The sequence below is a fragment of the Leisingera methylohalidivorans DSM 14336 genome (genome assembly GCF_000511355.1).
Classification (GTDB): Bacteria; Pseudomonadota; Alphaproteobacteria; order Rhodobacterales; family Rhodobacteraceae; genus Leisingera; species Leisingera methylohalidivorans.
In genome coordinates this window covers 2,364,715-2,421,653 of record NC_023135.1, presented here as the reverse complement: position 1 = coordinate 2,421,653, position 56,939 = coordinate 2,364,715, and the positions used below count along the sequence as shown (strand labels likewise).

At 64.2% G+C, this 56,939-nt stretch carries 49 protein-coding genes (2 of these 49 only partly in view); 31 read left to right on the top strand and 18 right to left on the bottom strand.

Annotated elements, in window-relative coordinates:
* From mraZ to murD, 8 genes are all read left to right on the top strand, one after another.
* A protein-coding gene (gene mraZ, locus METH_RS12000; RefSeq protein ID WP_084013787.1) for a division/cell wall cluster transcriptional repressor MraZ crosses the window boundary here: on the top strand, positions 1-442 show its 3' portion. The gene continues 62 nt to the left of window position 1, outside the view; only the last 442 of its 504 coding nucleotides appear in the window; the start codon falls outside the window, past its left edge; the stop codon is at positions 440-442.
* A gap of 3 nt (positions 443-445) precedes the next feature.
* Entirely contained in the window at positions 446-1,438 is a 993-nt protein-coding gene (rsmH, locus tag METH_RS11995; protein ID WP_024090746.1) for a 16S rRNA (cytosine(1402)-N(4))-methyltransferase RsmH, read from the top strand.
* Positions 1,435-1,785, top strand: coding sequence for a cell division protein FtsL (gene ftsL / locus METH_RS11990; protein WP_024090745.1), 351 nt, complete (start codon positions 1,435-1,437; stop codon positions 1,783-1,785). The genes rsmH and ftsL overlap by 4 nt, the downstream gene beginning before the upstream one ends.
* Entirely contained in the window at positions 1,782-3,566 is a 1,785-nt protein-coding gene (locus tag METH_RS11985) for a peptidoglycan D,D-transpeptidase FtsI family protein (protein WP_024090744.1), read from the top strand. Before ftsL ends, METH_RS11985 begins: the two co-directional genes overlap by 4 nt.
* 19 nt (positions 3,567-3,585) lie before the next feature.
* Positions 3,586-5,073 carry a UDP-N-acetylmuramoyl-L-alanyl-D-glutamate--2,6-diaminopimelate ligase gene (locus tag METH_RS11980; protein WP_024090743.1) on the top strand — a complete coding sequence of 496 codons (1,488 nt, stop codon included), beginning with the start codon at positions 3,586-3,588 and terminating at the stop codon, positions 5,071-5,073.
* Positions 5,070-6,458 carry a UDP-N-acetylmuramoyl-tripeptide--D-alanyl-D-alanine ligase gene (locus tag METH_RS11975; RefSeq protein ID WP_024090742.1) on the top strand — a complete coding sequence of 463 codons (1,389 nt, stop codon included), beginning with the start codon at positions 5,070-5,072 and terminating at the stop codon, positions 6,456-6,458. The genes METH_RS11980 and METH_RS11975 overlap by 4 nt, the downstream gene beginning before the upstream one ends.
* 34 nt (positions 6,459-6,492) lie before the next feature.
* Positions 6,493-7,575, top strand: a complete 1,083-nt coding sequence (gene mraY / locus METH_RS11970; protein ID WP_024090741.1) for a phospho-N-acetylmuramoyl-pentapeptide-transferase — start codon at positions 6,493-6,495, stop codon at positions 7,573-7,575.
* A gap of 406 nt (positions 7,576-7,981) precedes the next feature.
* Entirely contained in the window at positions 7,982-9,379 is a 1,398-nt protein-coding gene (gene murD / locus METH_RS11965; RefSeq protein ID WP_024090740.1) for a UDP-N-acetylmuramoyl-L-alanine--D-glutamate ligase, read from the top strand.
* Positions 9,380-9,428: 49 nt separating this feature from the next.
* Here the strand turns inward: murD and METH_RS11960 are convergent, their stop codons facing one another.
* The gene (locus tag METH_RS11960) at positions 9,429-10,610 is read right to left on the bottom strand and encodes a BaiN/RdsA family NAD(P)/FAD-dependent oxidoreductase (RefSeq protein ID WP_024090739.1); all 1,182 of its coding nucleotides are present in this window, start codon (positions 10,608-10,610) and stop codon (positions 9,429-9,431) included.
* Positions 10,611-10,845: 235 nt separating this feature from the next.
* Here METH_RS11960 and ftsW point away from each other — a divergent pair, with 235 nt between their 5' ends.
* The 15 genes from ftsW (at position 10,846) to METH_RS11890 (ending at position 27,785) form a co-directional block, all read left to right on the top strand.
* The gene (gene ftsW / locus METH_RS11955; RefSeq protein WP_024090738.1) at positions 10,846-12,012 is read left to right on the top strand and encodes a putative lipid II flippase FtsW; all 1,167 of its coding nucleotides are present in this window, start codon (positions 10,846-10,848) and stop codon (positions 12,010-12,012) included.
* Positions 12,013-12,038: 26 nt separating this feature from the next.
* Positions 12,039-13,130, top strand: a complete 1,092-nt coding sequence (locus tag METH_RS11950) for a UDP-N-acetylglucosamine--N-acetylmuramyl-(pentapeptide) pyrophosphoryl-undecaprenol N-acetylglucosamine transferase (protein ID WP_024090737.1) — start codon at positions 12,039-12,041, stop codon at positions 13,128-13,130.
* Positions 13,131-13,135: 5 nt separating this feature from the next.
* Entirely contained in the window at positions 13,136-14,533 is a 1,398-nt protein-coding gene (murC, locus tag METH_RS11945) for a UDP-N-acetylmuramate--L-alanine ligase (RefSeq protein ID WP_024090736.1), read from the top strand.
* A gap of 68 nt (positions 14,534-14,601) precedes the next feature.
* Entirely contained in the window at positions 14,602-14,850 is a 249-nt protein-coding gene (locus METH_RS11940; protein WP_024090735.1) for a DUF2484 family protein, read from the top strand.
* Between the two features lie 126 nt (positions 14,851-14,976).
* On the top strand, positions 14,977-15,309 hold the full coding sequence (locus METH_RS23940) for a hypothetical protein (RefSeq protein WP_156927482.1): 333 nt from the start codon (positions 14,977-14,979) through the stop codon (positions 15,307-15,309).
* A complete protein-coding gene (gene murB / locus METH_RS11935) occupies positions 15,234-16,175 on the top strand; it encodes a UDP-N-acetylmuramate dehydrogenase (protein ID WP_044008655.1) in 942 nt (313 codons plus the stop codon). Before METH_RS23940 ends, murB begins: the two co-directional genes overlap by 76 nt.
* A gap of 297 nt (positions 16,176-16,472) precedes the next feature.
* Entirely contained in the window at positions 16,473-17,393 is a 921-nt protein-coding gene (locus METH_RS11930) for a D-alanine--D-alanine ligase (protein ID WP_024090733.1), read from the top strand.
* Complete coding sequence (locus tag METH_RS11925) at positions 17,381-18,280, top strand: cell division protein FtsQ/DivIB (protein ID WP_024090732.1); 900 nt, start codon at positions 17,381-17,383, stop codon at positions 18,278-18,280. Before METH_RS11930 ends, METH_RS11925 begins: the two co-directional genes overlap by 13 nt.
* 1 nt (position 18,281) lies before the next feature.
* Positions 18,282-19,616 (top strand): cell division protein FtsA, encoded by a 1,335-nt coding sequence (gene ftsA, locus METH_RS11920; RefSeq protein WP_024090731.1) that lies wholly within the window; start codon positions 18,282-18,284, stop codon positions 19,614-19,616.
* Between the two features lie 375 nt (positions 19,617-19,991).
* Complete coding sequence (gene ftsZ, locus METH_RS11915; protein ID WP_024090730.1) at positions 19,992-21,686, top strand: cell division protein FtsZ; 1,695 nt, start codon at positions 19,992-19,994, stop codon at positions 21,684-21,686.
* A gap of 212 nt (positions 21,687-21,898) precedes the next feature.
* Positions 21,899-22,834 carry a UDP-3-O-acyl-N-acetylglucosamine deacetylase gene (gene lpxC, locus METH_RS11910; RefSeq protein ID WP_024090729.1) on the top strand — a complete coding sequence of 312 codons (936 nt, stop codon included), beginning with the start codon at positions 21,899-21,901 and terminating at the stop codon, positions 22,832-22,834.
* A 240-nt stretch (positions 22,835-23,074) separates the two neighbouring features.
* Entirely contained in the window at positions 23,075-23,923 is an 849-nt protein-coding gene (locus METH_RS11905; protein WP_024090728.1) for an outer membrane protein assembly factor BamD, read from the top strand.
* Positions 23,924-23,950: 27 nt separating this feature from the next.
* Positions 23,951-25,600 (top strand): DNA repair protein RecN, encoded by a 1,650-nt coding sequence (gene recN, locus METH_RS11900; protein ID WP_024090727.1) that lies wholly within the window; start codon positions 23,951-23,953, stop codon positions 25,598-25,600.
* Between the two features lie 102 nt (positions 25,601-25,702).
* Positions 25,703-27,385, top strand: a complete 1,683-nt coding sequence (locus METH_RS11895) for a chloride channel protein (RefSeq protein ID WP_024090726.1) — start codon at positions 25,703-25,705, stop codon at positions 27,383-27,385.
* A 208-nt stretch (positions 27,386-27,593) separates the two neighbouring features.
* Entirely contained in the window at positions 27,594-27,785 is a 192-nt protein-coding gene (locus tag METH_RS11890; protein WP_024090725.1) for a hypothetical protein, read from the top strand.
* A 213-nt stretch (positions 27,786-27,998) separates the two neighbouring features.
* On the opposite strand, the gene METH_RS11885 is transcribed toward METH_RS11890, so the two are convergent.
* The 6 genes from METH_RS11885 to METH_RS11860 all read right to left on the bottom strand — a co-directional run bounded on the left by METH_RS11885 (position 27,999) and on the right by METH_RS11860 (position 35,298).
* Positions 27,999-28,340: a DUF427 domain-containing protein gene (locus tag METH_RS11885; RefSeq protein WP_024090724.1), complete on the bottom strand. Its 342-nt coding sequence runs from the start codon at positions 28,338-28,340 to the stop codon at positions 27,999-28,001.
* A 77-nt stretch (positions 28,341-28,417) separates the two neighbouring features.
* Positions 28,418-30,208, bottom strand: a complete 1,791-nt coding sequence (locus tag METH_RS11880; RefSeq protein WP_024090723.1) for an aminopeptidase P family protein — start codon at positions 30,206-30,208, stop codon at positions 28,418-28,420.
* A gap of 347 nt (positions 30,209-30,555) precedes the next feature.
* Positions 30,556-32,433 (bottom strand): cobaltochelatase subunit CobT, encoded by a 1,878-nt coding sequence (gene cobT / locus METH_RS11875; protein WP_024090722.1) that lies wholly within the window; start codon positions 32,431-32,433, stop codon positions 30,556-30,558.
* Entirely contained in the window at positions 32,430-33,131 is a 702-nt protein-coding gene (locus METH_RS11870) for an aspartate/glutamate racemase family protein (RefSeq protein WP_024090721.1), read from the bottom strand. Before METH_RS11870 ends, cobT begins: the two co-directional genes overlap by 4 nt.
* 18 nt (positions 33,132-33,149) lie before the next feature.
* A complete protein-coding gene (gene cobS, locus METH_RS11865; RefSeq protein WP_024090720.1) occupies positions 33,150-34,136 on the bottom strand; it encodes a cobaltochelatase subunit CobS in 987 nt (328 codons plus the stop codon).
* Between the two features lie 538 nt (positions 34,137-34,674).
* A complete protein-coding gene (locus METH_RS11860) occupies positions 34,675-35,298 on the bottom strand; it encodes a DnaJ domain-containing protein (RefSeq protein ID WP_024090719.1) in 624 nt (207 codons plus the stop codon).
* Between the two features lie 106 nt (positions 35,299-35,404).
* On the opposite strand from METH_RS11860, the gene METH_RS11855 reads away from it, so the two are divergent.
* Positions 35,405-35,659, top strand: a complete 255-nt coding sequence (locus METH_RS11855; protein ID WP_024090718.1) for a BolA family protein — start codon at positions 35,405-35,407, stop codon at positions 35,657-35,659.
* Between the two features lie 16 nt (positions 35,660-35,675).
* Here the strand turns inward: METH_RS11855 and METH_RS11850 are convergent, their stop codons facing one another.
* Positions 35,676-36,173 (bottom strand): DUF4177 domain-containing protein, encoded by a 498-nt coding sequence (locus METH_RS11850; protein ID WP_024090717.1) that lies wholly within the window; start codon positions 36,171-36,173, stop codon positions 35,676-35,678.
* Between the two features lie 444 nt (positions 36,174-36,617).
* Positions 36,618-38,129 carry an Asp-tRNA(Asn)/Glu-tRNA(Gln) amidotransferase subunit GatB gene (gene gatB, locus METH_RS11845; protein WP_024090716.1) on the bottom strand — a complete coding sequence of 504 codons (1,512 nt, stop codon included), beginning with the start codon at positions 38,127-38,129 and terminating at the stop codon, positions 36,618-36,620.
* 291 nt (positions 38,130-38,420) lie between these two features.
* On the opposite strand from gatB, the gene METH_RS11840 reads away from it, so the two are divergent.
* Positions 38,421-40,766: a Tex family protein gene (locus METH_RS11840; RefSeq protein WP_024090715.1), complete on the top strand. Its 2,346-nt coding sequence runs from the start codon at positions 38,421-38,423 to the stop codon at positions 40,764-40,766.
* Between the two features lie 42 nt (positions 40,767-40,808).
* Here the strand turns inward: METH_RS11840 and METH_RS11835 are convergent, their stop codons facing one another.
* From METH_RS11835 to pepN, 3 genes are all read right to left on the bottom strand, one after another.
* Positions 40,809-42,101 carry a hypothetical protein gene (locus METH_RS11835; RefSeq protein ID WP_024090714.1) on the bottom strand — a complete coding sequence of 431 codons (1,293 nt, stop codon included), beginning with the start codon at positions 42,099-42,101 and terminating at the stop codon, positions 40,809-40,811.
* Positions 42,102-42,261: 160 nt separating this feature from the next.
* The gene (locus tag METH_RS11830) at positions 42,262-42,711 is read right to left on the bottom strand and encodes a hypothetical protein (RefSeq protein WP_024090713.1); all 450 of its coding nucleotides are present in this window, start codon (positions 42,709-42,711) and stop codon (positions 42,262-42,264) included.
* Positions 42,704-45,256, bottom strand: a complete 2,553-nt coding sequence (gene pepN, locus METH_RS11825; protein ID WP_024090712.1) for an aminopeptidase N — start codon at positions 45,254-45,256, stop codon at positions 42,704-42,706. The genes METH_RS11830 and pepN overlap by 8 nt, the downstream gene beginning before the upstream one ends.
* Before the next feature lie 223 nt (positions 45,257-45,479).
* On the opposite strand from pepN, the gene METH_RS11820 reads away from it, so the two are divergent.
* The 4 genes from METH_RS11820 to METH_RS11805 all read left to right on the top strand — a co-directional run bounded on the left by METH_RS11820 (position 45,480) and on the right by METH_RS11805 (position 49,596).
* Entirely contained in the window at positions 45,480-47,627 is a 2,148-nt protein-coding gene (locus METH_RS11820) for a malate synthase G (protein ID WP_024090711.1), read from the top strand.
* A gap of 113 nt (positions 47,628-47,740) precedes the next feature.
* Positions 47,741-48,169 (top strand): GlcG/HbpS family heme-binding protein, encoded by a 429-nt coding sequence (locus METH_RS11815; protein WP_044008408.1) that lies wholly within the window; start codon positions 47,741-47,743, stop codon positions 48,167-48,169.
* Between the two features lie 120 nt (positions 48,170-48,289).
* The gene (locus METH_RS11810) at positions 48,290-49,069 is read left to right on the top strand and encodes a gamma-glutamyl-gamma-aminobutyrate hydrolase family protein (protein WP_024090709.1); all 780 of its coding nucleotides are present in this window, start codon (positions 48,290-48,292) and stop codon (positions 49,067-49,069) included.
* On the top strand, positions 48,958-49,596 hold the full coding sequence (locus METH_RS11805) for a GNAT family N-acetyltransferase (protein WP_342667043.1): 639 nt from the start codon (positions 48,958-48,960) through the stop codon (positions 49,594-49,596). Before METH_RS11810 ends, METH_RS11805 begins: the two co-directional genes overlap by 112 nt.
* Before the next feature lie 45 nt (positions 49,597-49,641).
* Here the strand turns inward: METH_RS11805 and METH_RS11800 are convergent, their stop codons facing one another.
* Both METH_RS11800 and METH_RS11795 read right to left on the bottom strand, forming a co-directional pair.
* Positions 49,642-51,882 (bottom strand): xanthine dehydrogenase family protein molybdopterin-binding subunit, encoded by a 2,241-nt coding sequence (locus METH_RS11800; RefSeq protein ID WP_024090707.1) that lies wholly within the window; start codon positions 51,880-51,882, stop codon positions 49,642-49,644.
* A 4-nt stretch (positions 51,883-51,886) separates the two neighbouring features.
* A complete protein-coding gene (locus METH_RS11795) occupies positions 51,887-52,351 on the bottom strand; it encodes a (2Fe-2S)-binding protein (RefSeq protein WP_024090706.1) in 465 nt (154 codons plus the stop codon).
* 94 nt (positions 52,352-52,445) lie between these two features.
* Here METH_RS11795 and METH_RS11790 point away from each other — a divergent pair, with 94 nt between their 5' ends.
* Positions 52,446-53,027 (top strand): TetR/AcrR family transcriptional regulator, encoded by a 582-nt coding sequence (locus tag METH_RS11790; protein WP_024090705.1) that lies wholly within the window; start codon positions 52,446-52,448, stop codon positions 53,025-53,027.
* Between the two features lie 34 nt (positions 53,028-53,061).
* Here METH_RS11790 and kynA read toward each other — a convergent pair whose 3' ends face one another.
* The 4 genes from kynA to METH_RS11770 all read right to left on the bottom strand — a co-directional run bounded on the left by kynA (position 53,062) and on the right by METH_RS11770 (position 55,995).
* Positions 53,062-53,895: a tryptophan 2,3-dioxygenase gene (gene kynA / locus METH_RS11785; protein WP_024090704.1), complete on the bottom strand. Its 834-nt coding sequence runs from the start codon at positions 53,893-53,895 to the stop codon at positions 53,062-53,064.
* A 148-nt stretch (positions 53,896-54,043) separates the two neighbouring features.
* On the bottom strand, positions 54,044-55,237 hold the full coding sequence (kynU, locus tag METH_RS11780; RefSeq protein ID WP_024090703.1) for a kynureninase: 1,194 nt from the start codon (positions 55,235-55,237) through the stop codon (positions 54,044-54,046).
* Positions 55,238-55,344: 107 nt separating this feature from the next.
* Positions 55,345-55,716, bottom strand: coding sequence for an MmcQ/YjbR family DNA-binding protein (locus METH_RS11775; RefSeq protein ID WP_024090702.1), 372 nt, complete (start codon positions 55,714-55,716; stop codon positions 55,345-55,347).
* Positions 55,717-55,806: 90 nt separating this feature from the next.
* Positions 55,807-55,995 carry an SDR family NAD(P)-dependent oxidoreductase gene (locus tag METH_RS11770; protein WP_024090701.1) on the bottom strand — a complete coding sequence of 63 codons (189 nt, stop codon included), beginning with the start codon at positions 55,993-55,995 and terminating at the stop codon, positions 55,807-55,809.
* 145 nt (positions 55,996-56,140) lie between these two features.
* On the opposite strand from METH_RS11770, the gene METH_RS11765 reads away from it, so the two are divergent.
* Positions 56,141-56,939: the 5' portion of an MBL fold metallo-hydrolase gene (locus METH_RS11765; protein ID WP_024090700.1), read on the top strand. 155 nt of this gene lie beyond the right edge of the window; the window shows 799 of its 954 coding nt (coding positions 1-799); it begins with the start codon at positions 56,141-56,143; its stop codon lies beyond the right edge, outside the window.

Below are 56,939 nucleotides of genomic sequence, written 5' to 3'. Positions count from 1 at the left end.
CCCGGCCTCTTTTCGCCGTGTGCTGGAGGCCGCCGATCCCAACTGGAAATCCGGCGACAGCCCCGAACTGGTCATTGTCTACGGTGATCACCGCCGCCAGTTCCTTGAATGCTATACAATGGAAGCCATCGACGAGGTGGACGCCAAGATCGCGGCCCTGCCGCGCGGCTCCAAGCCGCGCAAGATCCTTGAACGCATGTTCAACGGCCAATCCTTGCCGACAAATGTGGATGAGACCGGCCGCCTTGTTTTGCCTGCCAAGCTGCGGCAGAAGATCGGCCTGGAGGGCGAGGCCTTCTTTATAGCGTCCGGCGACACCTTCCAGATCTGGAAGCCCGAGACCTATGAAGAGGTCGAAATGGCGGAAGCCGAGAAACTGATGGAAGACCTGCCCGAGGATTTCGATCCGCTGGAATTCCTAGATGGCGCCGGAGGCGTTTGACCCATGACCCAGGACCAAGATGCTGCCAATGGTCCCCACATTCCCGTCCTTCTGCGCCCGCTGCTGCAGGCCGTGGCCCCGGTTTCGGGCCGCTGGCTGGACGGCACCTTCGGCGCAGGCGGCTATACCCGCGGCCTGCTTGAGGCCGGCGCTGACGAAGTCACCGGCGTCGACCGCGACCCGCTGGCGTTTGAGATGGCCAAGCCCTGGGCAGGGGCGTACGGCAGCCGCCTGATCCTGCAGCAGGGTGTGTTCTCGCGCATGGATGAATATGCGCAGGATCTCGACGGTGTGGTGCTGGACCTTGGCGTCTCCTCGATGCAGCTGGACCTGGCCGAGCGCGGCTTCTCCTTCATGCGGGACGGCCCGCTGGATATGCGCATGTCCCAGTCGGGGCCCTCCGCCGCCGATCTGATCGCCGAGCTGGACGAGGCGCAGATTGCCGACATCCTGTTCCACTACGGCGAAGAACGCGCCAGCCGCCGCATCGCCAAGGCGATCGTGCGCGAGCGCGCGATTGAACCCATCACCACGACTCTGCGCCTTGCGAAAATCATTGAGTCCTGCCTGCCGCGCCCCAAACCGAACCAGTCGCACCCGGCGACCCGCAGCTTCCAGGGTCTGCGCATCGCGGTGAACGCCGAATATGACGAGCTGTTCGAGGGCCTTCTGGCGGCCGAGCGCGCGCTGAAACCCGGCGGGCTGCTGGCCGTGGTGACCTTCCATTCGGTCGAGGACCGGATGGTCAAACGCTTCTTCCAGCACCGCGCGGGCAAGACCGGCCGCGCCAACCGCTATGCGCCGGAGCAGGCGGAAACCCCCAGCCAGTTCGAATTGGTCACCCGCAAGGCCGTGGGCCCGGACGATCAGGAGCTGGCGGAAAACCCGCGTTCCCGCTCCGCCCGTCTGCGGGTCGGGCGCCGCACCGGGGCTGAACCGGGGCCGATCTCGGCCAAGGAACTTGGAATGCCGCAGCTGAAAGAGGCGCGCAAATGAAGACTTTGCTGTATGCCGCAACCTGCCTGGCCGTCTTTGGCCTCGCCTTCTGGGCCTACCGCGAAAACTATGCCACCCAGCAGGTGCTGAAGGAAACCCGCGCCCTGCAGCAGCAGATCGGTGCGGCGCAGGTGCGGCTCAGCGTGTTGCGCGCCGAATGGGCCTATCTCAACCGCCCGCAGCGGCTGCGCGACCTGGCGGATATCAATTTCGACAGCCTGGGCCTGCTGCCGCTGCGCCCCGACCAGTTCGGCCGGGTGGATGAGGTTTCATATCCTGAACCCGAAGAGCTGGTGATCACCGAAGGTGTCGAGGTTTCGGGCCTGAACCTGAGGAGCCAGCCATGATCCGCACCCCGCTCCGCCCGCTGGCGCGGGTTCTGCATGCCCGCGCAACCGGTGAAAACCCGGATGTGATCGAGGCGGAAAACATCAGCCTGCGCCATCAGGAGATGCAGGTGCAGTCCCGCCAGCGCGCCGAGGGGCGGCTGTTGGTGCTGGGGCTGTTCTTTGTCTGCGCCTTCGGCGCCATCACCGCGCGGATGGGGATGACGGCGGTCTCCGAACCGGCGGAGCCTGTGGCCAGCGCCGCGGGCAGCGTCATCGCCGCGCAGCGTGCCGATATCGTTGACCGCAACGGCAGCCTGCTGGCCACCAATTTCGAAACGCACTCCCTTTATGCCCAGCCGCCGCAGATGATCGACCCTGCGGGCGCCGCCGATAAACTGGTGCAGATCTTCCCCGACCTGGACCGCGACCGGCTGATCAAGGACTTCACCGGCAAGCGCAAGTTTCTGTGGCTGAAGAAGAAAATCAGCCCCGAGCAGCTGCAGGCGGTGCATGATATCGGTGATCCCGGCCTGAGGTTCGGCCCGCGCGAGATGCGGCTTTACCCCAATGGCAGCCTGGCCGCCCATGTGCTGGGCGGCGCCGGGTTCGGCAAGGAAGGCGTGAATGCCGCCGAGGTGATCGGCGTCGCAGGGGTGGAACGCCAGTTCGACACCTATCTGCGCGACCCGGCCAATGCTGGCAAACCGCTGCAGTTGTCGCTGGACCTCACCGTGCAGGCCGCGTCCGAGCAGGTGCTGTATGGCGGCATGAAGCTGATGAATGCCAAGGGCGCGACCTCGATTCTGATGGATGTCCATACCGGCGAGGTGATTTCGGTTGTGTCCTTCCCGGATTTCGACCCCAACGACCGGCCGCGCCCGCCCACCTCCGGCTTCGATCCCTCCGATAGCCCGCTGTTCAACCGCGCGGTGCAGGGGGTGTATGAGCTGGGCTCCACCTTCAAGATCTTCACAGCGGCGCAAGCGATGGAGCTGGGTCTGGTCGGCGCCGACACGGTGATCGACACCCGCGGCCCGTTGCGCTGGGGCCGCTTTGCGATCCGCGATTTCCGTAATTACGGCAACGAGTTGTCGGTGACCAAGATCATCGTCAAATCCTCCAACATCGGCACCGCGCGTCTGGCGCAGCAGATCGGGGCGGAGCGGCAGAAAAGCTTCCTCGACACGCTGGGCATGCTGGAGCCGACCCCGTTCGAGATTTCCGAGGCCAAGGGCGGCAAGCCGCTGCTGCCCGCCAACTGGTCCGAGCTGTCGGCGATGACCATCTCTTATGGCCACGGCATCTCCACCACGCCGATGCATCTGGCGGCGGGCTATGCGGCGATTGCCAATGGCGGCCGCTATGTGGCGCCGACGATTCTGAAACAGCCCGGGCCGCAGCTGGGTGAACGGGTGCTGAGCGAACGCACCGCCGCCGCCGCGCGCAAGATGTTGCGCAAGGTGGTCAGCGAAGGCACCGCATCCTTTGCCCGGGTCAAAGGCTATCAGGTCGGCGGCAAGACCGGCACCGCCGACAAGCCCAAGCCGCGCGGCGGCTATTATGATGACAAGGTGATTGCCACTTTTGCCTCTATTTTCCCGGCACATGACCCGAAATACGTGCTGATCGTGACGCTGGACGAACCGTCCATTATTGCCCATGGCGAGGAACGCCGCACGGCTGGCTGGACCGCCACCCCGGTGGCGGCCGAGATGATCGGCCGGGTCGCGCCGCTGTTGGGGCTGCGTCCGCAAGTTGAACCTGCAGAGGTGACTGGTATAACCCTCACCTCGAACTGAACTAGGGCAGAGGGCCGTCATGAGCAGCAGCAGACCAGACCAGCCCCTGAGCCAATTGGGGCTGACCGCCCGCGGCGGTGCCGACCCGCAGATCAGCGGATTGGCAGTGGACAGCCGCGAGGTGCGGCAGGGGTATCTTTTTGCGGCGTTGCCGGGCAGTCAGGTGCATGGGGCCAAATTCATCCCCGCGGCGCTGGAACTGGGCGCCTCCGCCATTCTGACCGATACCGCGGGCGCCGGGATCGCCGCCAGGATTCTGGACGAAAGCCACGCCGCGCTGGTGGTGGTGGAGGACCCGCGCCAGACGCTGGCCTACGCCGCGGCGCTGTGGTTCGGCGGCCAGCCGCAGACCGTGGTTGCGGTCACCGGCACCAACGGCAAGACATCGGTGGCAAGCTTTGTGCGCCAGATCTGGATGGAGCTCGGCCATCAGGCCGTCAATATGGGCACCACCGGTATCGAGGGCGCCTGGAGCTACCCGCTGGCGCATACCACGCCGGAGCCGATCACCCTGCACCGCGCGCTGGCTGAGGCCGCCGCAGCAGGGGTGACCCATGCGGCGATGGAGGCCTCCTCGCACGGGCTGGACCAGCGCCGTCTGGACGGGGTGCAGCTGGCGGCGGCAGGCTTTACCAACTTCACCCAGGACCATCTGGATTATCACGAGACCTTTGACGCCTATTTCGCCGCCAAGGCGGGCCTGTTCCGCCGGGTGCTGCCGGAGGAAGGCATTGCGGTGATCAACATGAATGACCCGCGCGGGTCCGAGATGCGCGCCGTGGCTGCCGCCCGCGGGCAGGAAGTGATCAGCGTGGGCCGGGGCCTTGGCGATCTCAGCCTGATGGGTCTGCGCTATGACGGCACCGGCCAGGATATGCGGTTTTCCTGGCACGACGAGCCCTATCAGCTGCGCCTGAACCTGATCGGCGGTTTTCAGGCGGAAAATGTGCTGCTGGCCTGCGGGCTGGTGATTGCCGGCGGCGAGGACCCGGAGCGGGTGTTTGAAACCCTGCCGCATCTGACCACGGTGCGCGGCCGGATGCAGCTGGCGGCAGAGCGGGACAACGGCTCGGCCGTGTTTGTCGATTACGCCCATACGCCGGATGCTGTTGCCAGTGCCATCAAGGCGCTGCGCCCGCATGTGCTGGGCCGGCTGATTGCCATCGTCGGCGCAGGCGGCGACCGCGACATCACCAAACGCCCGCTGATGGGGCAGGCGGCGCATGAAAATGCCGATGTGGTGATCGTGACGGACGACAACCCGCGCAGTGAGGACCCGGCGGTGATCCGCGCCGCGGTGAAGGGCGGCGCCCCCGGTTGCATCGAGGTCGGCGACCGCGCCGAGGCGATCCTGCGCGGGGCTGACTTGCTGGGGCCGGGCGATGCGCTGATCATCTGCGGCAAGGGGCATGAGACCGGCCAGACCGTGGGCGACACGGTGCTGCCGTTTGACGATGTGGAACAGGCCAGCATTGCTGCGGCCGCGCTGGACGGGAGGATCGCATGACGCTTTGGACCGCGGCAGAGGCCGCCGCTGCCACCGGCGGGCGCACACAGGGCGGCTGGGCTGTCACCGGCCTGTCGATCGACACCCGCACCCTTGAGGCGGGCGATATGTTCGTGGCCCTGAAGGCCGCGCGCGATGGCCATGATTTCGTGGCGCAGGCGCTGGAAAAGGGCGCGGGCGCCGCGCTGGTGTCCCGCATTCCCGAGGGCGTCCCCGCTGATGCGCCGCTGCTGATCGTGGACGACGTGCAGGCCGGGCTGGAGGCTCTGGGCCGGGCGTCGCGGGCGCGTTCGCAGGCCAAGGTCGTTGCGGTGACCGGCTCGGTCGGCAAGACCTCGACCAAGGAAATGCTGGCGCGGATGCTGTCGGATCAGGGCCGCACCCATGCCGCCGTTGCCAGCTACAACAACCACTGGGGGGTGCCGCTGACGCTGGCCCGGATGCCGCGCGAGACCGAGTTTGCGGTGATCGAGATCGGCATGAACCACCCCGGCGAGATTGCGCCCTTGGCACTGCAGGCCCGACCGCATGTGGCGATGGTGACGACAGTGGCGGCGGTGCATCTGGAAGCGTTTGAGGACGTCGAAGGCATCGCGCGCGAGAAAGCCGCGATCATGCAGGGGCTGGAGCCGGGCGGTGTTGCGGTGCTGAACGCCGATATTGCCGAGGCCCAGGTGCTGCGGGACGCGGCGTCGGATCTGGGGGCAGCCGCCCGGTGGTTCGGCGGGAGCGCCGGGGACTACACGCTGCACTCTGCCAGCATCAAGGGCGAGGAAACTGTTGCCCGCGCCACGGCGGGCGGCCGCGCGGTGGAGCTGCATATTCAATCGCTAGGCGCGCATTTTGCGATGAACGCCCTAGGCGCGCTGGCCTGCGCCGAGGCGCTGGGGGCGGATCCCGCGCGCGCTGTGGAAAGCCTGGCGCTGTGGTCGCCGGTCAAGGGCCGCGGGGTGCGCGAAACCATCCGGCTGGACAGCGGTGAGGTTACCCTGCTGGACGACAGTTACAACGCCAACCCCACCTCGATGGCGGCAGCGCTGGCGGTGCTGGCGGCCACCCCGGGCGCGGGCCGCCGGATTGCCTATGCCGGCGATATGAAGGAGCTTGGCCCGCAGGAGGCTGAACTGCACGCCGGGCTGGCCGATCTGGAGGCGGTGGAAGGCATTGACAAGATCCATTGCATCGGCCCGCTGATGCAGGCGCTGCATGACGCGCTGCCGGAGGGGAAACGCGGCGGATGGTACCACAGCAGCACTGAGGCCGTGCCCGGCCTGGCAGGCGAAATCAAGGGCGGCGACATCGTGCTGGCCAAGGGGTCGCTCAGCATGGGCCTGGCCAAGATCGTTGACGGCATCCGCGAAATGGGTCACTCCGGCCGCAAATAAGAAAACGTGCAAGAAGAACGAGGGAAGGGCCAGGATGCTCTATTGGCTGACCGCTTTGTCGGACGGGGGGGATTTTTTCAACCTCTTCCGTTATATCACATTCCGCGCAGGCGGCGCCTTTATGACTGCGCTGGTCTTTGGCTTTCTGTTCGGCAAGCCGCTGATCAATGTGCTGCGCCGCAAACAGGGCAAGGGCCAGCCGATCCGCGATGACGGGCCGGAGGGGCATTTTTCCAAGGCGGGCACCCCGACCATGGGCGGGCTGCTGATTGTCGGCGCGCTGCTGTCGTCGACGCTGCTGTGGGCGCGGCTCGACAATCCCTTTGTCTGGATGGTGCTGCTGGTGACGCTGGCCTTTGCGCTGATCGGGTTTGCCGATGATTACGCCAAAGTGTCAAAACAGACCACGGCCGGGGTGTCGGGCAAGCTGCGGCTGACCCTGGGGATCGCGATTGCGGCGCTGTGCTCGGTTCTGGCTGCGCGGTTCCACCCGGAGGCGCTGCAGAACCAGCTGGCGCTGCCGGTGTTCAAGGACACGCTGATCAATCTTGGCCTGTTCTATGTGCCGTTTTCGATCTGCGTTATTGTCGGCGCCGCCAATGCGGTGAACCTGACCGACGGGCTGGACGGGCTGGCGATCATGCCGGTGATGATTGCGGCCGGCACGCTGGGGGTGATTGCCTATGCGGTGGGGCGGGTCGACTTTACCGAATATCTGGACGTGCATTATGTGCCCGGCACCGGCGAGATCCTGATTTTCAGCGCGGCGCTGTTCGGCGCAGGCCTGGGGTTCCTGTGGTACAACGCGCCGCCGGCGGCTGTGTTCATGGGCGACACCGGTTCGCTGGCCTTGGGCGGAGCACTCGGCGCTATTGCCGTGGCCACCAAGCATGAGCTGGTGCTGGCCATCGTCGGCGGGCTGTTTGTGGTTGAAGCGCTGTCGGTGATCATTCAGGTCCTCTACTTCAAGCGCACCGGGCGCCGGGTGTTCCTGATGGCGCCGATCCATCACCACTATGAAAAGAAGGGCTGGGCGGAGCCGCAGATCGTGATCCGTTTTTGGATCATCTCGCTGATCCTGGCGATGATCGGCCTTGCGACGCTGAAAGTGCGCTAATCCACGCCGTTTACCCGCCGCGCCTGGGTTTCCGGCGGGCGGTGAAGCTCTTATCCTCTATATGAACCGCGCGGGGCTTCAGGCTTGGCGCGGTTTTCCTTTACGAAGAAGGCGGCGCCGCCAAGGGGGCGGAGCATCGGATGGCCGGTGTCAGGGGCCATGTCCGTCTAGCGGCCTGTGCGGACCCGCCCTGCACCCAATGAAGAGGTGGTCTTGGGGGGCCGGTCTCCTGGTCTTTTGTTGCAACGGGTGGAGCGTAGCCCGTTGAAGTGAAGATGCGGTGAGGGCAGCGTACGGCGGATGTGCAACGGGCGCTGCCCGGCCTTTCGGCCGGGCGATGGCTTGCAAATCCCTTGGGCTGCGGTACAGGGTGCGTGGCGAAATATGAATGTGCGGAGGGCAGGCGATGATCCCGGTCAAAGGATATGAGGGCGCGCAGGTGGCGGTGCTGGGGCTGGGCCGTTCGGGGCTGGCGACAGCGCGCGCCTTGCGGGCGGGCGGGGCGGAACCTGTTTGCTGGGACGACAACCCTGCCGCGCGGGAGGCGGCAGAGGCGGATGGCTTCACCTGCCGCGACCTGCACAAGGGCGGTGCCTTTGACGGCGTTGCTGCGCTGATCACCTCGCCCGGCATCGCGCATCTGTATCCCAAGCCGAACCCGGTGATCCGGGCGGCAATGGAGGCCGGGGTGCCGGTGGACAATGATATCGGGCTGTTCTTCCGCTCCTTTGCCGATGCCGAATGGCAGATGCATGACCAGCCGCCGCGGGTGGTGGCGGTGACGGGGTCGAATGGCAAATCGACCACGGTGGCGCTGCTGCACCACATCCTGCAGGAAGCGGGCCGCGAGAGCCAGCTGGCGGGCAATATCGGCCGCGGCGTGCTGGACATAGATCCGCCCGGCAACGGCGGCGTGGTGGTGCTGGAGCTGTCGAGCTATCAGACCGAGCTGGCCCGGGCGCTGACGCCGGATGTGGCGGTGTTCACCAACCTGAGCCCTGATCATCTGGACCGGCATGGCGGCATGGGCGGTTATTTCGCGGCCAAGCGGCGGCTGTTTGCCGAGGGCGGGCCGGACCGCGCGGTGATTGGCATTGACGAGGATGAGGGGCTGTTTCTGGCCGGACAGCTGTCGGAAGCGGCAGGCGATGACCGGGTGATCCGCATCTCCGCCGCGCGCAAGCTGACCGGGCCGGGCTGGCAGGTTTTTGCCCGCAAAGGCTTTCTGAGCGAGTACCGCAAGGAGCGGCAGGCGGCCTCGATCGATCTGCGCGGCATGACCGGTCTGCCGGGGGCGCATAACCATCAGAACGCCTGCGCGGCCTATGCGGCGGCGCGCACTCTGGGGCTGGCGCCGCGGCTGATCGGCGATGCGATGGCGACCTTCCCCGGCCTGCCGCACCGCAGCCAGACCATCGCCGAAAGCGGCGGCGTGCGCTATGTCAACGACAGCAAGGCCACCAATGTGGACAGTGCGGTTAAGGCACTGAGTGCGTTCAAGAACATCCGCTGGATCTGCGGCGGGCTGGAGAAGGACGGCGGGCTGGAAGGGCTGCAGGGGCAGACCGGCAATGTGGTGAAAGCCTATGTGATCGGCCGCGAGGCGGCTGGCTTTGCGCTGCAGCTGGATGTGGAGGCCGAGGTCTGCACCACTATGGCGGCAGCGGTCGAGCGCGCCATTGAGGACGCGCAGGAGGGCGACACGGTTCTGCTGGCGCCGGCAGCGGCGAGTTTCGACCAGTACGACAATTTCGAACAGCGCGGCGAGGATTTCACTGCCGAGGTGAACAAGCGGCTGGGCTAGGGGGGGCTTCAGGCTCACCCAAGCGGAAAGCGCCGGCCGGGGCGGCGGGTCAGCTGGCGGCGGCGATGGCGGTGCCAGCGGCAAAACCCGATGACCAGGCCCATTGGAAGTTGTAACCGCCGAGCCAGCCGGTGACATCTGCCGCCTCGCCGATGGCATAGAGGCCGGGGGCGGATTTGGCCTCCATGGTTTTGGAGGACAAGCCATCGGTGCAGATGCCGCCCAGCGTGACCTCGGCGGTGCGGTAGCCCTCGGTGCCGGAAGGCAGCAGGCGCCAGTTTTGCAGGGCCTCGCACAGCGCGGCCAGCGCGGTGTCGGACTGATCGGCCAGACGGCCCTTGAGGGACAGCTGGGGTTTCAGAAAATCCACCAGCTTGGCAGGCAAGTGGCGGGCGAGTTCTGTTGTCAGGTCGCGGCGGCCTTCACTCTGGCGCTGGTCGCGCAGGAGATCGAAAAGAGGCGTCTCGGGGATCAGGTTCACCGTGATCTCCTCTCCCTCGCGCCAGTAGGAGGAAAGCTGCAGCACCGCAGGGCCGGAAAGGCCGCGGTGGGTGAACAGAAGCGCTTCGTCGAAGGAGGTGCGCGCGTTCGACAGCCGCGCGGGCAGGGCGGTTCCGGCCAGCGGCTGGAAACGGCCGTCCGGGAAGGTGAAGGGAACCAGCGCCGGGCGGGTCTCCGTCAGCTCCAGCCCGAACTGGCGGGCGAGGTCATAGGCAAGGCTGGTCGCGCCCATCTTGGGGATTGATTTGCCGCCGGTGGCCAGCACCAGATTGCGGCAAGTGACGGTCTGCGGCTTGCCCTCGCGCAGGAGCCTTACGGAGAATCCCGCTGCGGTCCGTTCGACGGAGTCCACCGAGGTCTGCAGCCAGAGGTCCGCGCCGGCCTGATGCAGCTCTTCCACCAGCATTGCGATGATCTGTTTGGCGGAACCGTCGCAGAACAGCTGGCCCAGGGTTTTCTCGTGCCAGGCGATGCCGTGGCGGTCCACCAGCCCGATGAAATCCCATTGGGTGTAGCGGGCCAGCGCCGATTTGCAGAAATGCGGATTGGCGGAGAGGTAGTTCTTGGGGTCCGCGTACATGTTGGTGAAGTTGCAGCGGCCGCCGCCGGAGATGCGGATCTTCTCGCCCGGCGCCTTGGCGTGGTCGATCACCAATGTGCTGCCGCCCGAATAGCGTGCGCACATCATGCCGGCCGCGCCGGCGCCGAGAATCAAGGTGTTTATCTGCATGGCGCGCATCGACCATGGAACCGGCGCCGGCGCAAGGGGAAGACCGGGCAAGCGGGGATTTGCGGACCGCCGCAGCCGGACGGCGGCAACCTGCCTGTCAAGATGCCTGCACGGCAGTGCGGTGGATTCCTGCCGAACTGTGTTCTTTTTCTGGCGCCGCGGCTCACGTTTCGTTACAGTTTCAGCGAGACCCCGAAAAATGGGGCGGAACGAGGCATATAGTGGCGGTATTCCCATGACTGAGATGGTCTATGGCGCGGTTCCCGTGCAGGCTGGTGAGCCGATTCTTCCCAAGTGGTGGCGGACGCTGGATAAATGGACGATGTCCTGCGTCCTGATATTGTTCGTGATCGGATTGCTCTTGGGGCTGGCGGCTTCGGTGCCGCTGGCCGAGCGCAACGGGTTCGGAAATTTCCATTATGTGCAGCGGCAGGCGGTTTTCGGCCTGACGGCGCTGGCGGCGATGCTGGTCACCTCGGTGATGTCGCCGACGCTGGTGCGGCGGCTGGCGGTGGTTGGCTTTGCCCTGACCTTTGTCGCGCTGGCCTTTCTGCCGATTTTCGGCACCGATTTCGGCAAGGGCGCGGTGCGCTGGTATTCGCTGGGGTTTGCCTCGCTGCAGCCGTCGGAGTTCCTGAAACCGGGCTTTATTGTCGTCGCGGCCTGGATGATTGCCGCCAGCCAGCAGATCAACGGGCCGCCGGGCACGCTGATGTCGTTCGCGCTGTGCATGATGGTGGTCATGATGCTGGTTTTGCAGCCGGATTTCGGCCAGGCCTGTCTGATCCTGTTCGGCTGGGGAGTGATGTATTTTGTGGCAGGCGCGCCGATGCTGCTGCTGGTCTGCATGGCTGCCGTTGTGGTGCTGGGGGGGGTCTTTGCCTATAACAGCTCGGAGCATTTTGCCCGCCGCATCGACGGCTTCCTGAACCCGGATATCGATCCCACCACCCAGCTGGGCTATGCCACCAACGCCATCCGCGAAGGCGGGCTGTTCGGGGTCGGCGTCGGTGAAGGCCAGGTGAAATGGTCGCTGCCGGATGCGCACACCGATTTCATCGTTGCGGTCGCGGCCGAGGAATACGGGCTGGTGCTGGTGGCGGTGCTGATCGCGCTTTATGCCTCGATCGTGGTGCGGTCGCTGTTCCGGCTGATGCGCGAGCGCGATACGTTTATCCGCCTGGCCGGCACCGGCCTGGTGTGCATGTTCGGCGTGCAGGCGATGATCAACATGGGTGTTGCGGTGCGGCTGTTGCCCGCTAAAGGCATGACATTGCCGTTTGTCAGCTACGGCGGATCTTCGCTGATTGCCACCGGGATTGCGGTGGGTATGCTCCTGGCCTTTACCCGCACGCGTCCGCAGGGCGGGATTGCAGATTACCTGAGCGGCCGCGGCCGCTGACGAGATGTGAAAGAGACCCCCTGAGGATGGCACAGAAACTGCTTTTGATGGCCGCTGGCGGGACCGGCGGCCATATGTTTCCGGCGCAGGCGCTGGCAGAAGTGATGCTGGCGCGCGGCTGGCGGGTGAAGCTGTCGACCGATGCGCGCGGGGCGCGCTATACCGGCGGCTTCCCGCATTCGGTTGAGATCAGCCAGGTGTCCTCGGCCACCTTTGCCCGCGGCGGGCTGCTGGCCAAGGCGCTGGCGGGGCCGAAGATCGCGGGCGGTGTGCTGTCGATGGCACTGCAGATGCGGCGCGAGCGCCCCGATGCGGTGATCGGTTTTGGCGGCTACCCGTCGATTCCGGCCCTGGGGGCGGCAACGCTGCTGAAGCTGCCGCGGATGATCCATGAGCAGAACGGCGTGCTGGGCCGGGTGAACCAGTTGTTTTCCAAGCGGGTGGCAGGCGTGGCCTGCGGCACCTGGCCGGCCTTGCTGCCTGAAGGCGTCGCGCATGAGCATGTGGGCAATCCGGTGCGCAGCGCGGTGATGGAACGTGCCGGAGCCGCCTATATTCCGCCCGGTGATTACCCGATGTCGCTGTTGGTGATGGGCGGCAGCCAGGGCGCGCGGATCCTGTCCGACGTGGTGCCTGCCGCGGTTGCCGCGCTGCCGGATCACATTCGCCGGCATCTGCGGGTGTCGCATCAGGCGCGCGCCGAGGACCTGGACCGGGTCAATGCGTTTTACGCCGACCATGGCATCAATGCCGATGTGCAGACCTTTTTCAACGATGTGCCTGCGCGCATGTCGGAGGCACAGCTGGTGATCTCGCGTTCGGGCGCCTCGTCGGTGGCCGATATCTCGGTGATCGGGCGGCCCTCGATCCTGATCCCCTTTGCCGCAGCCGCAGGCGACCACCAAAGCGCCAACGCCCGTGGGCTGGTTGACGCCAATGCCGCCGTGATGATCCCCGAAAGCGCCCTTGATATCCCGGTGCTGGCAGAGCATATGGGCGCAATTCTGAGTAACCCGCAGGCTGCCACCCAGATGTCGGCCGCTGCACTGAACGCCGGGGTTCCCGATGCCGCCGAACGATTGGCGGCATTGGTTGAGCAACTGGCCCAGGAAGGATAACTGTCATGAACCCTGCAACCAAACTGCCCGGTGACGTCGGCCCGATCCATTTTGTGGGGATCGGGGGTATCGGCATGTCGGGCATCGCCGAGGTGCTGTTGAACCTGGGCTACAGCGTGCAGGGCTCGGACCTGAAGGCCAGCAAGATCACCGCCCGGCTGGAAGAGCTGGGCGCGCGGGTGTTTGTGGGCCAGAAGGCGGAGAACCTGGAGGAGGCTGCGGTTGTGGTGATCTCCTCGGCGATCAAACCGGGCAATCCGGAGCTGGACGAGGCCCGCCTGCGCGGGTTGCCGGTGGTGCGCCGGGCCGACATGCTGGCAGAACTGATGCGGCTGAAATCCAACATCGCCATTGCCGGCACCCACGGCAAGACCACCACCACCACGATGATGGCCGAGTTGATGGTGGCCGGCGGCTTTGACCCCACCATCGTCAACGGCGGCATCATTCACGCCTATGGCTCCAACGCGCGGATGGGGCAGGGCGAATGGATGGTGGTCGAGGCGGATGAAAGCGACGGTTCCTTCAACCGGCTGCCCGCGACCATTGCGGTGGTGACCAACATCGACCCGGAGCATATGGAGCACTGGGGCGATTTCGATACGCTGCGCGACGGGTTTTTTGAATTCGTGTCCAACATCCCGTTCTACGGCATTGCGGTCTGCTGCACCGATCACCCCGAGGTGCAGGCGCTGATCGGGCGGATCTCGGACCGCCGGGTGGTGACCTATGGTTTCAATGCGCAGGCCGACGTGCGGGCGGTGAACCTGACCTACAAGGCGGGTGTCGCGCATTTCGATGTGCATCTGCAGGCCGAAGACCGGGTGATCGAGGGCTGCACCCTGCCGATGCCGGGGGACCACAATGTCTCTAACGCGCTGTCCGCCGTGGCAGTGGCACGGCATCTGGGCATGAACAGTTCCGAGATCCGCGAGGCGTTGGCGGCCTTTGGCGGTGTGAACCGGCGTTTCACCAAGGTGGGCGAGGTGAACGGCGTCACCATCATCGACGATTACGGCCATCATCCGGTCGAGATTGCCGCGGTGCTGAAGGCGGCGCGCCAGGCCAGCGAGGGCCGGGTGATCGCTGTGCATCAGCCGCACCGCTATTCACGCCTGTCCAGCCTGTTCGAGGATTTCTGCGGCTGCTTCAACGAGGCCGACGTGGTTGCCATCGCCGAGGTGTTTGCGGCGGGAGAGGAACCGATCGAGGGCGCCAGCCGCGACGATCTGGTGGAAGGGCTGATCCGCCACGGCCACCGCCACGCCCGCGCCATCCTCAGCGAAGAGGATCTTGAGCGCCTGGTGCGCGAGCAGGCGCGCCCCGGCGACATGGTTGTCTGCCTCGGCGCCGGCACCATCAGCGCCTGGGCCAATGATCTGCCTGAACGGCTGGGGCGCTGAGGGATGCGGCGGCCGGTGGCCGGATGTTCTGAAGAACACCGCCGGTTTTGCGTCCGGAGAACGGCGCGATGACGCTGTCGCTGACCCTTGCCGCCGTCTGGGCGCTGGCGGCCAATGTGCTGGCGATGATTCCCAGCCGCGACAATCACTGGGCCCGGGCCTATGTGCTGATTGCGCTGGGGGTGCCGCTGCTGGGCTATGTGACCTATGAAAACGGCCCCTGGTGGGGGCTGGCGGTGCTGCTGGCGGGCATGTCGGTGCTGCGCTGGCCGGTGCTGTATTTCGGGCGCTGGGTTAAACGCGCCATGGGGCTGTAGCCATTACGCCGCCCGCCGGGTCCGGGAAAAGTTAACGATTTCTTGCGGATTGCCGGATACCCTAACAGGAATATCTCGTGTTCCCTGTTTGGTCCAGCGTGTTTCCGCTGGCGGTGGAGGCCGCCCATGGCTGCTGTTGCTCTGATCTGGCTGGCATTCGGCACTGTCTGGCTGATGTCGTTTTACAGTCTGGCGCGGGCGGGACGGACGACAGCCGCCGCCATTGCCGGTTCAATCTGGTTCGTGGTTCTGATCTGGCTGGCTGGCCGGCTGCTGTTTGCGGCAGGGACTGGCCGCTTCGTCGTGTTATCCCTTTATTTCGGCGGCCACCTGGTCTACGGACTGTGCTCGCTGGCTGGCTGGAACTTGGGACGGAAAAGACGATGGCGGCGGAAAGTGAAATTATTCTTCCGGCGGTGCGTGGCCGCCTTACCGGGCAGAAACCGCTTGCGGAGCTGACCTGGCTGCGCGTCGGCGGACCGGCAGAGCATCTGTTTCAGCCTGCTGATGTTGACGATCTGGCTGCATTCCTGCGCGATCTTGACCCGGCGGTGCGGGTGTTCCCGATGGGCGTGGGGTCGAACCTGATCGTGCGCGACGGCGGCCTGCGGGCAGTGGTAATCCGGCTCGGCCGCGGATTCAACAGTATCGGGACAGAGGGCGATACCGTCACTGCGGGTGCGGCGGCGCTGGATGCGCATGTGGCGAAACGCGCGGCGGATGCGGGTGTTGACCTGACCTTCCTGCGCACCATTCCGGGCTCGATCGGCGGCGCGGTGCGGATGAACGCGGGCTGTTACGGCAGTTACACCGCGGATGTGTTTGTCTCGGCCACGATCGTGACGCGGCAGGGGGAGATCCGCGAGATCACCGCCGAAGAGCTGAGCTTTGAGTACCGTCAGACCGCTTTCCCTGAGGGCGCGGTGCTGGTTTCGGCTGTTTTGCGCGGTCCCAAGGGCGACCCGGCGGAGCTGCACGCGCGGATGGCGGCGCAATTGCAGAAGCGCGATGAGACCCAGCCGACCCGCGACCGCTCGGCCGGCTCTACCTTCCGCAATCCGGCAGGGTTTTCGTCGACAGGGCGTGCGGATGATGTGCATGACCTCAAGGCCTGGAAGGTGATCGACAACGCCGGCATGCGCGGAGCGCAGCGCGGCGGCGCGCAGATGAGCGAGAAGCATTCCAACTTTCTGATCAACACCGGTGGCGCAACTGCCGCAGATCTTGAGGGATTGGGGGAAGACGTGCGGAAAAAGGTTTACGAGAATTCCGGCATCACGCTACAGTGGGAAATCATGCGGATTGGTGATCCGCTTCCCGAATAGCTGGAAATCTACTGCGTTGACAAAGGCTTCTGTGACCGCAGGCTGAGGTGATCATAGGGTCCGCGAAGGGCTCAGGGAGCGGAAGCCTTAATTGTGGTAAAGGCGCGGTTAACACCTCGGTAAGATTTTGGGCGGTAGGGTGCCGGCACGGCGGCACTGATCCGCCTGGGTTATAAAGGGGCCGTATAGCCCTGGAGCAAACGGCCGGGACCATCCGGGCAAAGAGATAGAACGGGTTTTTCTGAGGACCCTAAAAACCAGGGGCGCAAAGCCCCGTATAAATTGAGGCGCTTCGTGGTGAGTAAGTCGAGCAGGGCACTCCCGAAAGTCGCGGTGCTGATGGGCGGACCGTCAGCCGAACGCGAAGTATCGCTGTCCAGCGGCCGTGAATGCGCGGCCGCTTTGCGCGGTGAGGGGTTTGAGGTTGTCGAGGTGGATGCAGGCCGGGACCTGTACGCGCGCCTGGCGGATATCAAGCCGGATGTGGCGTTTAACGCGCTGCACGGGCGCTGGGGCGAGGACGGCTGTGTGCAGGGTGTGCTGGAATGGCTGGGCATCCCCTATACCCATTCCGGGGTGCTGGCCTCGGCGCTGGCGATGGACAAGCAGCGCTCCAAGGAAGTGTACCGCGCCGCCGGGCTGCCGGTTGTCGAAAGCGGCTTGTTTGCCAAGGATGAGGTCGGCGCAGGCCATGTGATGGCGCCGCCTTATGTGGTGAAGCCTAACAATGAAGGCTCCAGCGTCGGCATTTATATTGTGCAGGAGGCTGCCAACGGCCCGCCGCAGTTGTCGGAAGAAATGCCGTCCGAGGTGATGGTCGAAACCTATGCGCCGGGGCGCGAGCTGACCACCACCGTGGTCGGGGACAAGGCGCTGACGGTGACCGATATCCTGACCGATGGCTGGTATGATTATGACGCCAAATACAAGCCCGGCGGCTCGCGCCATGTGCTGCCCGCGGACCTGCCGCGGGAAATTCATGACCTGTGCCTGGACTATGCGCTGAAGGCGCATGAGGTGCTGGGCTGCCGCGGTGTCAGCCGCACCGATTTCCGCTGGGACGAGGCGCGCGGCGCGGGCGGGCTGATCCTGCTGGAGACCAATACCCAGCCGGGGATGACTCCGACCTCGCTGGTGCCGGAGCAGGCGGCCTTCTGCGGCATGGATTTTGGCGAGTTGTGCGCCTGGATGGTGGAGGATGCCTCATGCAACCGCTGAAGGGGCGCTTGCGCCGCAGTGGCGACGGCGAGGTACGGGCGGATCCGGCGCCGTCGCGGCTGAAGTACCGGTTGCAGCGCTGGATGCTGACGCCGGGTATCCGGTTCGGCCTGCGGATCGGGGTGCCGTTCTGTCTGATCTTTGCTGCGGGCAGTGCCTATCTGGCGGATGAGACCCGCCGCGCGGCGCTGCAGGGGCTGGTCAGCGACGCCCGCGCCGCAATCGAGGAACGGCCCGAGTTCATGGTCAACGTGATGGCGGTGGACGGGGCCGGACCCAGTGTGGCGCAGGACATCCGCGAGGTGGTGCCGGCCGAATTTCCTGTGAGTTCCTTTGATCTGGATCTGGAGCAGATCCGCGACGTCATCACCGGGCTGGACCCGGTCAAATCCGCCAGCGTGCGGATCCGCCCCGGCGGCATCTTGCAGGTGGACGTCGAGGAACGGAAGCCGGCGCTGATCTGGCGCAGCCGCGAGGGGCTGGCGCTGCTGGATGAGCAGGGCATTCACGTCGCTGAGCTGGGCCGCCGCAGCCTGCATCCTGAGCTGCCGCTGATCGCCGGCAAGGGGGCGGAAAAACAGGCGGCACAGGCGCTGCAGCTGTTCGCAGCGGCCAAACCGCTGGGGCCGCGGCTGCGCGGGCTGGTCCGTGTGGGCGAGCGGCGCTGGGACGTGGTGCTGGACCGCAAGCAGCGGATCATGCTGCCGGCGGAGCAGCCGGTGCGCGCTTTGGAACGGGTGCTGGCGGTGAGTGAAGTGCAGGATTTGCTGGAACGCGATGTGGCCGCGGTGGATATGCGCCTGGCTGGGCGTCCGACCGTGCGGATGACCGAAAACTCAGTGGAGAACTGGTGGCGGATCCGGCAGCTGAATGGGGGCGGGCAGTAGCATGACAGATCTCTATCAATCGCAGCGGGCAATGCGGCAGATGCGCCGTCAGGCGATGCAGCGCGGCGTGGTGGCCATTCTGGACGTGGGCAGTTCCAAGATCGCCTGCCTGGTGCTGCGGTTCGACGGCTCCGGGCGGCTGAGCGAGGATGGCTCCATCGGCGCCTTGGCCGGGCAGTCGGGGTTCCGGGTGATCGGGGCGGCGACGACGCGGTCGCGCGGCGTGCAATTCGGCGAAATCACCGCCATGCAGGAGACCGAGCGCGCCATCCGCACCGCGGTGCAGGCGGCGCAGAAAATGGCAGAGGTGCGGGTCGATCACGTGATTGCCTGTTTCTCCGGCGCCAATCCGCGCTCTTACGGGCTGGATGCCAAGCTGGATCTCGAGGGCCAGGTGGTTTCGGAACATGAAGTGGCGCAGGTGCTGGCCTCCTGCGAGGTGCCGGAATACGGCGCGGGCCGCGAGGTGATCCATGCGCAGCCGGTGAACTTTGCGCTCGACAACCGGTCCGGCCTGGGGGATCCGCGCGGCCAGATGGGGCAGACGCTGGCGGTCGACATGCATATGCTGACGGTGGATGCCATCGCGGTGCAGAACCTGGTGCGCTGCATCCAGCGCTGCGACCTGGAACTGGCGGGAATTGCGTCGTCGGCCTATGCCTCGGGATTCTCGGCGCTGGTCGAGGATGAGCAGGAGCTGGGGGCCGCCTGTATCGACATGGGCGGCGGCTCAACCTCGATCTCGGTCTTCATGAAAAAGCACATGATCTATGCCGACGCGGTGCGTCTGGGCGGCGATCACATCACCAGCGACATTTCGATGGGGCTGGGGGTGCCGCTGACCAATGCCGAGCGGATCAAGACCTTTTGCGGCGGGGTGCATGCCACCGGCGCCGACGACCGCGACATGATCGACATCGGCGGCGATACCGGCGATTGGGAGCATGACCGCCGCACCGTCAGCCGGGCTGAGCTGATCGGCATCATGCGGCCCCGTGTTGAAGAGATCCTGGAAGAGGTGCGGGCGCGGCTGGATGCAGCGGGTTTCGAATATCTGCCCAGCCAGCAGATCGTGCTGACCGGCGGCTCCAGCCAGATCATGGGGCTGGACGGGCTCGCCAGCCGCATTCTGGGCCAGCAGGTGCGCCTGGGGCGTCCCTTGCGCGTCCATGGCCTGCCGCAATCGGCGACCGGGCCGGGCTTTGCCTCTGCGGTGGGGCTGTGCCTGTTTGCGGCCCATCCGCAGGATGAATGGTGGGACTTCGAGATGCCGGCCAGCCGCCATCCGGCGGGCACTTTGGGCCGCGCCGTGCGCTGGTTCCGGGACAACTGGTAAGCCGTTTTTGATTTTTGTCTGACGGGTCAAAGAGGGCGTGACAGCGCCGGCAGGACCCGTTAGGTTGTTCTTAACGTCCGCGGCAAACGCGGCGATTCAGCAGGCCGGGCAGTGGCCAGCCACATATCAGAAAAGACCTCCTCTGCAGAAGCGATTTTGCGGATGCGACAGGTGTGTTGTGTGTGGCTTGTGCTGAATCCCCCATATCTGCTAGGGACGGCGAAATACCGCGGTTCAGGCTTTAGAAAGAGGCCGTATTTTGTGGCACGTTGTGCTTTTTGGGATGACGAAACTCCCTATGCGCGGTAGGATTATGGTGAATAGCACAGGAAAAAGCCCTTTGCGGGAAGGGCTGGTAACACAGGCGGTATGAGCATGACGTTGAATCTTTCGATGCCCGGGCAGGAAGAGTTAAAGCCGAAGATCACGGTGTTTGGTGTCGGCGGGGCCGGCGGCAACGCCGTCAACAACATGATTGCCAAGGAGTTGGACGGCGTCGAATTCGTCGTTGCCAATACCGACGCGCAGGCGCTGCAGCAGGCCTCGGCCAAGAGCCGCATCCAGCTGGGTGTGAAAGTGACTGAAGGCCTGGGCGCCGGCGCCCGCCCGCAGGTCGGTTCCGCCGCGGCTGAGGAAAGCATTGAGCAGATCGTCGACCATCTGGCCGGCGCGCATATGTGTTTCATCACTGCCGGCATGGGCGGCGGCACCGGCACCGGTGCGGCGCCGATCATCGCGCAGGCCGCGCGTGAACTGGGCGTGCTGACCGTCGGCGTTGTGACCAAGCCGTTCCAGTTCGAGGGTCTCAAGCGGATGCGTCAGGCCGAGGCGGGGGTCGAAAGCCTGCAGAAGGTCGTCGATACGCTGATCATCATTCCGAACCAGAACCTGTTCCGCCTGGCCAATGAAAAGACCACCTTCACCGAGGCGTTCTCGATGGCGGATGACGTGCTGTACCAGGGTGTCAAAGGCGTCACTGACCTGATGGTGCGCCCGGGCCTGATCAACCTCGACTTTGCCGATGTGCGCGCCGTGATGGACGAGATGGGCAAGGCGATGATGGGCACCGGCGAGGGCGAGGGCGAAGACCGCGCGGTGCAGGCCGCCGAAAAAGCGATTGCCAACCCGCTGCTGGACGAAATCAGCCTGAAAGGCGCGCGCGGCGTGCTGATCAACATCACCGGCTCGCACGACCTGACCCTGTTCGAACTGGACGAAGCCGCCAACCGCATCCGCGAGGAAGTGGACCCGGACGCCAACATCATCGTCGGTTCGACCCTGGACACCGGCATGGAAGGCAAGATGCGGGTTTCCGTTGTCGCCACCGGTATCGACGCAGTGGATGTGAACACCGAAATGCCGGTGCCGCGCCGTCCGATGTCGGCGCCGCTGCGCCAGACCGTCAGTGTCGAAGATACCCGTCCGGCGCCGCTGGAGCTGGAAACTCCGGTTGCCCAGCCGGCGGCTGCAGAAGCCGCACCGGCGGCAGCACCCGAAGCGGCCGCAGCGCTGGAAGAGCCTGCGCTGTTCGAGGAGATGAACGTGCAGCAGGCCGCCGCGCAGGAGCAGGCCGAGGATCTCTTTGAAGAGCCGGAGCAGGTGGACAGCGACGGTCTGCCGCCGCCGGCCTATCAGCCGCAGGTTCCGGAATTCCGCCCGCAGGCAACAACACCCGAGCCGCAGCCCGACGCCTTTGTGGCGCCGAGGGCACCGGCGCCGGGCACCCCGTCGCCGCAAGCGCTGGAGCGCCTGCAGGCCGCAGCGCAGCGGGTGCAGCAGCCGCGCCCGGCAGCGGTCCCTTCTGCGGCGGCGCCGCAGCCGCAACAGCAGCAGAACGCGCAGCAGCAGCCCGACGGGCAGCGCCGCTTCGGCCTGAATTCGCTGATCCACCGGATGACCGGCACAACGGAGGCTCCGGCGGGCAAACCGCAGCCGCAGGCGGTACGCCAGCAGCCGGCCATGCAGGCCCCGGCCACCGCAGCCCAGCCGCAGCCGGTGCAGGCCCAGCAGCCTGATCCGGACCAGGAACGCATCGAAATCCCCGCTTTCCTGCGCCGCCAGGCCAACTGACAGATCACAAAACTTGTCTGAAAAGCCGCCTTCGGGCGGCTTTTTTCGTCTTAAAATCAGACGTTTAGGTGGTTTTGAGCGGTGTTTTGCTTATCTGTTACAGCCATGTTTCAAACCGTTACAAAGATTGAGTTGTAGGTTTTTCTGCAAAACCTTAACTCTCTGTCGCAACACGGCCCGATGAGGCCGGAAACAGTGGAACGAGGCGCAACGTGCAGAATACGCTCAAAGCATCGGTGGCATTTGAAGGGCCCGGCCTGCATTCCGGCCAGCCTGCACGCATGGTTTTGATCCCGGCACCGGCCGGGCATGGCATCGTCTTCAAGCGTACCGATATTGCATTGGGCAACACCCTGGTTCCGGCGCGCTGGGATCTGGTCGAGCGCAGCCCGCTGTGCACGCGTCTGGTCAATACCTCCGGCGTCAGCGTGTCCACCGTCGAACACATCATGGCGGCCTTGGCCGGTTGCGGCGTGCACAATGCGCTGATCGAAATCGACGGGCCGGAAGTGCCGATCGTTGATGGCTCCGCGGCGCCGTTTGTGCGCGGTATCATGCAACACGGCGTGCGCCGGCTGGGCGTGCCTGCCACGGTCTACGAAGTGCTGAAGCCGGTGACAGTGGAGAAGGACGGCGCCCGCGCCACCCTGCTGCCCAGCGACCGGCTGACCATTGAATTCCATATCGATTTTGCAGAGGCCGCCATCGGCCGTCAGAGCAAGGTTCTGGATATGCGCAACGGAAGCTTCGCGCGGGAGCTGTGCGACAGCCGCACCTTCTGCCGTCAGGCAGACGTGGAAGCGATGCAGGCCAATGGCCTCGCTCTGGGCGGTGTGCCGGGCGAGAACGCCGTTGTGTTTGACGGAGAACGGGTTGAGAGCGGCGCGGGTCTGCGCCATTCGGATGAGCCTGTGCGCCACAAGATGCTGGATGCCCTGGGGGATCTGGCGCTGGCCGGGGGGCCGATCTTGGGGCGGTATGTTGGCGAGCGTGCGGGGCATGCGCTGACCAACACCTTGCTGCGTGCCTTGTTTGCGGAGCCGGGCGCGGTCCGGGCCGTCGCCTGTGATGCGGCGATGTCCGCGCGGCTGCCGGGGCAAGGTCTGATCTGGTCGGAAATTCCGGCAGAACAGCGGTGCGTGGCATAAGGCAGAAAACCAGAAACGAGCGGCAAACTGACCCGGGACACGCCTGTCCCGGGTCTTTTCCTTTCCAGGGGCGGCAGGCAAGCGGACGCACGACCAGCAGGGCGCACTTGACCATTGCCCGCTTTCTCTGCCATGTGAACGGGGAATTGCCGAAAGGCGTTTTGCACGCCATTTGAATGTGCTAGAGACGGCATAACCGGGGCGGACACCCGTAAGTCAAAGACGGTGAGGTTAGGCACTATGAACGGCATCAGGGCGGGAGCCAAAACCCTCGGCGCGGTCCTTCTGATGGTGGCCCTTGCGGGCTGCGGCGGAGACGGCGGCGCGGTTAAGCGGGGCGAGTCTCTGGAGGCCTTCTCACCCGAGCAGATCTATGAGCGCGGTGAATTCGAACTGGCCCAGAGACAGCCCAAGGACGCCGCCTATTACTTTGCCGAGATCGAGCGCCTGTACCCCTATTCCGAATGGGCCAAGCAAGCGGTGATCATGCAGGCCTTTGCCTATCACAGCACCAAGGATTACGAGAACAGCCGCGCCGCCGCGCAGCGGTTCATCGATTTCTACCCGGCTGATGAAGATGCCGCCTATGCCCAGTATCTTCTGGCACTCAGCTATTACGACCAGATCGACGAGGTTGGCCGCGACCAGGGCCTGACCTTTCAAGCGCTGCAGGCGCTGCGCACGGTGATCGAGGTCTATCCCGACAGCGAATATGCCACCTCGGCGATCCTGAAATTCGACCTGGCGTTCGACCATCTGGCGGGCAAGGAAATGGAGATCGGCCGCTATTATCTGCGCCGGGGCCATTATACCTCTGCGATCAATCGGTTCCGGGTGGTGGTCGAGGACTTCCAGACCACCAGCCACACTGCCGAGGCGCTGCACCGGCTGGTCGAGGCCTATCTGTCGCTGGGGCTGACGGACGAGGCGCAGACGGCGGGTGCAATTCTGGGCCATAACTTCCAGTCCTCCGAATGGTACGACAGCAGTTATAAGCTGCTGACCTCGAGCGGGCTTGAACTGCGGGACCGGGGCAACAACTGGCTGAGCCAGATCTATCGTCAGACGGTCAAAGGGCAGTGGCTGTAACGGCCGCTGCTGCACGGAGGCGGGGCTATGCTGCGCGCGCTTGATATCCGGGATATCCTGATCATTGATCATCTGGAGCTGAATTTTCAGCCCGGACTAAATGTGCTGACCGGCGAGACCGGGGCGGGTAAATCCATTTTGCTCGACAGTCTGGGGTTTGTGCTGGGCTGGCGCGGGCGGGCCGAACTGGTGCGCCAGGGCGCCGCGCAGGGCGAAGTGCTGGCCGAGTTCGATCTGGCCGAGGGCCATCCGGCGCATGCCATTCTGGAAGAGGCCGGCCTGCCCGGCGGTGAGACGCTGATCCTGCGCCGTGTGAATACGGCCGAGGGGCGCAAGACCGCCTGGGTCAATGACCGGCGCTGCTCGGGCGAGGTTCTGCGGGCCTTGTCGGAAACCCTGGTGGAATTGCACGGCCAGCATGATGACCGCGGGCTATTGAACCCGCGCGGGCATATGGCGCTGCTGGACCAGTATGCCAATGTGCAGGGGCTGCTGGCCTCGGTGCGGGCAGCCTGGGCCGGGGCTGCCAAGGCGCGCAAGACCGTTGAGGCCACACGCGCCGCCCTGGACGCGGTGCGGGCCGAGGAGGAGTTCCTGCGCCATGCGGTGGGCGAGCTGGACAAGCTGGACCCGCAACCGGGCGAGGACGAGGCGCTGGATACCCGCCGCCGTCAGATGCAGGCGGCCGAGCGCATCCGCGGCGACATCACCCGCGCCTTCGGGCTGCTGAGCGACGGGGCCGAAACCGCGATGGGAGAAGCGCTGCGCTGGCTGGAGGGTGTTGCGGGCCAGGAAAGCGGCACCGGGCTGGAGGAACCCTTGGCGGCCCTCAGCCGCGCGATGATCGAACTGGGCGATGCGCAGGACGGGGTCGAGCGGGTGCTGGGGCATCTGGAGTTCAATCCGGGTGATCTGGAAGACTGTGAAGAACGGCTTTTTGCCATCCGCGGGCTGGCGCGCAAACATGATGTGCAGGCGGATGATCTGGCGGGCTATGCCGACACCCTGCGCGGCAAGCTGGCGGCGCTGGATGCAGGCGATCAGGACCTGGCCGATCAGGAGGCCGCCTTGAAGGCCGCCGAGGCCGCCTATGCGCAGGCCGCGGAACAGCTGAGCGCTGCCCGCCGCGAAAGCGCTGTTGCACTGGATCAGGCCGTGATGGCGGAACTGGCGCCGCTGAAGATGGAACGGGCGGTGTTTGAAACCCGGATTTCCAGCTGCGCACCGGGGCCTGAGGGGAGCGACGCGGTGGCCTTTACCGTGGCCACCAATCCGGGCGCTCCGGCGGGGGCCTTGAACAAGATCGCTTCGGGCGGCGAACTCAGCCGGTTTTTGCTGGCGCTCAAGGTATGCCTGCGCGGCGAGGATGCCAGCAAGACCTTGATTTTCGATGAGATCGACCGTGGTGTCGGCGGTGCGACGGCGGATGCCGTGGGCCGCCGCCTGCGCAGCCTTGCCAGCAGCGGCCAGGTGCTGGTGGTGACCCATTCGCCGCAGGTGGCGGCCCTTGGCGGCCATCACTGGCAGGTGCGCAAACAGGTGGTGGACGGCATGACATTGTCGCAGGTGGTGCCGCTGGCCGATACTGAGCGGGTGGATGAGCTTGCCCGCATGGTGTCGGGTGATACTATCACCGAAGAAGCCCGCGCTGCGGCCCGTGCATTGCTGGCCGGGTGACCTGCCGGTTCATTGCGGCCGGAACACTGTTACGGGTGAGGGGTCTTTAACTGGCTTATGACAGTTCAGGGCCATTAAAACGAAAAGACCCGCTGACAGGTTATGGTAGAAGAAATCCGTTCATCGCTTTCCCAAGTTTTCGTGCCGTGGCTGGCTGGCTTGAAAGACATCTGGCGGGTGCTGCGCAATCGCGGTCCCAGCCAGTTCCAGTTCTGGCTGATTGCATTGCTGATCGGCATCGCCGCCGGTTTTGCGGCGCTGTTTTTCCGCAAGGGGATCTCGGCCCTGCAGGCCTGGATCTATGGCGCACCGGACGTTGATTACCTGCATTCCTTTGCACAGGGGCTGCCCTGGTACATGCTGGTCGCCATTGCCGCGGGCGGCGGGCTGGTGGTTGGCCTCATCCTGGACCGGTTCACCCCGGACGGACGGGTGCGGGCGGTCGCGGATGTGATCGAGGGCGCAGCACTGCATGACGGGCGGGTGGAGATGCGCGCAGGTGCGGCTTCGGCGCTGGCCTCGCTGATTACCCTGTCGACCGGCGGCTCGTCGGGCCGCGAGGGGCCGGTTGTGCATATGGCCGGGGTGATCGCCACCTGGGTCAGCAACCGGATCAACGCCGACGGCATCACCGGGCGCGACCTTTTGGGCTGCGCGGTGGCGGCGGCGGTCTCGGCCAGCTTCAACGCCCCGATCGCCGGGGCGCTGTTTGCGATGGAGGTGGTGCTGCGGCATTTCTCGATCAATGCCTTTGCGCCGATCGTTGTTGCCTCGGTGGCGGGCACGGTGATCAACAGGCTGGAATACGGCGATGTCACTGAATTCACGCTGGTCACACCAGGCGCGCTGCAATTCTACGTCGAACTGCCTGCCTTCCTGATCCTGGGGCTGATCTGCGGGATGGTGGCGGTGGTCCTGATGCGGGCGATTTTCTTTGCGGAGAAGGTCGGCACAAACGTGCAGGAGCGGCTGAGCGTGCCGCGCTGGCTGCGCCCGGCGGTGTCGGGAGCCATTCTGGGGGGCATCGCGGTCTGGTACCCGCACATCATCGGTGTCGGCTATGAGACCACGGTGCTGGCGCTGACCGGCGGGCTGCTGCTGGGCCAGGCGGTGGTCTTTACCGTGGTCAAGACAGCCGCGGTGGCGATCACCATGGGCGGCCGCATGGGCGGCGGGGTGTTTTCGCCTTCGCTGATGATCGGGGCGCTGACCGGGCTGGCCTTCGGCCTCATTGCCACTGCAGTGCTGCCGGATGTGTCCGGCACCCACACCCTTTATGCCTTTGCCGGCATGGGGGCAGTGGCCGCCGCGGTGCTGGGGGCGCCGATTTCCACCACCCTGATTGTTTTCGAGCTGACCGGCGACTGGCAGATCGGCCTGGCGGTGATGGTTTCGGTGTCGATGTCGACCGCTCTGGCGTCGCGGCTGGTGCACCGGTCGTTTTTCCTGACCCAGCTGGAGAGCCGCAACATTCACTGCGCGGCCGGGCCGCAGGCCTATTTGCTGGCGCTGATCCGCGCCGGTGCGGTGATGCGCCCGATGGGTGACAGCCGCTGCGCGTCGCTGGAGCACTGTCAAACCCTGGTTGAGGAGGGGCTGTGCATCCGCGCATCCGCGTCGCTGGAGGCCGCGATGCCGGTGTTCGACCGGGCGGAGGCGGCCTTTCTGCCGGTGATGATGGAAGAGGGCGGAACCGAGGAAATCATCGGCGCATTGTACCATGTGGATGCGCTGAAGGCCTACAACCGTGCCTTGGCTGCAACCGCGGCGGAGGAGCACAGATAGGCGGAACCGGGAAATTGGGTATCTGATCACCCTGGCTCGCCCGGTGCATCCCCCCGCCGTTATGGAGAAAAATTCCGCTTCCATCCCCTAATCTGTGCGAAATCGGTGACACGTTAAGGTTAAGTTAAAAATTTTATTGCTCTGCAACGGCGCCTGAACCAACACTGTAAGCGGATTATTGCTAAGCTTACTCACACGGTAGGAAATCATGTGCAATTTCGAAACCGGCCCGCAAGAGGCTGGCGCGGACAACAAGGCGGACGAACAGGCAAATGAACGGGCAGCGTTGGAAGCAGCGATCAACTATGCGATCCAATGCGCCCGCGAAACAGGCATTCTTGGTGCAGGTGATGCGCTGGAGGAAGCCAGGCTGAACCTCAGCCGGGCGGTATTGACCTGAACCTCGGCCTTTGAGACATCACAGCTGCGCCGGCGCCTGTTGCGGAGCCGTACTGTTGCGGTTTCAGCGGGTATCAGGCGGCGGAAGCCGCTGCATCGCAAATGCGGTACATCGGCGCCATGGCGCCGGCCGGGTTTGCTTCAGATAAAACCTGTTCCTGATGCCCGGTTGCGGCGCGGGATATGCGACCGCTCCGCAACCCGGACAGCCGGTTCAGACTTGTTCGACTTTGACAGAGTCGCTCAGCACGAAGGCCAGGCAGCCCTTGATTCCGGCCGCCGCTTCAGCCGGGTCCTCATAGCTCCAGGCCGCGTTTTCGGTGACCGAGGACTTGTTCGCGATCGAGAAGTAGCTGGCCTCGCCCTTGTGCGGGCAATGGCTCGATTTGCTGGTCCGGTCGAGGAAGGCCATGGCGATGTCTTCACGCGGGAAATAGATGACCGGCTCCATATCGCCCTCCGTCAGTTCCAAAGCATTGGAACTTTCCCCCAGTACAGCGCCGCCAGAGCGGACGACCCAGGTGCCTTCGGCCTTGCGGATACGGATATTGGTCATGCGTGTTTTCCCATTCTCTTCGTTCGTGTCGTCTGTTTCTGTTCAGTCTGTGTAACAGCCGGGTGTCAGCCTGCTTGTCACAAGGGGGCAGTCGCGGCATCAAGCCACACCTGTGCGGCAGGGCTGAGCTGCGGGCCGATCTTTGCCAGAACCTCCTGGTGATAGCTGTCGAGCCAGGAGGTCTCGTCGGCTGTCAGCATGGAGGCGTTCACCAGCCGCCGGTCTATGGGGGCAAAGGTGAGTGTACGCCAGCACAGCATTTCGCGCTCCGGATCGCCGCTGTCAAGAGCCGGGGCCTGTTCAACCACCAGAAGGTTCTCGATCCGGATGCCAAAGGCGCCCTCGCGGTAGTAGCCGGGCTCGTTCGACAGGATCATACCCGGTTCAAACGGCACATGGCTGGTGCGGGCCAGCCGCTGCGGGCCTTCATGCACGCTGAGGTATGCGCCGACGCCATGGCCAAGGCCGTGGTTGAAATCCTGGCCTGCCAGCCACAGCGGCATCCGCCCGATGCATTCGATGTCGCGGCCCGCCAGCCCCTTGGGCCAGCGCAGGCGGGACATGGCGATCATCCCCTGCAGCACGCGGGTAAAGGCAGCGCGCTCTTCCTCGCCCGGCGTGCCGATGGCGATGGTGCGGGTGATGTCGGTGGTGCCATCCAGATACTGGCCGCCGCTGTCCAGAACCAGCAGGTGGCCGTCCTGCAGCGTGGTGTCGGTCTCCCCGGTCACCCGGTAGTGCATCACGGCCCCGTTTTCGCCGGTGCCTGCGATGGTTTCAAAACTGATGTCGCAGAGGGCAGGGTCCTCGCGGCGCAGCGCTTCCAGTTTCTTCACCACGTCGATTTCGGTGATCGTGCCGGGGGGCTGCGCGTCGAGCCAGGCAAGCATTTCGGCAATCGCGGCGCCGTCGCGCAGGTGAGCGGCGGCACTGCCCTCAATCTCGGCTGCGTTTTTGCGGGCCTTGGGCAGGGCGCAGGGATCGCCTGCAGGCACCATCCGTTCGCCTAGCGCGTCCGCCACGATCTGCGGCACGGTGCCGGAATCCGCGGCGACGGAGCCGTTGATCGCTGCAGTTGCGTCGAGGAAGGCTTCGGGGGCATGCACGGAAACTGAGCTGCCGAAGTGGCCGTCCAGGCGGGCAAGCTTGCCCGCTGCCATGAACAGGTCGACACGGGCATCGCTGTGGAGAATGGCAAAACCATGCGCCACCGGGTTTCGCGCCACATCGCTGCCGCGGATGTTCAGCAGCCACATGATGCTGTCGGGCAGGGTGATCACCGCTGCCGCCTGGCCTGCATCCCGCAGGCCCTTGGCAAGGCGGGCGCATTTCTCGTCTGCACTTTCCCCTGCATGGTCGAGGGGATGCGCGGAAACCGGCTGCATCGGCGGTGCGGGCTGATCCTGCCAGATCCGGTCCACCAGGTTGCCGCATTGTGCCAGGGTGATGCCGCTGCCCTTCAGGTCCTGGGTCAGCGCGGTGATCTGGCCCGCGGCATGCAGCCAGGGGTCAAACCCGATCTTGCCGCCATCGGGAAGCTGTTCCTTCAGCCAGTCCGCCAGTTGCACCTCGGGCCAGGGCACGGGGGTGTAATCCGCTGCCACCTGGCGTTTTACCTGAGTGCGGTAGCGGCCGTCGATGAAGACGCCGGCGATATCCCGCAGTACTGCACAGAAGCCGGCCGAGCCGGTGAACCCGGTGAGCCAGGCCAGCCGTTCGTCGTGCGGCGCCACGTATTCGCCCTGATGCGCGTCGGCGCGCGGCACCAGAAAGCCATCGAGGCCTTCTGCCGCCAGTTCCTTGCGCAGGGCTGCCAGCCGGGGCGGGCCCTGTTCCGGGCGGGCGGTCACGTCGAAAGTCTGGAACATGGGGGATTCTCCTGAAGAATGAGCGGGGCGGCTTGGGGCAGATGCCCGTGGCGGCGTAAATGAATGGGCACGGCTGGGCGCGCCTTCTTGTCCCAAATCGCCTTGCCGCTGGCAAGCCTGACGATGCGGGTTTGCTGCGGGCCTTGCGGCACGGGGGAGGCGGCGGCTCCCGCCCGGTCTCAGGGCATCCTGTGATGCCCCCGGCCCGTTGGGCCGGGCACCGGATGCGGTGCATCCGGTGCCGCCGCGCGCGTCAGTGCGCGGCTGTGCCCAAGACTGAGGACGGCATCTTCGATGCAGGCCAAAGGCGCGGGAGGGCGCCTTTGGCTGAAGGGAGAGGGCTGACGTCAGCCGGCGCGTTTGATGCCCATTACCCGGGCGCGGGCGCGCGGGTCGCTGTCAAACAGGGCCGCCAGCTGCTCGGTCATCGCGCCGGCCAGCTGCTCCACATCGGTGATCGTGACCGCGCGTTCGTAGTACCGGGTCACATCATGGCCGATGCCGATTGCAAGAAGTTCCACCTGTTTGCGCTTCTCCACCATGGCAATCACATCGCGCAGGTGTTTTTCCAGATAGTTCGCCGGGTTCACCGACAGCGTCGAATCATCCACCGGCGCCCCGTCCGAAATCACCATCAGGATCTTGCGGGCTTCCTGCCGGGCCATCATCCGCCGGTGCGCCCATTCCAGCGCCTCGCCGTCGATGTTTTCCTTCAACAGGCCCTCTTTCATCATCAGGCCCAGGTTGGCACGGGTCCGGCGCATCGGCGCATCGGCGCCCTTGTAGATGATGTGGCGCAGATCGTTGAGGCGTCCGGGCTGCTGCGGCCGGCCGTCGTTCAGCCAGGCTTCGCGCGCCAGCCCGCCTTTCCAGGCGCGGGTGGTGAAGCCGAGAACCTCGACCTTGACGTTGCAGCGTTCAAGCGTGCGCGCCAGCACATCGGCGCAGATCGCCGCGATCGAGATCGGGCGGCCGCGCATCGAGCCGGAGTTGTCCAGGAGCAGCGTCACCACGGTGTCGCGGAACTCGGTGTCCTTTTCGACCTTGAAGCTGAGCGGCGTGGTCGGGTTGGCGACAACGCGGGCCAGGCGGCCGGCATCCAGCGTGCCTTCCTCCAGGTCAAACTCCCACGACCGGTTCTGCTGTGCCTGCAGGCGGCGCTGAAGCTTGTTGGCAAGGCGGGAAACCGCGCCTTTCAACGGTTCCAGCTGCTGATCAAGATAGGCACGCAGGCGTTCCAGTTCAGCAGGTTCGGCCAGGTCCTCGGCGGCGATTTCCTCGTCATGAGCGTCCTGAAACACCTTGTAGTCCGGGTCAGCCTCGGAGGCAGGCGGCGGGGCAGGCGGCTCCAGCGGCGCTTCGCCGTCGGGCATTTCGGTGTCTTCAGCGAACTCGTCATCCGCCATCTCGTCCATCGAGACCTGGGCCTGGCTTTCGTCCTGCTGCTGCTCCTGGGCCTGCTCGGGGCTGGCGTCGGCCTGTTCGTCCTCGGAATCGTCCTGGCCGCTGCTGTCCGGATCGTCCTGCTCTTCGGCGTTGTCCTCGGCATCGTCATTGGCGTCGTCGTCCAGCTCATCCGGGTCGTCGCCCAGCTGGTCGCCGTAGCCGAGGTCGGAAATCACCTGCCGCGCCAGCTTGGCAAACTCGGCCTGATCGGCGATCTTTTCGTCCAGGTCTTCCAGCGTGCCGCCGGCCTGGGATTCGATGAACCCGCGCCACAATTCCATGATGTTCGACGCCCCTTCGGGCAGCGGGCGCCCGGTGGCCAGATGGCGGATCAGATAGCCTGCGGACGCCGCCAGCGGCGCCTCGGAGGAGGATTTCATCTGATCATAGCCGCGCCGGATCGACTCGTTACGGATCTTCACATCGATGTTGGAGGCGGTGCCGGGCATGTGGCGCGCGCCCATCGCCTCGCAGCGGGCGGTTTCCATCGCCTCGTAGAGGTCGCGGGCCATTTCGCCCTGCGGCACATATCTGGAGTGGGTGGCGTCGTCGTGGAACTTGTGGCGCAGCGCCAGCGCGTCGGCGGTGCCGCGGGCCAGCAGCACTTCCTCACGGCTCATCCGGCGGGAAACCTGCGGCAGCCGCATCGAGTCGCCCGAGAGCCCCGAGGGATCAACGGTATAGCTGACCGACAGTTCCGGGTCGTTGGCCATCACCTTGGTGGCTTCGGCCAGCGCCTTCTTGAACGGATCGGCGGGGTTGTCGTTCGGCTTTTTCATTTCGTCATCGCCACTTCATCAAGGCTGCAGCGTCCGGCAGCGAGATCGGCCAGGACCGACACATGCACATCCAGCGCGTCAATTACGGTATAGCCCGGGTCCTGTTTGTCAAAGGCCAGGTTCAGGTCGGTGCCCGCCAGGACAATTGCCTCTGCCCCCATGTCTTCAACCATCCGCCGCCCGGCATCGATCATCTGGTCCCGCTGCGCTGCTGTGCAGCTACCGGCAACCGCCATGTCCTGATAGGCCTGCCCCAGCAAGTCGATCTCCGCGTCCAGCGCCACAGCGCTGGTCTGCTGCAGCTGGCCATAAAGGCGTGTTCGCATCACCACACGGGTGCCCAGCAGGCCAACCCGACGGATGCCTTGAGCCGTGAAATGCCCGTCGAGCGGCGCAACACCCGAAATTACCGGCAGGGAAGACAGCGCATTCATCTCTTCAACGCAGAAATGCGCCCCCAGCGACGTCAGCGCCACGCAATCGCAGCCGGCCGCCTTAAGGCGTTCAATCTGCCGGGCAAAGAGTTCTGCCTGCGTCGCGCGGTCATCGGCCAGATTATTGCGGATCAGGGTCTGTATGTCACCGTGGCTGATGGTGACATCCAGCTTGCTGCCCAACCGGTCCACCGCAGCGGTGAGCCGCTGATAGTATACGATGGTTGCCGCAACGCCGATACCGCCAATCAAGCCAATGTGCATCCGGTCTGTCCTGTCTGTTTACCCCAAGCTCACGCTTGCCGCGCTTTCCGGCAGTTCCTCGTCAAAGCAGCGCTGGTAGAACTCGGCTACGGTCTGGCGCTCGAGTTCGTCGCATTTGTTCAGGAACGACAGGCGGAAGGCATAGCCAACATCGCGGAAGATCTCGGCGTTCTGGGCCCAGTTGATCACCGTCCGCGGGCTCATCACAGTCGACAGGTCGCCGTTCATGAAGGCGGTGCGGGTGAGGTCGGCAACGGTTACCATCTGGCTGATGGTCTTGCGGCCCTTCTCGGTGTTGTAGTGCGGCGCTTTGCTGAGCACGATCGCGCTTTCGGCATCGTGGCTCAGGTAATTGAGCGTCGAGACCAGCGACCAGCGGTCCATCTGGGCCTGGTTGATCTGCTGGGTGCCGTGATACAGCCCTGTGGTGTCGCCCAGACCAACGGTGTTGGCGGTGGCGAACAGGCGGAAGAACGGGTTCGGGGTGATGATCTCGTTCTGATCCAAGAGGGTCAGCTTGCCGTCATGCTCCAGCACCCGCTGGATCACGAACATCACGTCGGCGCGGCCCGCGTCATATTCGTCGAACACGATCGCAACCGGGTTGCGCAGCGCCCAAGGCAGGATGCCTTCGTGGAATTCGGTGACCTGTTTGCCGTCGCGCAGCTTGATCGCGTCCTTGCCGATAAGGTCGATCCGCGAGATGTGGCTGTCGAGGTTGACCCGCACGGAGGGCCAGTTGAGGCGGGCGGCGACCTGTTCGATATGGGTCGATTTGCCGGTTCCGTGGTAACCTTGGATCATCACCCGGCGATTGTGGCTGAAACCTGCCAGGATGGCCAATGTGGTTTCCGGATCGAACTTATAGGTGTGGTCCACCGCCGGCACCCGCTCGGAGCCTTCGGCAAAACCCTTGACCGTCATGTCGGTGTCGATCCCGAACACATCGCGGACCGAAATCGTCTCGGTCGGTTTCGCATTCATATCCACAAAGCCGTCGGTCATCGCAGTCGATCCTTATCCCTCTTCCCTGCAGTCAGGGGTCATTTCGCGGGATTGGTGCCTGATCTGGCGGGCAAGGGCAAGGGAAAGTAGCGCCGCAAACCAGCTGAGGTTGCGATTGTTCAGGATCTGGACAGGAGGGACGGGAAAGGCGGGCAGCGCCCGATCCTATGAACAGCGCCCCCAGCCGGGCAGCGGGGGGCGCGTTTTGCCGGCGTTTGCTCAGCATTGGGGGTAGGCTGCAGCCGGCACTTCTTTGGGTAACCGGTCGTGGCGGCATACGTCAAAGAAATAAAAAGTCTATCCTAAAGTTTCGGCAAAAGACCGCCCATTGCGGACGGGCCGATAAGGCGCAGCAGGCGGGAAAGCGTCGGAATGGAGGCAGCCGCATTGCTGGCGGAAACCTCTGGCTGCGGACTGTCTTGCCGAATGGCTGTTCTGCCTTTTGCGCGGGCAGAAGTGCTTTGGAGAGCAAGCCCCCGCAGCCCGGCAAAAAAAGAGCGGCCCCTGGCCGCCCTTCGCGCATCGGTATTCCGGCTGCTTATTTGAAGCTTTTGCTGTCTTTGATCTGGTCCCAGGCCCACATGACCTCTTGCAGCTGCTCTTCCTGGCTGCGGTCGCCACCGTTGATGTCCGGGTGCAGCACCTTGATCAGCTTCTTATAAGCCTTGCGGATATCAGCCTTGGTCCAATCGTCCTTGGCCTCCAGGATCTCGACCGCGCGGCGCTCGGTGGGGGGCAGGCGGCGGCCTGCCTTGGCGGCGCGTCCGGGGTTCTGCGTGGCGTTTACACCCAGTACCTGATGCGGATCCTCGATACCCAGCCGCGCCCAGGCGCGGGCTTCGGGGTCGCCCAGCGGCTTGGTCTCGCGCTCCCAGACCTTGTCCTTGGAGCGCTGCGCGTTCAGCTCCGCCTCGGTGGTGCCTTCGAAGAAGTTCCACTTGTTGTTGTATTCGCGGACGTGCTCCTGGCAGAACCAGAAGAAATCATCCAGCACATCCGGCGCCTTGGGCGCGCGGAACTTGCCGGCTTCCTCGCAGCCGTCCTTGTCGCAGACACGAACGGAGGTTTCGGACGCGCCAGTGGCGGCCCGGCGTCCACGCGGATTCTTTTTCTTGGCTGAGCGGATAGACATATCAAAGCCAAAGGGATCGGACTTGCTCATGGGGGCGCACCTTCTAGACGCATCTGTTCGACTCGGAGGCAGCAGTTTAGTCTAAGGGGCGCCAGATAGAAGGGGGCGCGTCGAAAAAAGATGGGATGAGCGGAAAATGAACGTGAAGGAAGAGATGGAGGCAGCGCTGCAGGCGGCATTTGCCCCCAGCGCACTGGAGGTGGTGAACGAAAGCCACAAACACGCAGGCCATGCCGGCGACGATGGATCGGGCGAGAGCCACTTTGCTGTGATGATCCGGGCGGAGGCCTTTCAGGGCATGAACCGGGTGGCGCAGCACCGCGCCGTGCACAAGGCACTGGGAGGTATCGTGCCCCGCATTCACGCGCTGGCGCTGGATATCGGCGGATGAGGGCGCAAGGGGAGGATCAGTCCTCCCCATCGCCTTTCTGCTCGGCGCGTTTTTTCAGCGCGGCGGTCATGCCTGCAACCGGGCTCAGTTCTTCAACACCGTCATCTGATTGCATCCTGGCGGCACCGGGACCGGGCGCCAGGCTTGCATCCGGGGGCGCTTCCGGATCGCCGGCCGCGGCTGTCAGGGGCGGTGCCTGAGGCTCGGAACGGTGGAATGCGACCGAAGGCGCAGCGGGTTCCTTGCGGCCTGGGGGCGGTGTTTCCGCTGCCTGCTCCGCGGCAATGGCGCGGCGGAACACCATCACGTTACGCCAGTTGGTGGTCGAACCGGTAAGCCCCGAGCGTTCTTCGCTGGGCAGCAGTTCGGCGCGCTGGAATTCCCAGCCGTCAGCCGCCATCTCGTTCAGCAGGATCTCGACCGAATTGGCAAAGCGTGCCTCCGGGGTCTTTACACCCTTCGCCTTGGTGCCCTTGGCGGGGGCGGGGATAACTTTGTATTCGTAGGGGTGCATATGCTTTTCTCTTCCTGCTTGACGGCTTGTACCAAGCAATTTGGAGCGGGCCAAGACAGGTAATCGGGTTGAGGAGCGGGAACGGCCTGCCGAAGCTCAAAACCAGAAAGGCGCTAGCGGGGCGGCACAAAGCCTCCTGGCAAAGCCTGCGCAGGTTTCAGAAGCTATTCCGGTGCTTCAGCAGGTCTTCTGGTTTGTATGTATCGGGAAATAGGGGCCCTTCAGCACAGAGTGCAGGTGGCACCGTAGCTATCAATTTTTGCATTTCGCCGAATTTGCAGCCGCTTCGGGGTTTCGAATGACGTTGATTTGGTAAGCGTGAGGGATGCAGCCCGGTGTGATCGACCGGGCACTGGCTCGCGATACGTGCTGTTCAGCCCGCATCATGGAGCACAAAAAAAGGCGCCGCAGGGGCGCCTTCTTAAAATAGGGTTCCGGCAGGGATCAGCCGCCCAGTTTCTTGGCAACCAGCTCGTTCACCGCCTTGGGGTTGGCCTTGCCGCCGGTGGCCTTCATCACCTGGCCGACGAACCAGCCAGCCAGTTTCGGGTTCACCTTGGCTTTTTCCACCTGCGCCGGGTTGGCGGCGATGATTTCGTCCAGCGCGGTTTCGATGGCGCCGGTGTCGGTCACCTGCTTCATGCCGCGCGCGTCGACGATTTCAGCCGGGTCGCCGCCTTCGGTATAGACGATCTCGAACAGATCTTTGGCGATCTTGCCAGAGATTGCGTCCGAGGAAATCAGATCGATGATCCCGCCCAGCTGCGCCGGGGAAACCGGTGAGTCGGTGATGGCGTGGTCTTCTTTCTTGAGGCGGCCGAACAGCTCGTTGATCACCCAGTTGGCGGCCAGTTTGCCATTGCGGCCCTTGGCGGTTTCTTCAAAGTAGGCGGCCGCTTCCACCTCGGCGGTCAGCACCGAGGCGTCATAATCGCTAAGGGCGAAGTCTTTGATAAAGCGCGCCTTTTTCTCATCCGGCAGCTCCGGCAGATTGGCGGCGATATCATCCACCCAGTCCTGTTCGATTTCCAGCGGCAAGAGGTCGGGATCGGGGAAGTAGCGGTAGTCATGCGCTTCTTCCTTGGAGCGCATGGAACGGGTTTCGCCCTTGTCCGGATCATAGAGCCGGGTTTCCTGGTCGATCTTGCCGCCTGCCTCGATGATGGCGATCTGGCGGCGCGCCTCGACCTCGATGGCCTGCTGGATGAAGCGCATCGAGTTCATGTTCTTGATCTCGCAGCGGGTGCCGAGATGCGAGAAGTCCTGGGTTTCCTGGTACTTCTCATACTGGCCCGGCAGACAGACCGAGACGTTCACGTCGGCGCGCAGGTTGCCGTTCTGCATGTTGCCGTCGCAGGTGCCCAGATACTGCATGATCTGGCGCAGTTTGGCGATATAGGCAGCGGCTTCCTCCGGCCCGCGGATGTCGGGGCGGGAGACGATTTCCATCAGGCAGACACCGGTGCGGTTCAGGTCGACGAAGGACATGTTGGGGTCCATGTCGTGGATCGATTTGCCCGCGTCCTGCTCCATGTGGATGCGTTCCACGCGGACGTTGCGCGCGGTGCCGTCGCCCAGTTCCACCAGCACTTCGCCTTCGCCCACGATCGGGTGGTAGAGCTGCGAAATCTGATAGCCCTGCGGCAGGTCGGGATAAAAGTAGTTCTTGCGGTCAAAGGCCGACCACAGGTTGATGTCGGCCTTCAGGCCGAGTCCGGTGCGCACTGCCTGCTCGACGCAGTATTCATTGATGACGGGCAGCATGCCGGGCATCGCCGCGTCGACGAAGGCCACGTTGGAGTTCGGCTCGGCGCCGAATTTGGTGGAGGCGCCGGAGAACAGCTTGGAATTGGAGCTGACCTGGGCATGCACCTCCATGCCGATGACCAGTTCCCAGTCATGCTTGGCGCCCGCGATCACCTTGGGCTTGGGGAGTTCATATGTCAGGTCGAGCATGGTTTTCCGCCGTATCCGAATGTCTTTGGTTGCCAAGCGTTCTAGGCTTGTGCGGGGCAAGGGGCAAGGGGCTGGTGGCGGAGAATGCGCTGGGAGGCGCGGATACGTCCTTAATTGCTCGGGCTGTAAGCCCGGGCAGCGCCCGTCCGCCCCCATGGGCGGGCGCTTCGCTTCCGCCTGCGGACGGGCGCTGCCCTTTGCGATGGTTTGCTCGAGACTGATTCAGCCCCTTGGCGATGCGCCTGCGCGGAGCTAGAACTGGCAGCCCGAGCAGTTCAACAGGAGGCCGCCTTGGACACATCCGCCCGCATCAGCCAGACCATCGCCACAGAGATCGGCGCCGCCGCGAAACAGGTGAACGCCGCGGTTGCGCTGCTGGACGAGGGCGCGACGGTGCCCTTTGTCGCGCGCTACCGCAAGGAGGCGACGGGCGGGCTGGACGACACCCAGCTGCGTACCCTGGCGGAACGGCTGGAGTATCTGCGCGAGCTGGAGAAACGGCGGGCGGCGATCCGCGAGTCGATCCGGGGGCAGGACAAGCTGACCGATGATCTCGCGGCCTCGATCGCCAAGGCTGAAACCAAGGCGCAGCTGGAGGATATCTATCTGCCCTATAAGCCGAAGCGGCGCACCAAGGCGATGATTGCCAAGGAAAACGGGCTGGAGCCTTTGGCAGACGCCATTCTGGCGGACCGGAATGCAGATCCGGAGAAACTGGCCGAAGGTTATGTCACCGAGGCGGTGGCAACGGTGAAAGACGCGCTGAACGGGGCGCGGGATATTCTGACCGAACGTCTGACAGAGAATGCGCATCTGCTGGGGCGGCTGCGGGAATTCTTGCAGCGGGAGGCGGTACTGACCGCCAAAGTCATCGAGGGCAAGGAGCAGGAAGGCGCCAAGTTCTCCGACTATTTCGCGCATAGCGAGCGCTGGGCCGATGTGCCGTCGCACCGGGCACTGGCGATGCTGCGCGGATCTAACGAAGGCGTTCTGACGCTGGATGCCGGGCCTGAACCGGAAGAGGGCGTGGCGAGGGCCGAGGCGATGGTGGCCGCGGAACTGGATGCGGGCGGCAACGGTCCCGGCGATGCCTGGCTGCGCAAGGTGGCGGGCTGGACCTGGCGGGTGAAGCTGAGCCTCTCGATGATGCTGGAACTGATGGGCGATCTGCGCGGCCGGGCGCAGGAGGATGCCATTCAGGTGTTTGCGCGAAACCTGAAGGACCTGCTGTTTGCGGCGCCAGCCGGTGCGCGGCCGACCCTGGGGCTGGACCCGGGCATCCGCACCGGCGTCAAGGCGGCGGTGGTTGATGCAACCGGGAAACTGGTGGCCACAGAGACGCTGTATCCGTTTCAGCCGAAGAACGATTTGCGCGGCGCGCAGGTGTCGATCGTCAAGCTGATTGCAGAACACGGCGTGGAGCTGATCGCCATCGGCAACGGCACTGCCAGCCGCGAAACCGAGCGGATGGTGGCGGAGGTGCTGAACCATCTGCCTGCCAAGGTGAAGGCACCGACCAAAGTGGTGGTGAGCGAGGCCGGCGCCTCGGTCTATTCCGCATCCGAGCTTGCAGCGCGGGAGTTTCCGGACCTGGATGTGTCCTTGCGCGGCGCGGTGTCGATTGCGCGGCGCCTGCAGGATCCGCTGGCGGAACTGGTGAAGATCGAGCCCAAGAGCATCGGTGTGGGCCAGTACCAGCATGATGTGGATCAGCACAAGCTGTCGAAATCGCTGGAAGCGGTGATCGAGGATGTGGTGAACGGTGTGGGAGTGGATCTGAACATGGCTTCGGCACCGCTGCTGGCGCATGTCTCGGGGCTTGGCCCCGGCTTGGCGGAGGCGATTGTCGCACACCGCGACCTGAACGGGGCGTTCATGTCCCGCAAGGAGTTGCTGAAGGTCGCGCGGCTGGGCCCCAAGGCGTTCGAGCAATGTGCCGGATTCCTGCGCATCCGGGATGGCAAGGAGCCGCTTGATGCGTCCTCGGTCCACCCCGAGGCCTATGATGTGGCCCGCAAGGTGGTTGCGGCCTGCGGGCGCGACATCCGGCAGATCATGGGCGATGAAACCGCTTTGAAAGGTTTGCGGGCTGAAGATTTTGTCAGCGATAAATTCGGCCTGCCCACAGTCCGGGACATTTTGCAGGAGCTGGAAAAGCCGGGCCGCGACCCGCGCCCTTCATTTGTGACGGCATCCTTCAAAGACGGGGTGGAGCAGATCACCGACCTGAAGCCGGGCATGGTGCTGGAAGGCACGGTAACGAATGTGGCAGCCTTTGGCGCCTTTGTGGATATTGGCGTGCATCAGGACGGGCTGGTGCATGTCAGCCAGCTGGCGGACCGGTTTGTGAAGGATCCGCATGAGGTTGTGAAGACCGGGCAGGTGGTCAAGGTAACGGTCACAGAAGTGGACGTGCCGCGCAAACGGATCGGCCTGACCATGCGCAAAGATGGCGGTGCGTCGGCCAAGGAAGACCGTAATGCGCGCGGCCCGGCCAAGGGTGCAGGGCCGCAACGGGGCGGTCAGCCTGCAGGCGGAAAAGGCAAAACATCTGCCAGCCCCAAAGGGAGCCAAGGCAAGGAGCAGGGAACAGGCGCGCTGGGTGCGGCGCTGATGGATGCCTTTAAAAAGAAGTAGCAAAGCGGGGCCTTGGCCCCGTTTTTCATGAGAACCGGCCGGCTATGCCGGGCTGAATTGCAGGCCGTGGTTGGTAAAGGCGACTTTCTGCCCGCCTTCGATCTCTCCGCGGAATTGCCCGGCTATGGCGGCAAGCGCGCCGTCATGGCCGCGGTCGGCAAAGCGGCTGGCGGAACGGGTGCGGGCACTGTTGTCAAAGCCGTCGGCGGCATGAGCCCAGACCAGCGGATGCAGTTCCGACAGGTGATCGCGGATCAGCCAGGTTGCAGCCTCGGCAATCTCCAGCCGCGGCACGTCGGCCTGCAAATTCTGCCCCAGGCCCTTGCGCAGGGAAACCGTGCAATAGGCGGCCAGCAGGTTGATCATCTCCTGCGAGGGGTTGGCATTGACGATGTCCTTCAACCCGTCGAGGAAGAGCCGGGTGTCAACACGGGCGCAGGCCTGATCGTCGATGGAAATAGCGTCGAAGTAGACCCAGGTGTAGCCGCCAGCCCCCCAGGTTTCCTCCGTGCGGGACGCGGAGCGGCGGGCCTCCAGTTCGAGGGCCGCATAGGAACCGGACCGGCGCGGCAGCATATGGGTGCCGAGTGTGCGCATGTGGCGGTGATTGCCGGGAGCAAGATCGATCAGCGCGCCGAATTCATCCGCCACCCGCAGCGTCCCGGTATTGCGGCCGGCAAACAGCGCGCAGTGGGCGGCTTTCAGGAACGGGCTGTGCCGGCAGCCTTCTGCAATTGGCTCCAGCAAGGCCGCGGCACGGTCGAAATGGGCGGCGCAGCGGCGCTGGTTCGGCTGCGATGCCACGGTTTGACCACCGGTCCCGCGCCAGGCCCAGCCGATGTCGATATGGGCAAGGGCAACCAGGGCCGTCAGATAGGGATCTTGGCGGTTCTCGGCCCGCAGCGCCTCGAACGCCATCAGGCCGCGGATCAATGAGCGGCTGCAGACATCCTGGTCCTCCGCCAAAGCATGTTCGGTTGCGTTCACAACATCAGCCCGGGCGCCATAGGCGACGAAGTCAGCCAGCGGCAGTCCGCCGCGGGCGGCGGCGCGGGCTTGATCTGCGTCACGGATTTGCCGGGACAGTTCGTCCCAGCGCTCCTGCCGGGCCAGAAACTGGCCGCGATCCTGGGCCTGGATGCACTCCGGATCGCCCTTTGCGCTGCAGACCGGGATGGACAGGCTGTCTGCCAGGCGGCGTTCCGGAAGCTCCGCTGCCGGGGCTGGATGCGGAGCAGGGACAGGAACAGGAATGGCAGCAGGCTTGGCGCGGTCGGAAACCAGATCTGAAATTCGGGACAGAAGATCCCGTGCCTGTCGAGAGGTTGTGAGCATTTGCGCTTCCTGATGAGTGGCAGCTTGTCGTTGCTCACAATGTCGTCAGAGATTGGGGCGCAAAGATGGCGGCACCGGGAAAGTTAACGCCTCAATGGGAACATTCGCGGGGGGCAGCGGCGCGCGCGACGTCAAATGTGCAAATTTAAGGGTGGGGCCGTTAGAACGCAGTGAAATGGTGACGTTCGGTTTTGATGCCGCGGGCTTGGAATGCGGCGTCTGCTTCAGCGTGCGGCGGGGTGGCCTCCTGCGGCAGGCGGATGCGCTTGCCGCTGCGCAGGATCAATGTGGCGCGGACTGAGAAATCCCATCGGGTGTCAAAACGCACACGGTCGATCTCCCCAAGTTCGGCTTTGCCGGTCAGGCCTCCGGTGAACCATTCGATCCGGTTTCCCGAAAGCATGAGCCCTGACAGGGGGTTGCGGATCAGATCCAGAAGCGCGGGGACAACCGGCAGGGCCAGCAGGATCACCAGCAAAACGGCGGCATCCAGCAAGAGCCACAACAGTAGCAATACCGCCAGCCAGACGCCCGTTGCCAGCATCGCAGCCGGAGAGCGGCCCCGGCGGGAAAAGCTGTAGCCCGCCGCCGGAGAGGGTGTTTCAGGCATCCAGGATCCGGGTGATCATCTCATTGGTGTCCCGGCTGAGACCCGGCGCGCCGGCAATACGGCTCATCTGGGCGCGGAGCAGCGCTTTCCGGTCCGTACCATAGCGTTTCCATGTCTGGAAGGCAGCGCACATACGGGCGGTGGTCTGCGGGTTCAGCTTGTCCAATGCAATCAGGTTGTCTGCCAGCAGGGCATAGGCCTCGCCGCTTGCATGATGGAAGCCCGCGTGGTTGCCCGCCAATGCGCCAAAGACCGCGCGGAAACGGTTGGGGTTCTTGATGTCGAACAACGCGTGTTTCGTCAGAGCCGCCGCGGTGGCTGCGGTTTTCTGTGGCGCGGAGCAGGCGACCTGCAGGGCAAACCACTTGTCCATCACCAGCCGGTCGTCCTGCCACTGGTCAAAGAATGCCTGTGATTGGGCATCACCCTTCTCGGCTTTCATCAACGCGGCAAGGGCGGCGTATTGCTGGGTCATGTTGTCCGCAGCTGCGTATTGGCGCACTGCCTGTTCGCCGCCGTCCAGACGGGTGAGCAGCGACAGGATGCGGCCATTCAGGGCGCGCTTGCCGGAACCTTTTGCATCCGGGGCATAGGCGCCGTCCACTGTGGTGGCGGCATACAGCCGGGGCAGGCTGGTTTCCAGCTGCTGCGCCAGCGTCTGGGTGAAGGTCTCTGCCGCGTCGTAAATTTTCTGCGGATCGGGTGTGAAGCCGCGCTCATGCAGGGTCTGGGCGATGTCGGCCTGGCTGGGCGGGGTCAGAACCAGTGCGCGGAAGGCCGGATCCTGATTGTCGTCACGCACCAGCTTTTCCAGCGCATCGAGATAGGCCGCATCCGGTGCGGCGCCATCCAGAACCATTGCCACGCGGGTCTCCTTGGCCAGCGCGTTGCCTGCCTCCCAGCGGTTGAAGGGGTCGGTGTCATGCGCCAGCAGGAAGGCGCGTTCGGCGTTGGTGGTTTCACGCTCCAGGATCACCGGGGCGGAGAATTCACGCAGGATCGACGGCACGGGTTTGGAGGCGAGGCCGTCAAAGGTGAAGCTTTGTTTCGCCCCGGTCAGCTCCAGCACCTCGGTCGGGCGCACTTCGCTGCCGTTGGGAGACAGCAGGCCCACCGCCATCGGGATCACCCGCGGCGCCTTGTCCGGCTGGCCGGGCGTCGGGGGCGTCGATTGCTCAAACGTCAGGGTGTAGGTGCCGTCTGCAAAGTCTTCCGAAACTTTCACCCGCGGGGTGCCGGCCTGGCTGTACCACAGCTTGAACTGCTGCAGGTCGCGGCCAGTGGCGTCTTCGAACACTTTCAGCCAGTCCTCGATGGTGCAGGCCTGGCCGTCGTGGCGCGCAAAATACAGCTTCAGTGCCTTGTAGTAGTTTTCGTCCCCCACCAGGCGTTTCAGCATGCCGATCACCTCGGCGCCTTTTTCGTAGACGGTGGCGGTGTAAAAGTTGTTGATTTCCTGGAATTGTTCAGGCCGCGGCGGGTGCGCGAGGGGGCCGTTGTCCTCCGGGAACTGGCGCGCGCGCAGGGTGATCACATCTTCGATCCGCTTGACTGGTTCCGAGCGCATGTCGGCGGTGAACTGGGCATCGCGGAAAACGGTCAGCCCCTCCTTGAGGCAGAGCTGGAACCAGTCGCGGCAGGTGATCCGGTTGCCGGTCCAGTTGTGGAAATACTCGTGGGCGATGATTGCTTCGATGCGTTCAAAATTTGCATCTGTGGAGGTTTCCGGGGACGCCAGAACGCAGGAAGAATTGAAAATGTTCAGCCCTTTGTTCTCCATCGCGCCCATGTTGAAGTCGTCCACGGCGACGATGTTGAACAGGTCGAGGTCGTACTCAAGCCCGTAGACGTCCTCGTCCCATTTCATCGACTTCTTCAGCGCCTCCATGCCAAAGGCGCATTTGTCCTCGTCACCGGGGCGGACCCAGATGTTCAGCTCGACCTCCTTGCCGGACCTGGTGGTGAAGGCGCCGGGGTAGTTGACCAGATCGCCCGCCACCAGTGCAAACAGATAGGCCGGCTTCGGCCAGGGATCGTGCCATTCGGCCCAGCCTTCGCCCTGGCCAACTGGGTTGCCGTTCGAAAGCATCACCGGCTCGTCGCCTTCGATCCGGACAGTGAAAGTGGACATCACGTCGGGGCGGTCGGGGTAGTAGGTGATCTTGCGGAAACCCTCGGCCTCGCATTGGGTGCAATACATGCGGTTGGACATATAGAGCCCCTCCAGCGCGGTATTGCCGGCCGGGTTGATTTCCACCTCGGCCTCCCAAGTGAAGGGGGCGCTGGGCACATTGCAGGTGAGGCCTTTATCGGTGGCTTCGGGCGCGACGTCCTGGCCGTCGATCTTTGCTGAGATCAGCTGAAGGTCTTCACCGTGCAGGAAGAAGGTCTTGTCTGCTGCATCCGCTTTGGGCGCAAAGCGGATCTTGCTGAGAACGCGGGTGGTTTCCGGCGTCAGGCGGAAGGTCAGGTGAACGCTTTCAACGTCATATCCAAAAGGGGTGTACTCTTTCAGGTAGAAGGTTTGGGGCGTGTCTTTGGCCATTCTCGCTCTCCTCTGCACCGGGTCCTTTCAGGTGTAGCGGATAGAGGCGGCGCTGCAAGCGGATTGGTGGCTGTAACGACGCAACCGGAAAAATCCGCAGCACTTTCTTGAAAATCAAGAAATTGAGTTCGGTTTCAGAGGTAGGCTGTTTTGTTGCCGATCGGAAACTTCTCCCCTAGTTATGGAACAGCATACTGTGGTGCACCGTCCAAAGGAGCAAGTCATGAGCCGGGTCGAAAAGCAGGGAATTCAGGTTGCGCCGGAATTGGCGGATTTTATCGAAAAGCAGGCACTGCCCGGTACCGGGGTTGAGGCAGAAGCGTTCTGGGCGGGCCTGGCGGAGCTGGTGAACGGGCTCGGCCCGGAAAACCGCGCGCTGCTGGACAAACGGGAAAAGATGCAGGCGGAAATCGATGCCTGGCATATCGCCAACCGGGATAAGCCGCATGATCACGAGGGCTATAAGGCTTTTCTGACCGGCATTGGCTATCTGCTGCCCGAGGGCGGGGATTTTGAGATCGAGACGCGGAATGTGGATCCCGAGATCGCCTCGGTGCCGGGGCCGCAGCTGGTGGTGCCGATCACCAATGCCCGCTATGCGCTGAATGCGGCGAATGCCCGCTGGGGCAGCCTGTATGACGGGTTTTATGGCACCGATGCGATGGGCAGCCCGGCGCCCAAGGGCGGTTATGACAAGGGCCGCGGCGCGCGGGTTGTGGCACGGGCGCGGGTGTTCCTGGATGAAGCCTTTCCAATTGACGGCGCCAGCCACGCGGATGTGCGCCGCTACTATGTGCAGGACGGGCAGCTGCTGGTCGACGATCTGCCGCTGGCGCAACCGGAGAAATTCGCAGGCTACCGCGGCAACCCCAAGGCGCCGGAGGCGGTTCTTTTGCGTAACAATGGCTTGCATGTGGAGCTGGTGTTTGACCGCGCCCATGCGATCGGGGCGCGCGATCAGGCGGGGCTGGCGGACGTGCGGCTGGAAAGCGCCATGTCTGCAATCATGGATTGCGAGGACTCGGTGGCTTGCGTTGATGCCGAGGATAAAGTGCAGGCCTATTCCAATTGGCTGGGGCTGATGAAGGGCGATCTGGAAGCGAAGCTGGACAAGGGCGGCAAGAGCATTACCCGCCGTCTGAACCCGGATTTCGGCTTCACTGCGCCGGACGGCTCTGCGATGTCCGTGAAGGGCCGGGCGGTGCTGTGGGTGCGTAATGTGGGCCATCTGATGACCAACCCGGCGGTGCTGGATCAGGACGGGAAGGAAGCCTATGAAGGGCTGCTGGACGCGCTGATCACCGTCCTGATCGCCAAGCACGACTTGAAGCGCGAGGGCGGCAACTCGGCCCACGGTTCTGTCTACGTGGTGAAGCCCAAGATGCATGGGCCGGAGGAAGTCGCCTTTACCGACCGGATCTTCGGCAAGGTCGAGGATATCCTGGGCCTGCCGCGCCACACCGTGAAGATCGGCATCATGGATGAGGAGCGCCGCACCTCGGTCAACCTCAAGGAATGCATCCGCGCGGCCAAGCACCGGGTGGCCTTCATCAATACCGGTTTCCTGGACCGCACCGGGGACGAGATCCACACCTCGATGGAGGCGGGGCCGTTCTCCCGCAAGGACTTCATCAAGCGCAAGGGCTGGATCGGCGCCTATGAGAACCTGAACGTGGATATCGGGCTGGAATGCGGCCTGAGCGGCAAGGCACAGATCGGCAAGGGCATGTGGGCGATGCCGGACATGATGGCGGCGATGCTGGAGCAGAAGATCGAACATCCGAAATCCGGCGCCAATTGCGCCTGGGTGCCAAGCCCGACCGCCGCGACCCTGCATGCGCTGCATTACCACAAGGTGGATGTGTTTGCGGTGCAGAAACGGCTCAAAGCAGGCGGCCGCCGCGCCCATGTGGACGGTATTCTGGAAATTCCGCTGGCCACCTACCGCAAATGGACGCCGCAGCAGATTGCACGCGAGGTGGACAACAACGCGCAGGGCATCCTCGGCTATGTGGTGCGCTGGATCGACCAGGGGGTGGGGTGCTCCAAGGTGCCGGACATCAATGACGTCGGCCTGATGGAAGACCGCGCCACTTGCCGGATCTCCGCCCAGCACATTGCCAACTGGCTGCACCACGGCGTGGTCAGCGAAGAGGAGGTGATGGGCTCCCTGCGCAAGATGGCCAAGGTTGTGGACGAGCAGAACCGCGGCGACAATACCTACCGTTCGATGGCGCCGGGCTATGACAGCATCGCCTTCCAGGCGGCCTGCGATCTGGTGTTGAAGGGCCGGGTGCAGCCATCGGGCTATACCGAGCCGGTGCTGCACGCCCGGCGGCTGGAGTTGAAGGCGCAAGAAGCCACGAGCTGACCGCGGCAAACTGACCGGATGAAACAGTTTCCTCTTAATCAGGGGTAGTCAAAGGGGGCCTTTTGGCCTCCTTTTTCCTTTCGTGACGTCAGGTAACGGGAGGAAGTACGCCAATGTCAGGGATTTCACTGGATCAGGCCCGCACGATCATCCACAAGGCGCTGGAAAGCGGCCGCGCACTGCAGCTGAAACCGCTGTCGGTGGTGGTGCTGGATGCAGGCGGCCATGTGCAGGCGTTCGAGCGCGAGGATAGCGCGGCGCCGGGCCGGTTTGCGATTGCGCATGGCAAGGCCTATGGCGCGGTGATGCTGGGCATGGCGGGCACGGCGCAGATGGCCCGTGCAGAAGCACAGGCCTATTTCATGGCGGCGGTGAACGGTGTCTATGGCGGCCAGGTGGTGCCGGTGCCGGGCGGAGTTCTGGTTAGGGACAGTGCGGGTGCCGTGATCGGGGCCGTGGGTGTCACAGGCGACACCTCGGACAACGATGCGATTGCCGCAATGGCTGGCATCGAGGCCGCCGGATTGCAGGGCGAGATCTGAAACGGACAGATATTCCGCAGCGTTGTGCAGGGCTGAACAGTCTGTTGCGCCGTTGTCCCCGTTGATGTGGAGGCCGCAGGGAGGTAGGTTTTTCTTAACACATCATAAGAAGAGCGGACTATGGCCCGATCCAAAGTTGGTATCATCGGAAATTCCTACCTGATCAACGATCAGTATCCTGTCCATGCGGGCGGAACCATGAACTCCGAGGCGATTGCCGAGGTGGCGGGTTGCATGCCGCTGATGATCCCGTCAGATCCGCGGTTTGTCACGGTGGGCGAGCTGCTGGAGAGTTTTGACGGGTTTCTGCTCACCGGCGGGCGCCCGAATGTGCACCCGCATGAATACGGCGAGGCCGAGACCGAAGCGCATGGTGCCTTTGACCGGGCGCGCGATGCGATCGCGCTGCCGCTGATACGGGCCTGTGTTGACCGCGGCCAGCCATTCCTGGGAATCTGCCGCGGTTTCCAGGAGGTCAATGTGGCGATGGGCGGCACGCTGCATCCGGAAATCCGCGACCTGCCCGGGCGGATGAACCACCGGATGCCGCCGGATGGCACGCTGGAGGAGAAATTCGCCCTGCGCCATACGGTCAGGTTCAACCCCGGCGGGGTGTTCCACCGGTTGTTCGGAGCCGAAGAGGTGATGACCAACACATTGCACGGCCAGGGGATCAAGCGTCCGGGCGCGCGGGTGGTGGTTGACGGGCAGGCGCCCGATGGCACGCCGGAAGCGGTATATATCAAGGATGCGCCGGGCTTTACCATGTCAGTGCAGTGGCACCCGGAATGGGGCGCGGCCAGCGATCCGGTGTCGCGGCCGCTGTTCGAGGCGTTCGGCGATGCGGTCAGGGCCTGGGCGGCTGGCGCGGCGCAGGCTGGATTGCAAAGGTCAGCTTAAAAGGTTTGTATATGGCAGTTGGTGCGAGGAGGGAGGCTGGCGGCAGGCCGGTTTCCAGCGTTATAAGGCAATTCAAAGCAAGTGATGCAGCGGCGCTGGCGGATGTTTTCTCGTCCGCTGTTCATGGTATTGCCAGCCGGGTATATTCTCCTGCGCAAATCAGCGCATGGTGCCCCAAGACACCGCCAAGTGACGCGATCCGGCAGAAGCTGTCCGATGGCCGGGCGGTATGGGTGGCGGCAGATGACGAAGACGTGCCGGTGGCTTTCATTGATCTTGAGGCGGACGGCCATATCGACATGCTGTTCTGCCATCCCCGTGCCGCAGGGCAGGGCGTTGCGGTGATGCTTTACGGAAAACTGGAAGAGGCTGCGCTGCGCCAGGGAATCAGGCTGTTGTATGTCGAGGCCAGCGAAGCGGCGCGCGGCTTTTTCGAACGTGCGGGGTTTGCCATGGACAAGCGGTGCGAATTTGTGCGCGGCGGTGTGAAAATTCACAACTACCGGATGGTCAAGATTCTGGGCTAGGCGAAGAACCTGCAGCTCGCCCCGCGGGGCGGGCTGCAAACCGTTTCAGACCATCAGATCAAATTCATGCATCAAGGGCAGTCGGCGGGCGCGTTTGCCGGTAAGGTCAAACAGCGCGTTTGCCAATGCCGGCGCGGCTGGCGGGGTGCCGGGCTCACCTGCGCCGCCCATATGGGCCTGGGTTTCCAGCACATGCACCTCGGTCTTGGGCATCGTACGCATGCGAAGGGCGTCGTAGTCAGGGAAGTTCCCCTGTTCGGCGGCGCCATCGGCAAAGGTGATCTCGCCAAAGCAGGCCGCCGACAGCCCGTATGCCATGCCGCCGAACATCTGGGCCTTGACGATCTCCGGGTCGATCACCTGGCCCATGTCGCAGGCAATCCAGGCCTTGGCGATGCGGATGCTGCCGTTTTCCTCCACAACTTCGATCACCTCGGCCACCGGCGTGCCAAAGCTGTAGCACAGGGCCACGCCGCGTCCCGCGCCATCGGGCGTGGCGCCAGTCCAGCCGGACATCTCCTTGACCGCCTCCAGCACGCCTGCGGCCGGTTCCCATTCACGGCGGGCCAGGTCCAGGCGGAACTCCAGCGGGTCGGTGCCGGCGGCATGGGCCATTTCATCAATGAAGCTTTCGACGAAAAAGGCGTTGAAGCTGTTGCCGACAGACCGCCAGAAGCCGACCGGGATCTGCAGGTCGGAGATATGCCCGGCCATCCGGTAATTCGGGATTGCGTAAGGGGAGTTGAAGAACCCCTCGACGTGCACCTTGTCGGGGCCTGCGGGGGTGAAATCCGCCAGCCGCTTCATCGCCTGTTCGGTGGGCGAAGCTGCGGCCACCTTGCCATCCATCAGCACCGCCGAGCCATCCTTCACCGCGCCGCGCATCCGCGCCAGTGCACCGGGGCGGTACATGTCGTGCCGCATGTCTTCCTCGCGGCTCCAGGTAAGCTGAACCGGCACGCCGGGTAACGCCTTGGCGGCGCGGGTGGCGAACACCGCATAGTCGAACTCGGCCCGCCGCCCGAAACCGCCGCCCAGATAGGTGGTGCGGATGTCGACCTGCTCGGAGTCCAGCCCGGCCTCTGCCGCGCATTTCGACCGGGTGAATGTCGGCATCTGGTTGCCGCACCAGACGGTCAGTTTGCCGACCTGCAAGAGGGCGGTGGCATTCATCGGTTCCATGGTGGCATGGGCCAGATAGGGCACCTGATAGTCCGCCGTCAGTTCCGTTGCGCCCACGGGCAACTGGTCCGCATCGCCGTCATCGCGCAGAACCGAATTTGGCGCGTCGTCAAAGGCCTCGGCAATGCGGGCGAAGATCTGATCGGTTTCCGGCGGATAAGGGGCGTCGCCCCAGTCTACTTCGATTGCCTCCACGGCCTGCATGGCCAGCCATGTATTGCTGGCAACCACCGCCACGCCGGCGCCCATGCCGATCACCTTTTCCACGCCGGGCATGGCGGCGGCTGCGGCGGCGTCGAAGCGCTTCATGCCGCCGCCCTGGCGCGGGTTCATCCGCAGCGCTGCAAACTTCATCCCCGGCAGCCGCACGTCGATGCCGAATTCCGCAGTGCCGGTGGATTTCTCCACCATGTCAAGCCGGGGCTGGGATTTTCCGATCAGCCGCCATTCATTGCTCGGACGCAGATCCGCTTCCACCGGGACCAGCTTGGCGGCCTCCATGGCGAGGTCGGTGTAGGGGATCAGGGTTCCGTCCGGTGCGATCACTGCGCCCTTGGCGGTGCTGAGCTGGCCCCGGCTGAGGCCGAGCCGATCTGCCGCCGCCTGTTTAAGCGTCTCGCGGGCGGTGGCGCCTGCATGCCGCATCCGTTTGAACCCGTCTTTCATCGAGGTCGAGCCGCCGGTGCCATGCAGGTTCAGCACTTTGCCGAGATGTCCCAGCGCTTCGCCGACCGAATGCTTGAAGTTGCTGGTGTCATAGCCCTTGCCGGGCAGCGCATCCGCCATGAACGCGGAGTTGTAATAGGCCTTGGCGGCCGGCCCGTGCAGCACCCGCACCTGGTCCAGTTCCACGTCCAGCTCTTCCGCGATCAGAGCAGCCCAGCTGGTCTTGACGCCCTGGCCCATTTCGGCGCGCGGGGCAAACAGGGTGATGCCCTTCTGGTCGATCAGTACAAAGGGGTTCAGCGCCGCCTCGCCCTTGCCTGGATCCAATGGGTTGGGGGCCGGGCGGCTGACGGCATAGGCGCCAAAGGCCACGCCGCCGGCGATGGCGGCAGAGCCGATCAGAAAGCTGCGGCGGGCGATTTTTCCGATGCTGGCCATGAAATTATGCCCCCTGCATCTGTTTTGCCGCGGCATGGATGGCGGCCCGGATACGCGGGTAGGTGCCGCAGCGGCAAAGGTTGCCCTGCATCGCTTCGTCAATCTCGGCGTCTGATGGGGCCGGGTTCGCTGCCAGCAGGCTGGCCGCCTGCATGATCTGGCCGGACTGGCAGTAGCCGCATTGCGCCACCTGTTGCGCCACCCAGGCCTGCTGGATTGCCGCCATTGCATCAGGCGTTCCGAGGCCCTCGATCGTGGTGATATCTCCCCAGACATCCGACAGCGCCACCTGGCAGGAGCGCACCGCCTCGCCATCGATGTGCACCGTGCAGGCGCCGCAGGCCGCAACGCCGCAGCCGTATTTGGTGCCGGTGAGGCCGACCTCATCGCGCAGCACCCACAGGAGAGGCACATCGTCAGGCAGATCCACCTGATGGGATTTTCCATTGATGCGGAGCGTGGTGGCCATGATTTGCCTTCCTCTGATGCGAACATGACAAATGTAACCAAATATGTCAGCGTGTCAATTGACATTTTTGGCGAGCAATGTCAGAAGCAAACTCATGAACATGGCAGGCATTGATCCGAAACAGCAGGCAATCCTGGGGGCCGCGTGGGTAGCGTTCTCCACCTATGGGTTCCGCAAAACCTCGATGGACGACATCGCCAAGGGCGCGGGCATGTCGCGTCCGGCGCTCTATCTGCATTTCAAGAACAAGGAGGCGATCTTCCGGGCGCTTGTCGCCGCGTACTACGGCAATGCGGCGGAGAATGTCCGGGCCGGGCTGACGTCGGAAGGGCCGATGGCTGAGCGTCTGCTGGCCGCATTCGAGGGGCAAGGCGGCGAAGCAATTGAATCGATGCTGACCTCGCCGCACGGGTTGGAGCTGTTTGAGATCACCAAAAGCGTGGCGGGCGAGCAGATCGAAAAAGGCGAGGAAGCTTTGCGCGGGCTTTATGCCGCCTGGCTGCAGCAGCAGGCAGAGGCCGGGCAGGCGGTGCTGAACGGGGATGCTGCAGTGATTGCCCGGACCATTTGTGCGTCCCTCAAAGGCATCAAGCAGGCCGCCGGAGATTATGCGACCTACCAGGAAGGTGTGCGCCAGCTGGCAGCCCTGTTCGGGGCCGGGCTGGCGCCGCGCTGACGGCCGGGCCTGAAACTCAGGCCCGCAGCCTGGTTCAAAGCTCGGTGCGCAAGTGCCAGAGCTCGGGGAACAGCTCCACTTCCAGCATCCGTTTCAGATAGCTGACGCCGCCGGTGCCGCCGGTGCCGCGCTTGAAGCCGATGACGCGCTCCACCGTGGTGACGTGGTTGAAGCGCCAGCGGCGGAAGTAATCTTCGAAATCCACCAGTTTCTCGGCCAGTTCATACAGCTCCCAATGGGTTTCGGTGTCGCGGTAGACCTCGGTCCAGGCGGCCTGCACGGCCTCATGCGGCACATAGGCTTCGGAGACATCCCGGTTCAGAACGGCATCCGGCAACGGGAATTTTTGCGCCAGGGCCTTCAGCGCCACGTCATAAAGCGAGGGCTGTGCCAGCTCGGCTTCCAGCAGCGCCAGGGTATCGGGACGGTGCGAATGCGGGCGCAGCATCGCCTTGTTGCGGTTGCCCAGCATGAACTCGATCTGCCGGTACTGGTGCGATTGAAAGCCGGAGCTTTGGCCCAGCTCGTCCCGGAACGCGGTATAATCCGACGGCGTCATGGTGCGCAGCACGTCCCAGGCGGAGTTCAGCTGCTCAAAGATCCGCGCCACCCGGGCCAGCATCTTGAACGCCTGATGCGCCTTGCCGCCCAGCAGATGTTGGCGGGCGGCGGTCAGTTCGTGAATGGCCAGCCGCATCCACAGCTCAGAGGTCTGGTGCTGAATTATGAACAGCATCTCGTCATGGGTGTTGGTCCATGTCTTCTGCGCATTCAGCAGCATGTCGAGCGACAGGTAGTCGCCATAGGACATGCGCCCGTCAAAGGACATCTGGGCGCCGTCTTCGGCGGGGTCATAGGGTTTTGTCATCGAAGTGTTCCTTTTCCTAAGTGTATCACGATTCAGGGAAAGGGAGGCGTTCTCCGGTTCAGGGTGCCGCATTGGGCCAGGCGGCGCCACAGCGCGACCCAGCCCGCCGGGCGGCAGAGCGGCAGATGGGATGAGAGGGGGCGGCGCATCAGGTGACGGCGTGGCGGACCATGTATTCCGGCCGGTCCCACAGGGCGTTGGTCATCACGTCGGTGACGATTTCCGCTGCAGCGCGCACGTCGCCCTCGTCGATATAGAGCGGGGTGAATCCGAAGCGCATGATGTCGGGCGCCCGGAAGTCGCCGATCACGCCGCGGTCGATCAGCGCCTGCATCGCGGCATAGCCCTCGTCGAACTTGAACGATACCTGGCTGCCGCGGAAGGCGGGATCGCGCGGCGAGGCCAGCTCCAGCTGCGGGCATTGCGCCTCGACCTCGGCAATGAACAGATCGCAAAGTTCGATGGATTTGGCGCGCACGGATGCCATGTCCGCCATGTCCCAGATGTCCATTGCCGCCTCCAGCGCGGTCAGCTGGATCACCGGCGGGGTGCCAACGCGCATCCGGTCGATGCCATGGCCGGGGCGGTAGTCGAGGTCAAAGGCAAACGGCGCCTCATGGCCCAGCCAGCCGGACAGCGCCGGGCGGACGTGTTCCGCGTGGCGCGGCGCGACATAGATGAACGCCGGCGCGCCGGGGCCGCCGTTGAGGTACTTGTAGGTGCAGCCAACCGCAAAATCGGCGCCGCAACCCGCCAGATCCACCGACAACGCGCCCGCCGAATGGGCCAGATCCCAGACCGTCATCACGCCATGGGCGTGGGCTTTGTCCGTCAGCGCTTTCATGTCGTGCTTGCGGCCGGTGCGATAGTCGACCTCGGTGATCATCAGCACCGCAATCTCATCGGTGATGGCGTCCTCCACTGCCTCCGGGTCCACCACCCGCAGTTCATAATCCGGCCCCAGCGATTTCAGCAGCCCGCTGGCCATGTAAAGATCGGTGGGGAAGTTGCCGTTGTCCGAAAGCACCACCTTGCGGCCGGGGTTCAGCTCCAGCGCCGAGGCGACGGCCTGGTAGACCTTGATCGACAGCGTGTCGCCCATCACCACATGGCCCGGCTCGGCGCCGATCAGCCGCCCGATGCGGTCACCCAGCGCCTTGGGCTTGGCCATCCAGCCGGCCTTGTTCCAGCCGGTGATCAGCATCTGGCCCCATTCGTCCTGCATCATCGCGCCAACGCGGTCCCTGGCCGCACGAGGCAGCGGGCCCAGCGAGTTGCCGTCCAGATAGATCACCCCTTCGGGCAGATCGAACATCGCCTTGGTTGCGGTAAAATCGGTCATGGGCGGCCTCGCATCTGTAGGGTATTTCAAGCTTAAAGCTTTTCGGGGTTTGCTATCGTATCGCGGCCCGTCTGTCCAGTGCCTAGCGGCCTGTATCAGCCCGCCGCTCAGCCGGGCGGTGGATCTGGAATGCCGAATCCGGCCCGTTTGCGTTTGCATAATCCCGCAGCCACCAGCTGGTAGGGAATGGTGATTTGCTCCCGCAACTCCGCATCCGTCAGCCCGGGCGAATCGTAATGCTGCAGCCATTTCATGCCACGCGATGCCAGACAGGGCGCGGGGCGGACGCCGGGGCGCTCCTGCAGCACCTCAAAGGCAATTTCGCCAGCCTTGAAGGTGAAGGCATCCCAGCCGTCAGCCCAGCCGCAGACCGCAAACAGCTTGCCACCCGCTTTCCAGACGTCCGAATTGCCCCATTGCACAACCTGTCTGGCGGCAGGGAAAATGGCGCAAAAGCGGTTGAAAGACTCCCGGTTCATCAGGTCTGCCCGACCGTGGTCTCAATGCTTTGGCCGTTCACTGGTCCGGGCCGTGGCCTGGACAGCCGCAGCACGCCCCTAACTTCGCGCTCACGTCATTTTGCTGCGCCCATCTGCGGCTGACGGATGCAGGCCTTCCGTTGCAGTCTCCGCCAGCACCACCTGCCTGCGCCCGGGATTGGCGATCTGCACGCCTTCAGCTGCGAGGGTTTGCGCAGTTGCCAGTCCGATTCCGGTACCGCCGCCGGTGACCTGCGCGTGTTTGCCTTGCCGTTTCATGCCCCCGGCCTCATTGGGTTGCAGGCCAGCCTAGCCGGGCAACGGTCTCTGGCAACCCTGCAGTGCCGTCACGCCGTACGATCAGAGTGTTTACAGTTGTATTCGCATGTGTGAATGTTGAGGTGCGCCCCCAGGGAGAGACCCGATGAAAGCCATTGCCGTTGCTGTCTGCGCAGCCCTGCTGATGCCCTTGGCCGCGCCCGCGAGTGAGGACATCGCTGACCAATACCCGCAGTCCGAGCTTTATTCCAAGCCGGTGGAGGTCATTCCGAACGTGTTTTCCGCCATCGGCGCCACCGCACCGCCCACATACGGGAATGCAGGCCATAACAACAATCTATCCTTCATCGTGACCTCCGAGGGCGTGGTGGTGGTGAATGCGGGCGCGTCGGATGCGCTGGCCAAGGCACTGCACGACGAAATCAGGCAGGTCACCGATCAGCCGGTGGTTCTGGTGATTAATGAAAACGGACAGGGCCATGCGATGCTGGGCAACGGATATTGGCGCGATCTGGGCGTGGATGTGCTGGCCCATGCAGAGGCGATTGCGGAGACGAAGGAAAACAGCGACCTGATCCTGCAGCGGATGCGCGGCTACAACAAGGACCGCGCAGGGGACACCCGTGTCGAACATGCCAATCTGTCCTTCGATGACCGTTATGACCTTAGCCTGGGCGGGGTGGAAATGCAGGTACTGCACCTGGGACCCGCGCATGATCCTGGCGACATACAGATCTGGATTCCTGCCTGGGACATGCTGATCGCCGGCGACATCGCCTTTCATGAGCGGATGCTGCCGGTCTTTCCGCACACCTGCACCAAATGCTGGATCGACACCTGGCAGGACAAGCTGGAACCGCTGGAGCCCGCCTACGTTATCCCGGGCCATGGCCACCCGACCAATTTGCCGCAGTTGCGCCGGTTCACTCTCGACTATCTAATGG

Excerpts from the sequence above, each read along its gene's own strand:
- murC (WP_024090736.1), top strand. The coding sequence starts at position 13,136 with ATGAACCCTGCAACCAAACTGCCCGGTGACGTCGGCCCGATCCATTTT.
- cobT (WP_024090722.1), bottom strand. The coding sequence starts at position 32,433 with ATGAAAAAGCCGAACGACAACCCCGCCGATCCGTTCAAGAAGGCGCTG.
- METH_RS11855 (WP_024090718.1), top strand. The coding sequence starts at position 35,405 with ATGAACGTGAAGGAAGAGATGGAGGCAGCGCTGCAGGCGGCATTTGCC.
- METH_RS11805 (WP_342667043.1), top strand. The coding sequence starts at position 48,958 with ATGGGGCGCGGCCAGCGATCCGGTGTCGCGGCCGCTGTTCGAGGCGTT.
- METH_RS11960 (WP_024090739.1), bottom strand. The coding sequence starts at position 10,610 with ATGCAGATAAACACCTTGATTCTCGGCGCCGGCGCGGCCGGCATGATG.
- recN (WP_024090727.1), top strand. The coding sequence starts at position 23,951 with ATGCTGCGCGCGCTTGATATCCGGGATATCCTGATCATTGATCATCTG.
- METH_RS11905 (WP_024090728.1), top strand. The coding sequence starts at position 23,075 with ATGAACGGCATCAGGGCGGGAGCCAAAACCCTCGGCGCGGTCCTTCTG.
- mraY (WP_024090741.1), top strand. The coding sequence starts at position 6,493 with ATGCTCTATTGGCTGACCGCTTTGTCGGACGGGGGGGATTTTTTCAAC.
- METH_RS11810 (WP_024090709.1), top strand. The coding sequence starts at position 48,290 with ATGGCCCGATCCAAAGTTGGTATCATCGGAAATTCCTACCTGATCAAC.
- METH_RS11890 (WP_024090725.1), top strand. The coding sequence starts at position 27,594 with ATGTGCAATTTCGAAACCGGCCCGCAAGAGGCTGGCGCGGACAACAAG.
- ftsL (WP_024090745.1), top strand. The coding sequence starts at position 1,435 with ATGAAGACTTTGCTGTATGCCGCAACCTGCCTGGCCGTCTTTGGCCTC.
- METH_RS11980 (WP_024090743.1), top strand. The coding sequence starts at position 3,586 with ATGAGCAGCAGCAGACCAGACCAGCCCCTGAGCCAATTGGGGCTGACC.
- METH_RS11820 (WP_024090711.1), top strand. The coding sequence starts at position 45,480 with ATGAGCCGGGTCGAAAAGCAGGGAATTCAGGTTGCGCCGGAATTGGCG.
- METH_RS11880 (WP_024090723.1), bottom strand. The coding sequence starts at position 30,208 with ATGTTCCAGACTTTCGACGTGACCGCCCGCCCGGAACAGGGCCCGCCC.
- ftsW (WP_024090738.1), top strand. The coding sequence starts at position 10,846 with ATGACTGAGATGGTCTATGGCGCGGTTCCCGTGCAGGCTGGTGAGCCG.
- METH_RS11850 (WP_024090717.1), bottom strand. The coding sequence starts at position 36,173 with ATGCACCCCTACGAATACAAAGTTATCCCCGCCCCCGCCAAGGGCACC.
- cobS (WP_024090720.1), bottom strand. The coding sequence starts at position 34,136 with ATGACCGACGGCTTTGTGGATATGAATGCGAAACCGACCGAGACGATT.
- murD (WP_024090740.1), top strand. The coding sequence starts at position 7,982 with ATGATCCCGGTCAAAGGATATGAGGGCGCGCAGGTGGCGGTGCTGGGG.
- METH_RS11925 (WP_024090732.1), top strand. The coding sequence starts at position 17,381 with ATGCAACCGCTGAAGGGGCGCTTGCGCCGCAGTGGCGACGGCGAGGTA.
- METH_RS11835 (WP_024090714.1), bottom strand. The coding sequence starts at position 42,101 with ATGCTCACAACCTCTCGACAGGCACGGGATCTTCTGTCCCGAATTTCA.
- METH_RS11815 (WP_044008408.1), top strand. The coding sequence starts at position 47,741 with ATGTCAGGGATTTCACTGGATCAGGCCCGCACGATCATCCACAAGGCG.
- METH_RS23940 (WP_156927482.1), top strand. The coding sequence starts at position 14,977 with ATGGCTGCTGTTGCTCTGATCTGGCTGGCATTCGGCACTGTCTGGCTG.
- METH_RS11985 (WP_024090744.1), top strand. The coding sequence starts at position 1,782 with ATGATCCGCACCCCGCTCCGCCCGCTGGCGCGGGTTCTGCATGCCCGC.
- METH_RS11870 (WP_024090721.1), bottom strand. The coding sequence starts at position 33,131 with ATGCACATTGGCTTGATTGGCGGTATCGGCGTTGCGGCAACCATCGTA.
- METH_RS11975 (WP_024090742.1), top strand. The coding sequence starts at position 5,070 with ATGACGCTTTGGACCGCGGCAGAGGCCGCCGCTGCCACCGGCGGGCGC.
- METH_RS11830 (WP_024090713.1), bottom strand. The coding sequence starts at position 42,711 with ATGCCTGAAACACCCTCTCCGGCGGCGGGCTACAGCTTTTCCCGCCGG.
- METH_RS11940 (WP_024090735.1), top strand. The coding sequence starts at position 14,602 with ATGACGCTGTCGCTGACCCTTGCCGCCGTCTGGGCGCTGGCGGCCAAT.
- METH_RS11775 (WP_024090702.1), bottom strand. The coding sequence starts at position 55,716 with ATGAACCGGGAGTCTTTCAACCGCTTTTGCGCCATTTTCCCTGCCGCC.
- METH_RS11885 (WP_024090724.1), bottom strand. The coding sequence starts at position 28,340 with ATGACCAATATCCGTATCCGCAAGGCCGAAGGCACCTGGGTCGTCCGC.
- murB (WP_044008655.1), top strand. The coding sequence starts at position 15,234 with ATGGCGGCGGAAAGTGAAATTATTCTTCCGGCGGTGCGTGGCCGCCTT.
- METH_RS11770 (WP_024090701.1), bottom strand. The coding sequence starts at position 55,995 with ATGAAACGGCAAGGCAAACACGCGCAGGTCACCGGCGGCGGTACCGGA.
- ftsA (WP_024090731.1), top strand. The coding sequence starts at position 18,282 with ATGACAGATCTCTATCAATCGCAGCGGGCAATGCGGCAGATGCGCCGT.
- kynU (WP_024090703.1), bottom strand. The coding sequence starts at position 55,237 with ATGACCGATTTTACCGCAACCAAGGCGATGTTCGATCTGCCCGAAGGG.
- pepN (WP_024090712.1), bottom strand. The coding sequence starts at position 45,256 with ATGGCCAAAGACACGCCCCAAACCTTCTACCTGAAAGAGTACACCCCT.
- METH_RS11860 (WP_024090719.1), bottom strand. The coding sequence starts at position 35,298 with ATGAGCAAGTCCGATCCCTTTGGCTTTGATATGTCTATCCGCTCAGCC.
- rsmH (WP_024090746.1), top strand. The coding sequence starts at position 446 with ATGACCCAGGACCAAGATGCTGCCAATGGTCCCCACATTCCCGTCCTT.
- kynA (WP_024090704.1), bottom strand. The coding sequence starts at position 53,895 with ATGACAAAACCCTATGACCCCGCCGAAGACGGCGCCCAGATGTCCTTT.
- METH_RS11950 (WP_024090737.1), top strand. The coding sequence starts at position 12,039 with ATGGCACAGAAACTGCTTTTGATGGCCGCTGGCGGGACCGGCGGCCAT.
- METH_RS11795 (WP_024090706.1), bottom strand. The coding sequence starts at position 52,351 with ATGGCCACCACGCTCCGCATCAATGGAAAATCCCATCAGGTGGATCTG.
- METH_RS11800 (WP_024090707.1), bottom strand. The coding sequence starts at position 51,882 with ATGGCCAGCATCGGAAAAATCGCCCGCCGCAGCTTTCTGATCGGCTCT.
- METH_RS11790 (WP_024090705.1), top strand. The coding sequence starts at position 52,446 with ATGAACATGGCAGGCATTGATCCGAAACAGCAGGCAATCCTGGGGGCC.
- ftsZ (WP_024090730.1), top strand. The coding sequence starts at position 19,992 with ATGACGTTGAATCTTTCGATGCCCGGGCAGGAAGAGTTAAAGCCGAAG.
- METH_RS11895 (WP_024090726.1), top strand. The coding sequence starts at position 25,703 with ATGGTAGAAGAAATCCGTTCATCGCTTTCCCAAGTTTTCGTGCCGTGG.
- gatB (WP_024090716.1), bottom strand. The coding sequence starts at position 38,129 with ATGCTCGACCTGACATATGAACTCCCCAAGCCCAAGGTGATCGCGGGC.